Below are 56,867 nucleotides of genomic sequence, written 5' to 3'. Positions count from 1 at the left end.
TGCCGATGCGGATCGCGGTCGCGATCGTCTCGGGCTCGGTGATCGGGTGGCCGGCGACGATCGGTGCCGAGCCCGCCGCCTGGAAGCCCCACATCGCGGGCGTGCGGCTCGCGACGGCCGGGAGGTCGGCCGTCGCGGTGGCGTACTCGACGAAGCCCTTGCGGTAGGCGGTGATGTTGCCGGCGTTGCCCACGGGCAGCGCGTGGATGTCCGGGGCGTCCCCGAGCGCGTCGACGATCTCGAACGCGCCGGTCTTCTGCCCCTCGATCCGGTCCGGGTTGACGGAGTTGACCAGCTCGACCGGGTGCGTCTCCGCGAGCTTGCGGGCCGCGATCAGGCAGTCGTCGAAGTTTCCGTCGACCTGGAGCAGCCTGGCGCCGTGCGCGATCGCCTGGCTCAGCTTGCCCATCGCGATCTTGCCGTCCGGCACGAGCACGGCGCACAGCATGCCGGCGCGCGTCGCGTACGCGGCGGCCGACGCCGAGGTGTTCCCCGTCGAGGCGCAGACCACGGCCTGCGCTCCCCGGCCGGCAGCGGCGGAGATCGCGGTAGTCATGCCCCGGTCCTTGAAGGAGCCCGTCGGGTTCATGCCCTCGACCTTGAGGAAGACCTGGGCGCCCGTGAGCTCGGAGAGCACGGGCGCCTCGACGAGCGGCGTGCCGCCCTCGCCGAGCGAGACGATCTTCTCCTGGACGTGGGCGGGCAGTCGGTCGGCGTACTCGGCGATGATGCCGCGCCACTGGTGGGCCATCAGGCTCCCTCAACTCGGAGGACGGACGTGATCTCTCGGACAGGCTCGAGCGCACGGATCGCGGTGACCGTCGCGGCCAGGGCCGACTCCGGCGCGGTGTGCGTCGTGATGACGAGGTGCGCGAGGCCGCCGGGCTCGGCCTCGTGCTCGGCGTCGGTCACGGACGGCTGACGGACGGCCTCGATCGAGACGCCCTGCGCAGCGAGCACCTGGGCGACCTGCGCGAGGACTCCCGGGCGGTCGTCGACGGCGAGCCGCACCTGGTAGCGCGTGATCGCCGCGCTGGGCGGCAGGACCGGCAGCGCCGCGTACGTGGACTCCTCGGGGCCCTTGCCGCCGAGGACCCGGTGGCGGGCCGCGGACACGACGTCGCCCAGGACGGCGGAGGCGGTCGGCGCGCCACCCGCTCCACGGCCGTAGAACATGAGCTCGCCGGCGGCGTCGGCCTCGACGAAGACGGCGTTGAACGACCCGCGCACCCCTGCCAGCGGGTGCGTCGCGGGGACCAGGGCGGGGTGCACCCGCGCCGAGACGCCGTCGATGGTCTGCTCGGCGATCGCCAGCAGCTTGATGACGTGACCCGTCTGGGTCGCCCACGCGACGTCCTCGGACGTCACGGAGGTGATGCCCTCGCGGGCGACGTCCTCGAGGGTGACCCGGGTGTGGAAGGCGAGGCTCGCGAGGATCGCCGCCTTCGCGGCCGCGTCGTAGCCCTCGACGTCGGCGGTCGGGTCGGCCTCGGCGTACCCGAGCTCCTGCGCCTGGGCGACCGCCTCCTCGAGCCCGGCCCCCGTCGTCGCCATCTGGTCCAGGACGTAGTTCGTGGTGCCGTTGACGATCCCGAGGACCCGGCGCACGTGGTCGCCCGCGAGGGACTCGCGGACCGGTCGGACGATCGGGATCGCCCCGGCGACCGCGGCCTCGAAGTAGATGTCCACGCCTGCGGCGTCCGCCGCCTTGTAGAGGGTCGGCCCGTCCTCGGCCAGCAGCGCCTTGTTCGCCGTGACGACGGCCGCGCCGGCCGAGATCGCCGCGAGCAGCAGCGAGCGTGCCGGCTCGATGCCGCCCATGACCTCGATGACGATGTCGGCCCGCTGCACGAGGCCCGGGGCGTCCTGCGTGAGCAGGGCGCGGTCGACCGAGGCCGGCAGCTCGGGGCGCGGGGCGGCGGCGTCCCGCACCGCGATCCCGACGAGCTCGAGCGGTGTGCCGACACGGGAAGCGAGGTCGCTCGACTGCTCCACGAGCAACCGGGCGACCTGCGAGCCGACGACGCCGCAGCCCAGCAGCGCGACCCGCAGAGGCGTCGGCGCGTCCGCGTCGCTCGATCCCGTCCGCGTTCCGGCCTGCTGGCCTGCCTGCGCGTCGGGAAGCTGGTCGGGGAGCACGGCCGGCGTCTGCTCGGGCGTGGGCTCGGAGGGCACGGAAGCCTGCCTTCGGTCGCGGGTGGGTGTCGGTCGCGGGCGAGCCCGCAGGCACAGGATACGTGCCGTGCCAGGAGCCGAGGGTGGGCGACCGAGTGGTGGGCGCAGCCCGCCCGGTCGCCCACGACGCGGGCTCAGGTGGTGCTGGGGTCCTTCTCCGCGAGCGCCTGCGCCCGACCTTCGGCGCGGGCGCGCTCGAGCGCCGCGGCGAGCTCGGCCTCGGTGAGGGCGAGCGCCTGCTCGGGAGCGGCAGGACCGGCCGGGACAGCAGGTGCGGCGGCAGCAGGCACGGATGAGCGCCGTGCGCGGGCCGTACGGGCCGCGGCGAGGAGCGCGGGTCCGCGGAGGGTCCCGGCGACGACGAGCAGGAGCAGGGCGAGGGCGGCCCACGGCACGGCCCAGGTACTGGACGACGCGTCGGCGCGGGTCGCGGCGCCCCCGCCGATCCCGACGGCGGTCGCGGTCACCTCGACCTGGGCCTCGGCCCGGACGAACGGGCGGACCCCGGTGACGGTCACCTCGCGCTCCATGGTGGACCCGGGGAGCAGCTCGGGGAGCTCGGCCTGCTCGAGCGTCCGGCGCCCCCAGCCCAGCGGACCGACGACGTCGACCTGCTCGCCGGGGACGAGGCGCGCGTTGCCGGTGTTGGTGACGGCGTAGCGGACCGTCGCGGTCGACGTGCCGAAGGGGTTCGGCGAGCCGTGGTGCACGATCGAGGTGCCGGTGACGGCCACCCCGGGGCTCAGGACGCCGGCCACCCGGGCGTGCACCCGCAGCGCGAGGCGACGGTCGAGCGCCACGGTGGAGTCGTCCGTCGCCTGGACGAGGGACGTGATGACGCCGCCGGAGTGGTCGCCGGGGCGGGCGTCGTCGGGCACGGTGAGGGTGAAGGGGATCTCGCCGACCTCGCCGGGCTCGATGCGGACCGCGGTCGGGCCCAGGTCGATCCAGGCACCGAGATCGACCGACTCCTGGTCGGAGGTGAGCAGGTCGAGCTGGCCGCTCGTCGTGGTGAACGCGTCGGCCGCGTAGACCTGCAGGTCGAGCGGCACGTCGGAGTGGTTGGTGACGACGAGGGCGTCGGCGACATGGTCGCCGGGCTCGACGCCGTAGGAGAAGTTCGCGCGGTCGGAGCCGTGGTCGTTCTCCGCCGGGGCGAGGCCCCAGCTGACGTCGTCGACCGCGGCGGGAGCGACGGTCGTGCCGGCGGCGGGCGCGAGGAACGCCGGGCCGAGCAGCCCGCCGCCGGAGAGCAGGCCGGTGAGGACAGCGGTGACGGCGGTCAGGCGCGCCGGGAGCGCGCGCCGGCGCCCGCGGGCGGCGGCACGCAGTGAGCTGCGTGCCGCCACCCGCGGGGCGGTGCGGGGGGAGGAGAGGGCGTCGTGCACGGTCGGTCCGGTCAGCCCACCGCGGTGAGCGTCAGCACACCGGTGTAGTCGCCCGCCTCGGTGTCGAGCGGGAGCTCGAGCGCGAGCGCGGCGTCCACCGTCGCGGACCCCTTCGCGTGGCCGGCCGGGGCCCACGCGAGCGTGGACGACGCCGTGAGGCCACCACCCGTTCCGGCGACCACGGCGTCACCCGCGACCGCCCCCACGGTGTTCTGGCTGACCGCGGGGGTCCAGCCGAGGAAGGAGCCGGAGAAGGACCGGTCGCCCGCGACGAACTCGCCGACGGAACCGTTGATGGTCCAGGCAGGCTGCCCGGCACGCGTGTCGGTGACCGTGACCTGCTTGAGCGCGCCGTCGGCGACGAACGCACCGCCGTCGACCGCTGCGGTGCCCAGGCTGACGGCGCCCGAGCCGCCACCGATGGTCCAGACGAACTCGCCAGGCTCCGGCTCCGGCTCCGGGTCGGTGACCTCGGGGACCGTGACGTCGATCGGGATGTCGCCCGCACCGCCGTCGGCTCCCGCGAAGGACACGGGCACGGTCAGCTCCTGCGCGGCGTTGGCGGCAGCACCGCCCGCGGCGTAGGTGTAGACGCCGTACACGCCGCTAGCGTCCTCGAGCTCCTCGGCGAGGAGCTCGACCGTGAAGGTGCCGTCCGCCGCGAGCTCGACGAGCTGCGGCGCCTGCGACGGGTACTGGGTGCCGACCTGCGTGAACGACGGCTCCGGGATCGCCCACTTCTGGGAGATCACGCTGCGCGCGGACGACGGGGCACCTGCCGACGGACGCCACGTCTCGGCGAAGCTGCCGAACACGACGTACACGCCGGTCGGCTGGCCGACCGTGACGGGCGGGCGCGAGGCGGTGTTCGCGGCCGGGTCGAAGCCGGAGCCCTGGACCGTGATGGTCTCGCCCTCGGCGTCCAGCCCGGAGGACTTGGAGACCGTGATCTGCGGGTCGAGCTCCGGTGCGGCGGCCGGGGCGAGCCCGGCGGTCAGCGTGAGGTCGTCGAGCGGGTCGCCCTCGGGGTAGAGCGGCAGCGCCTCGGCACCGGCCGCGGTGAGGGCGAGCCCGGACGCGGCGACGCTCACGGCGTCGTCCGTGAGGTCGACGTCGACGGAGCCGACGGTCGCGATCGTCACGCCCTCGCCGCCGTACGTGCCGGCCTGCCAGTCGCCGAAGTCACCCGTCACCTCGGCGGTCACGTCCGCGACGACCGTCGCGGTCCCGTCGGTCACCACGAGCGCCACGTTCTCGACGAGGATCTCGAAGTAGTGGGACGGGAAGTGGTACTCGAACCCGCCGCCGGTCTGGATGCGCAGGTCGTCCGCGGACTCCACGGCACCGCCCGTCACGGGCAGCAGGTAGGGCAGCGTCTCGTTCGGCGTCGAGGTGTTGTTCGGGCTCGCCGGGGTGCCGTCGGTGTCGAACGCGGCGGCGCCACGCAGCGTGATGCGCTCACCCGTCGGCAGGGCGCCGATCGGCGGGAGCGCCGCGGTCTGGTTGCCGACGTACCGGCGGAAGCTCTCCTTGAAGCCCCAACCGATCGCGCCGTCCGAGGCGCTCGCCGACGCTTCGACGTCCTGCGCCGCCTGCGCGGGCGCGGTCGCGACGAGCACGGTCCCGAGCCCCAGTGCGAGCGTGCTGAGACCGGCGACCGCGCGCCGCCTGACGGCTGACGCGGTGCGATGTACCTGCATGGTGTCCCTCTCTCGTCATGTCGGCCGGCGGTGAACCCGCCCGGCCGTCCTGTCATCCACCGACGCCCCCGCGCCGGTCAGCCCGCCAGGTCTCCCCGGCAGACCGTCATGCCCGGCCGGGGAGGACGAGCCACCCCCGCCGGAATCCGTAGACGGTCCCTGCCGAGGCGAGCAGGAGACCCGTGCTCATGAGCGCGAGCCGGTCGGGGTCGCGCAGCGCGTCGACCAGCTCCGGGACCAGCCCGCCACCACCCGTCGACGCGCCCACCGTCGCCGCGGGGACGGCCGGGAACACAGGCGGCTCGGACGTGTCGAGGCCGGGACCCGAGAGCGCCCCCGCACCCCCCACCGCGCCGAACGCGCGGGCCGCGGGCAGCGCACGTCCCGCCGTCCCGGCGAGGCTGCCGCCCGCACCCCCGGCCGCGCCCACCAGGCCGGGCAACGGGGGCAGCGCGGCGGGAGGCACGACGACACCCGGGGTGGCCCCGCCGTCGGGCGGCGCCACCGCCGGCTCCTCCTCCCGGTCGACCGGGGCGTCGGCGTCGTAGCTGACGTAGAGCGGGGCAGCGGGCTTCGCCCAGTCTCGTTGCCCGCCGGAGGAGTACCAGTAGGCGGCCTGGCCCGTGCGCTGGTGGAAGTCCACGAAGCTCTGCGGGAACGCGCCCCACGTGGCGCCGTTGGCCGCGGTGCGCTGCACCTGCGGCGCCGCACCTGCGGGCACGTCCACCTCGACGCCCAGGTACCGCGGCACGACGCGCAGGCCACGAGCGCCGCCGACGTCGACGGCCCTGAGGTCCGCCAGGGTGATCCGTGCGCTCGGCAGGCGCTCCCACTTCGTGAGGTCCTCCATCGACGTGCCGTAGCCGCCGGCGGTCGCCGTGAGCTCGCCGGTCCCGTCGGCGCGCACCGTCAGCACGGGGTCGCTCGCCCACCAGTAGGTCAGGCCGCCGTAGTAGACGACCGTGAAGGTGCCCTGCCACCGGATCGTCGCCGTCCCAGCGGCCGGGTCGACCGTGCCCCGCCCGTCGGAGACGACCACCTCGCTGCCGGTGCTCAAGGAGTTCCCCAGGCTGACCACGGTCCCGTCGGGCGCCTGGCAGCGGGTCGCGAAGGACGCCGCGCGCTCCCCGCCGGACGCCGTGGGCTGCACGATGCGGACCGACCCCTGGCTCGACCGGTAGAACCGCTCGGTCCCGTCGGACTCCTGCCACACCCGCCCGCCACCGGTGTCACCGTCCGAGCCGGGCAACCCGGCGGAGAGGAAGTTGCAGCCGCCGAAGTACGCGGCGCTGCCCGACTCCCGGTTGATCGACCAGCGCAGCTCGGCGTTCGACACCGTGAAGGGCTCGTCGGCGCGCTCGATCTCGGGCACCGTGACCGTGACGGGCACCGAGGCGCTCTGCCCCTCCCCGCGGTCGTCGGCCGAGAGGTGGACCGGTGTCGCGGTCGCCGACGCCGCGCCCACGAGGGTTCCCCCGAACAGCACCGGCGCGACGGCCAGCAGGATCCCGAGACGCCGCACGCCGCGCCTCATGCGTGCCGCCCGGCCGTCGGTGCAAAGGCCGGCAGCGGCGCGGTCGCACCAGGTGTCACGTCCGTGGGCCGGTCCGGCAGCACGTCGGGCAGTGCGTCCGACGTGTCGGCCGGGTCGGCCGCCGCGGGTCCGACGCTCTCTGCAGGACCCGCGCTCGCGGCGGCCCGTCGCCGACGGCGCGCGGCGGCGAAGGAGGAGAGGACGACGAGAAGCAGCACAAGACCGGCGACCGCGACGGCGATCTCGGCGGCCGAGTACCCGGCGGCCGGTTCCTGGGTGCTGGCCTCCTCGAGCGCGGCGACCTGCGCGGGGTCCCGGGTGGCGGTGAACTCGACCTCCGGGGTCAGTCCTGACGTCGCACCCGTGAGCCGCAGCACGTGCGTCCCGGTCCGCAGGTCCGCGGGGAGCTGGATGATCCCGGCGACCTCGCCGTGCGTGCCGGCGTTGAGCGGCCCGACGGCGACGATCCCGTTGTCGACCACCCCGACGACCTGCTCCCCCGGCTCGAACCCCTGGCCGACGAAGCTCATCGCGTGACCGACGACGGCGGTGGCCTGGTCGACCCCGAGGGTCGCCGTGCCCGGCTCCTCGTCCACCGCCTCCTCGTCCGTAGCGTCCGCCCCGTCACCGTCCGCACCGTCCGCACCGCCCGTGCCCTCGCCCGCAGCACCGCCGGCGGCCGAGCCCTCGCCGGCTCCCGAGGCACGCTGCTCGCCCGCGTCGGCGGACGACCCGTCCCCACCGGCCCCGGCCGCAGACCCGGCCCCGGCGAGGTCGACGAACTCGACCGGCGTGAAGGTCTCGTTCGTGGCGTTGCGCACCCCGTGCGCCCCGAAGGTGATGACACCGCACTGCACCTCGCGGCAGTCCACGGTGGTGGCCTTGCCGGCCCGGTCGAGCGCCTGGAACGTGGGTCCGGGGATGACGAGCCGGGTCGACCACGTGCCGTCGGCGGCGATCTCCCCGCCGTTGGCGGCGTACCCGGTCTCCGACCCGGGGAAGGCGACGAACCGCTGGAAGCCCTGGTTGTCCGCGTGCTCGGAGTCCGGCACGTACCGGTAGTCCGCACCGACGGTCCCGCCTCGGCTCGGCGCCCACGACCCGCCGGACGGGTCGGAGACCCAGCCGAAGAACACGTAGATGCCGCCGAAGGCCCCGGTGACGGACTGGAACCCGCTGCCGCTGACGGAGACGGTCGTCGCGTAGGCGGTGTCGGCCTGCGCGGTGCCGCGGTCGTTGGTCACGATCACCCGCGCGGCCGCGGCCGCAGGAGCGGCGGTCACGCTCCCCCAGACCAGCGTGAGGGCCGACGCGACGAGCAGCGCCAGGAGCAGCGTCGACGCGACGGCGGTCCGAGGCGCGGGCAGGACGAGGGTGGTGCGGTCCGCGGACCGACGCAGGAAGGTCATCGCAGTGGCTCCGTGTCGTGGACGGCCGCTCGACGCGGCAGGACGAGCAGGTCCCCGGTGACGGGGTGGGCGATCACGTCGACCGGGTGGCGGTAGACGCGGGAGAGCAGGTCGGGCTCGAGCACCTGGGTGGGCGGGCCCACGGCGGCGAGCCCGCCGCCGTCGAGCACCGCGACCCGGTCGGCGTGGGCGGCCGCGAGCGAGAGGTCGTGCAGGACGACGACGACCGCGTCCCCGGCCCGGGCACGCAGCCTCGCCTGGGCGAGGACATGCTCCTGGTGGCGGATGTCGAGCGCTGCGGTGGGCTCGTCGAGCAGGAGCAGCACGGGCTCCTGCGCGAGCACGCGGGCGAACGAGGCCCGGGCCTTCTCCCCGCCCGACAGGCTCGGGAAGCGGCGCGTGGCGAGGTCCAGGACATCGGCGGCGAGGAGGGCCTGAGCCACCCGCTCGTCGTCGTGGGCAGCACGCTCGGTGCCGCGCCACGGCGTCCGACCCATGCGCACGACGTCGACGACCCGGAACGGGAAGCTCAGGTGCGTCTCCTGCAGGAGCACCCCGCGGCGTCGGGCCAGCTCGCCGACGCCGACCGCGGCGAGCGCCTCGCCCTGCCACTCGACGCTCCCGCTCGTCGGGACGCGGTCCCCGGCGAGCACACCGAGCAGCGTCGACTTCCCGGCCCCGTTGGGACCGACCAGGGCGAGCACCTCACCGGTGCGCACCTCCAGGTCGACGCCCCCGAGGATCGTGGCCCGGTCGATGACCACCCCGACGTCGCGCGCGGTGAGCACCGTGGTCCGGGTGACCGACGGCGCGGCGACGGGGGCGCTCATGCCCACCCACCCGCGGAGCGGCGGGTGCGGCGGATCAGCCAGAAGAAGAAGGGACCGCCCACCAGCGCCGTCAGCATGCCGATCGGCAGGTCGGCGTACGGGACGGCGGTGCGGGCCACGAGGTCTGCCGCGAGCAGCAGGACGGCGCCGCCCAGCGCGCTCGCCGGGACCAGGACGCGGTGCCCCGGGCCGACGGCCATCCGGACGAGGTGCGGCACGACGAGACCGACGAACGCGATGATCCCGCAGAACGCGACCGCGGCCGCGGTGAGCAGTGCCACGACGACGATGCTGACGACGCGCAGGCGCTCGACGTCGACCCCGAGGTGGCGGGCGGCGCGCTCCCCGAGGGAGAGCAGGTCGAGGCGGCGGGCCAGGAGGACGGCGCCGGCGATCCCGGCCAGCACGAGCGGCGCCACGACGGCGACGTACGGCCAGCGGGTGCCGTTGAGGCTCCCGAGCTGCCAGAAGACGATCTGCTCGCGGGCCTGGGTGTCGCCGAGGAACGTGAGCAGGGCGAGCGCAGCCCCGCACACGGCGTTGACCGCGACGCCCGTGAGGACGAGCGTGACGACCTCGGTCCGACCGCCCGAACGGGCGAGCCCGTACACGAGGAAGGTCGTCACGAGGCCGCCGACGAACGCGGCCACGGCGATGGTCCACGGCCCGAGGAAGGAGATCCCGAACACGATCGTCGAGCAGGCGGCGACCGCGGCGCCCGAGGACACCCCGACGACGCCGGGCTCGGCGAGCGGGTTGCCGAAGACGCCCTGCATGAGGGCACCCGCGGTGGCGAGCGCGGCACCGACCGCCATCGCCATGACGACGCGTGGGAAGCGGATGGTCCACAGCGCCGCGTCCCCGTTCGGGTGGCTGGGCACGGGTCCGAGGTCGAGACCGATGCGGTGCAGGACGGAGCCGAGCACCTGGTCCGGCGGGATGCTCAGCTGGCCGAGGCCCGCGGACACGAGCGCGAGCACGACGAGCGCGAGCGTGAGCACGACGAACAGCGCCGTCGCCCGGGCCGGGCGGGCGGGCGGCAGCACGGCCGGTCCGTCGGCGGCACGCACCGCGGCCAGCGCGGCAGCGCTCGCCGTGTCCGCGGCGCTCGCCGGGCTCGTGTCCTCGACCGCGTCGCGAGGCGGCGCGGTGGGCGTCACGAGGCGGGCTCCGGTGCGTAGAACGCCCGGGTGAGGGCCTCGAGGACGTCGGCGGTACGGGGCCCGTAGCTGAGGATCTCGGTGTCGTCCATGGTGACGATACGGCGGTTGGCCCCCGCCGGGGTCTGCGCGATCGCGGGGAGCTGCTCGAGCAGACCGTCGACGCCGTCGACCGACTCGAGCCCCTTGCTCATCATGAGGATGACGTCGGGCTGCGTGGCGACGAGCCCTTCGTCGTTGAGCGGGCGCATGCCGTCCCACCCGATCTCGGTCGCGACGTCGATCGCCCCGAGGCTCTCGATGAGCGAGTCCGCACCGGACCCCTCGCCGAACATGTAGTAGACGCCGGCCTGCCCGCGGACGTAGAGGAAGACCACGCGCAGGCGGTCCTCGGGGTCCTGCGGTGCGATCTGCGCGATCTGGTCGACCGTCGCGGCGATCTCCGCCTCGGTGCGCTCGGCGAGCGCCTCGCCCTCGGCGGGGACACCGAGCGCGTCGGCCACGCTCTGGATGATCGTCCCGACGTTGTCCATCGAGCGGTGCGAGTCCACGACGACCACGGGGATGCCGGCGTCGCGCATCTGCAGCACGACGTCCCACGGACCGAGGGTCGTGTCCGTGATGATGACGGTCGGCGCGAGGTCGAGGATGGCCTCCCCCGTCAGCTCGTGGCCCCCGGTCGTGACGAGCGGCTCGTCCGCGATCTCCTCGAAGCCCGACGACGTGTCCCGCCCGACCACGTTGTCGCCGAGCCCGAGCTCGAAGACGATGCGCGACGTCGTGCCGTAGAGGTCGAGGGCGAGGATCCGGCTGGCGTCGGTGATGGTGACCTCGCTGCCCTGCATGTCCGTGACGGTGACGGGCAGCGCGGGGGCCGGGTCCTGCGCGACGGGCCGGATCGCGCTGTCCGCGAGCCGCGCGACCGACTCCCCCACGTGGCTGCGGGGGTCGGCGAGCGGCTCGAGCTCGGCGAGCGGGGTGGTGTCGACGGGCGGGAGGTCGTCGCCGGCGGCCTGGCTGCCGGGGAGGGCGCAGCCGGCCAGGGCGAGCACCGCGACGGTGATCAAGCCCGTGAGCGAGCCTGCGAGCGACCTGGTCCGGCGGTGGGGTGCCTGGCGCAGCACGAGGAGGTCTCCTTCGAGGACGGGTGCCCGGAACCGGGCGCACGCGGCCACGAGGCGGCCGCACTTAGTGAAGGCTAACCTAGGTGAGGCTAGGCTTAACTGACAAGCCTTCAGGTCCCGTGCACGGAGCGACCTACGTCACACGACGGGCCCGGGGTCTGCGAAGACCCCGCGCCCGGCCGGTCGTGCTGGCGCCTCGCGCCTACCCCTGGTCGAGCGCCAGGAGGTCGTCCTCGGTCTCACGACGCACGAGCACCCGGGTGCCGCCGTCGGCCACCGCCACCACGGGCGGGCGCGGGACCATGTTGTAGTTCGACGCCATCGACCGCCCGTAGGCGCCCGTCGCCGCCACGGCGAGCAGGTCACCCGCTCGCACGTCCCCGGGCAGCATCACCTCGTGGACCACGATGTCGCCGCTCTCGCAGTGCTTGCCGACGACCCGGGCGAGCACCGGCTCGGCCGTCGAGCGCCGCCCCGCGAGCTCGGCGTGGTAGTCGGCGCCGTAGAGGGCGGGACGGATGTTGTCGCTCATCCCGCCGTCGACCGCCACGTAGGTGCGCACGCGGCCGTCGTCGAGCCGGACGGGCTTGACGGTCCCGACCGTGTAGAGCGTCAGTCCGGCAGGCCCGACGATCGCGCGGCCCGGTTCGATCGAGAAGCGCGGCAGCGGCGTGCCCAGCTCGTGTGCCGCGGCCGCGACCGACGCGGCCACGTCGCGGGCGACGCGCTCCGGGTCGAGCGCGACCTCACCGGGCAGGTACGCGATGCCGTAGCCGCCGCCGAGGTCGACCTCCGGCACGAGCACCCCCGTGCGCTCGGCGAGCTCGGCACGCAGGGCGAGCACCTTCGCCGCGGCGACCTCGAAGCCCGACGCGTCGAGGATCTGCGACCCGATGTGCGAGTGGATCCCGAGCAGCTCGACGTCGGGGCTCGCCACCGCGGCGAGCAGGGCCGTCATGGCGGGGCTGTCCGCCTCGCCCTCGCCCGCGGCCAGCGAGAGACCGAACTTCTGGTCCTCGTGCGCCGTCGAGATGAACTCGTGGCCACCCGCGTGCACCCCCGTGGTCACGCGCACCATCACGGGTGCCGGTGCGCCACCGGCGGCGCGTGCCGCCGTCGCCACGCGCTCGACCTCGGGCAGCGAGTCGACGATGATGCGCCCCACCCCGGCCGCCAGGGCGCGGGCGATCTCGGCGTCCGACTTGTTGTTCCCGTGCAGACCGACGTGCTCGCCGGGCACCCCGGCCCGCAGCGCGACGGCGAGCTCCCCGCCCGTCGACGTGTCCACGCGCAGGCCCTCGGCGTGGACCCACCGCGCGACGGCTACCGAGAGGAACGCCTTGCCCGCGTAGTAGACGTCGACGCCGGCACCGATCGCGGCGAAGGCCGCCTCGAACGCCTGCCGGTAGGCCCGCGCACGCTCCCGCAGGTCGGCCTCGTCGAGGACGTACGCCGGGGTGCCGTGCTCGGCGGCCAGGGCCCGGACGTCCACCCCGGCCACGTGCAGCGACCCCTCGCCGTCGCGGCTCGCGCCGGTGGACCAGGGCTCGCCGAGCGCGCTCACATCCGCTCCGGCGCGTTGACGCCGAGCAGGCCGAGGCCGTTGGCCAGCACCTGGCGCGTCGCGTCGTTGAGCCACAGGCGGGTGCGGTGGGTGTCGGTGACCTCCTCGTCCTGGTAGGGGGTCACACGGCACTCCTGGTACCACTTGTGGTAGTCGCCGGCGAGGGCCTCGAGGTAGCGCGCGACGCGGTGCGGCTCGCGCAGCTCCGCGGCCTGCGCGACGATCCGCGGGAACTCCGTGAGCCGCCCGACGAGCGCGGCCTCCGTCTCGTGCGTGAGCGTCGCGGGGTCGAAGGCGTCGCCGCGGCGCACCTCGCGCGCCTCGGCGTTGGCGTCCACCTGCACCGTGCGCGAGTGCGCGTACTGCACGTAGTACACCGGGTTCTCGTTCGACGCCTTGGTCAGCAGGTCCAGGTCGAGGTCGATGCTGGAGTCGACCGACGAGCGCGCGAGCGAGTACCGCGCGGCGTCGACGCCCACGGCGTCGACGAGGTCCTCGAGCGTGACGACCGTGCCCGCGCGCTTGGACATCCGCACCGGCTGCCCGTCCTTGAGCAGGTTGACCATCTGGCCGATGAGGATCTGCAGGTTCTTGCCGGGGGTGTCGCCGAACGCCGCGCAGATCGCCATCATGCGCCCCACGTACCCGTGGTGGTCCGCGCCGAGCATGATGATGACGTCGTCGAAGCCGCGCTCGCGCTTGTCGAGGTAGTACGCGATGTCCCCGGCGATGTAAGCGGCGTGGCCGTCGGACTTCACCACGACACGGTCCTTGTCGTCCCCGAAGTCGGTCGTGCGCAGCCACGTGGCGCCGTCCGCCTCGAAGACGTGGCCGGCCTCGCGCAGGCGTGCCACCGCCCGGTCGACGGCCCCGGACTCGTGCAGGTGGTCCTCGTGGAAGTAGACGTCGAAGTCGACGCCGAAGTCGTGCAGCGCGCTCTTGATCTCGCCGAACATCCGGTCCACGCCGCGCGCCCGGAAGACCTCCTGCGCCTCGGCGTCGGGCAACGTCCGCGGGTCGGGCTCACCCGCCGCGAGCGCCTGGGCCACGACCGCCTCGGCGATGTCCTCGATGTACTGGCCGCCGTAGCCGTCCTCGGGCGCGGGCTCCCCCTTGGAACGGGCGAGCAGCGACCGGGCGAACCGGTCGATCTGCGCCCCGTGGTCGTTGAAGTAGTACTCCCGGGTCACCTCGGCGCCGCTGGCCTGCAGGATGCGGGCGAGGGAGTCCCCGACCGCGGCCCAGCGCACACCACCGATGTGGATGGGACCGGTCGGGTTGGCCGAGACGAACTCGAGGTTGATCCGGGTGCCGGCCTCCGCGTCGTTGCGCCCGTACGCGGCGCCCTGCTCGACGACGGTGCGGGCCAGCTCGCCCGCGGCCGCGGCGTCGAGCGTGATGTTGAGGAAGCCGGGGCCCGCGACGTCGACCGCCGCGATGCCGGGGACGGCACCGAGCCGGCCGGCGAGGTCCTCCGCGACGGCGCGCGGCGTGGTGCCGGCCTTCTTCGCGAGCTGCAGCGCCACGTTGGTCGCCCAGTCCCCGTGCTCGCGCTGGCGCGGGCGCTCCACGTGCACGGTCCGGGGCACCTCGTCGGCGGCGAGGGCGAGGGTGCCGTCGGCGACGGCGGCGGCCAGGGCAGCGCTCAGCGCTTCGGAGAGCTCGTTGGGGGTCACCCGGAGATTCTACCGAGCGGCAGGCCGGCGGTCGGCACGGGCCGCGAGGGCGCCGACCGGCCCGAGCGCGAGGGGGTGAAATCGCCCTCTCGCCCGACCTGTGGCCCGAGCAGGCCTGTACCCCGCCCGGCGCGGGGTGTTGACTGCTCCTGGCGAACCACCCCTGGAGGACCCGCAACGATGCCCTCGTCCCCGTCCGCGACGCACCCTCACCGACCGTCCCTGATCGACGCCGCCGTCGAGCAGCTCCGCGGCCGGATCGCCGACGGGCAGTGGCCCGTCGGGTCGCGGATCCCGACGGAGCCCGAGCTCGTCGAGCTGCTCCACGTCGGCCGCAACACCGCCCGCGAGGCCGTGCAGTCCCTCGTCCACTCCGGCCTGCTCGAGCGCCGCCAGGGCTCCGGCACCTACGTGCTGGCCGCCTCCGAGCTGACGGTCGCGATCGGTCGCGAGATCGCGGGCGCGAACCGGCGCGACGTCCTGGAGACCCGCCGCGCCCTCGAGGTCGAGATGGCCCGGCTCGCGGCCCGTCGCCGCAGCGAGGCGGACGTCACGACGCTGCGCGCACTCAGTCTCGCCCGCGACGCGGCCCTCGCCTCCGGCGACGTGGACGAGTTCGTGACCGCCGACCTCGCCCTGCACCGGGCGATCGCCGCGGCCGGTCGCAACCCCGTCCTGCACACCCTCTACGAGCACCTCGTCGAGGCGGTCGGTGCGAACATCCGCGAGAACGTCCGTCGGCGGGACGCCGTCGGCCACTCGCACGCGACGCTCGTCGAGGCGATCGCCATCGGCGACGACGAGGCCGCCGCACGCGAGACCGCCGCCTACCTCACCCGCCAGATCGCACCGCCCGAGCCGTCGCGGGACCAGAGCCCGAACCACCTTCCGGACGGCCGCGCTTCCGAAGGACCCCCACCGGGCTGGTAGTCTCGTGCACCGTGCTGATGCGCACGGTCTGGGGCCTCGTCCTGCGTACCGTCCGGATCGGCCACGATCGGTGCACGCCCTCGTAGCTCAGTGGATAGAGCGTCTGCCTCCGGAGCAGAAGGTCGTAGGTTCGAGTCCTATCGAGGGCACCCGTCACGAACGCCCCCAGGCCCCAGGCCCGGGGGCGTTCGTCGTTCCGAGGCGTACCGGTACCGTGGGTGGATGACCGACGGCGGGTACGGGGACTTCGAGTTCGAGCGCCGATTCGTCGTGCGCGACCTCCCTGCGGAGCTGCGGGACGCGCCTGCCCTCATCGTGCAGAGCTACTTCCTCGCCGACGAGGGCTACGCGCTGCGACTGCGGGCCCAGGCCAGCAGCGTCGACGCGCCGCTCGACGGTACGAGCGACCCGGTCGCGGTGCTCGACCTGTACGCGGCCGCCGTCGACTTCTGCGCCCTCACCGCCAAGGGACCCATGAACGGCGGGACCCGCTACGAGGCCGAGCGCGAGATCGACGTCGCCGTCGGGGTCCAGATGATCCGGCGCGGCGGCGCCCGCATCGTCAAGACCCGCTACTCCGCGTGGCTCGGGGCCGACGGCTGGGTCGTCGACGTGTTCGGCGGCGCGAACCACCCGCTGGTCGTCGCCGAGTGTGAGCGGTCCGGCCCGGTCGTCGACCTGGAGATCCCCGCGTTCTGCCTCACCGAGGTCACCGACGACGCGCGGTTCGCCAACGACGCCCTCGCCCGCGCGCCGTACTCCCGCTGGGCGGCCGACTTCGCCGCCGAGCTGGAGGCCACCGGGCCGCGGTTCCTGCAGGGCTTCGGACGCAATCGGAGCCTGCCCGGCGAGTAGCCGACGTCGGGCACGCGCCCCTCCCCTGCTTCTCGCCGGGCTACCCGTCGCCGACGGCGAGGTCGTCGACCACGCGGCACAGCCCGTCGAGGTCGAACGTCGTCGCCACGTGCGCCCAGCGGGGCGCGTGGCCGAAGAGCACCGCCCAGGGCAGCACCGACGCCGACGGCGCCTCCCCGGCCGACGCGTGCACCCGTGCGTCCTGCACCTGGGCCTCGATCGTGTCCTCGATCGCGACGAGGTCCGCGCGCAGCGCCTCGCCCTTCTCCGTCAGGCGCCCGCGCGTCCCCTCCAAGTAGCCGGCGGCGCGCGCCCGGACCGGCGCCTGCGCGAGCAGCTCGCGCAGCCGAGCGCCGAGGGCGGCCTCGCCCGGCGCGACCCGCACCACGCTCCCGGCGCTCGCGTCCCCGAAGAGTGCGACCAGCGCCTCCCGCTCGTGGGTGCTCACCCGGCCCGGCGCAACGAGGCGCACCGTCCAGGCAGGCGCGGCGTCCTGCTCCACCTCGACCACACCCCCGACGACGAAGCTCAGGAGCTCCGCCGCGACCGCGTGCTCGGGCCGTCCCAGGACGACGGAGGCCAGGACGAGGTTCGCCATGCTCGCACCCTACCGAGGGCGTGCCGCGGTCGCCGGGGGACGGCACCGGCCCGCAGAATGGCTGCATGTCCGAGGCGCACCTCCTGCTGCTCGTCACCGGCGCGCTCGTCGTCACCGCGGCCGCGCGCCGCTGGGACCTGCCCGCGCCGCTCGTGCTCGTCGCCGTCGGCCTGTGCGTCTCCCTCGTCCCCGGCGTGCCGCACCTCGAGCTCCCGCCCGAGGTCATCCTCGGCATCATCCTGCCGCCCCTGCTGTACTCCGCGGCGACGTCGAGCTCCTACCAGGACCTGCGTCGCGCCCGCGGTCCCATCGTCCGCCTCGGCGTGGGCCTCGTGCTCGTCACGGCGCTCGCCGTCGCCGGCGTGGCGATGCTGATCCTGCCCGACCTGCCCTTCGCCGCGGCACTGGTGCTGGGCGCGGTCGTGGCCCCGCCCGACGCCGTCTCCGCCGCAGCCGTCGGCCGTCGCCTCGGGCTCCCGCGACGGGTCATGACGCTGCTGAGCGGAGAGAGCCTCATCAACGACGCGACGTCGCTCACGCTGTACAAGGTGGCGCTGGCCGGCGTCGCGACCGGTGCCTGGGCGTGGGCCGACGGGCTCAGGGTCTTCGCCGCCGCCGTCGTCGTCGGGGTGGGGATCGGCCTCGCCATGGGCGTCGGGCTGCACCGCGCACGGCTGCGGCTGCAGGACCCGCTGCTGACGAGCGTCGCCGGACTCGTGCTGCCGTTCGCCGCCTACTGGATCGCCGAGGAGGTGAGCGGGTCCGGGGTCCTGGCCGTGGTCGCCGCCGGGCTCTACCTCGGACACACCGCACCCAGCGCCGGCCACGAGACCCGGCTCGTCGAGGAGCCGCTGTGGCGCAGTCTCGACCTGCTGCTCGAGGCCCTGACCTTCGCGCTCATCGGGCTGCAGCTCAAGTTCGTCGTCGAGGTCGTCGTCGACTCCGACCAGGGCCTGGGGACCGCCGTCGTGGTCTCGCTCGCGGCCCTCGCCACCACCGTCCTCGTCCGGCCCGCCTATGTGTTCGCCACCGCCTGGCTCGACCGCGTGCACCTGCCGTCGCGGTGGACGGGGCGCTCGACCGAGCGAGCGCCGGGCACGCCACCGGGCACGTCACCGGACAGGTCGCGGCTCGGGTGGCGCGAGTCGCTCGTGGTGTCCGCGGCAGGGATGCGCGGCGTGGTGACGCTCGCCGCCGCCGCGGCGATCCCCACGACGCTGGGTGGTGCGGACTTCCCCGAGCGCGCGACCCTCCAGCTCGCGGCGTTCACCGTGGCCATCGGCACCCTCCTGCTCCAGGGCACCACGCTGCCCTGGGTCATCCGGGCCCTCGGGGTCGGGGGCGACGAGGACCGTGCCCGGGACGCCGCCGACGAGGCCCGGGTCCGGGGGCTCGTCGCCGAGGCGCAGGCGGCGGTGGTCGAGGAGCACGCGCAGCGCTGGGCGTCGGAGATCGGCACCGAGAAGGCGCACCTGCTCGCCGAGGGGATGGCGGGCGCGCTCCGGGCGCGTGCCCGTACCGCCGCCGGTCTCCTCGTACCCGACGGGGTCGCTGGCGGGGTCGCTGGCGGCGCCACAGACGAGGGCTCGGGCGGCGAGGGGGCGGACGCGGGCGTCCCGGACGGCGAGGACTCGGGTCTCCTCGTGGGTCTGCCCGACCGACCGCACCCCACCGGGGGACGCGGCGGGATCGCGGCCCGCGCGGGGGACCCGTCGGCGAAGCTGCACCGGCTGGCGGAGCTGCGGAGCCAGATGCTGCGCGCTCAGCGCGCGGTGCTCGTGGGGGAGCGAGACGCGGGTCGGCTCGACGAGACCGTCATGCGCCGTCTGCTGCGAGAGCTCGACCTCGAGTCCGAACAGCTCGCGGGGTCATGGGTGAACCGCGTCTGAGCAGGCGGCTCAGCCCGGTTCGCTCAGGCCGGGTGGCTCAGCCGCCCATCTCCGCGACGCCCTGCGTGTACTCGAAGTGCCAGGGTTCGTAGGCTCCGCCACCGCCGCGCTTGGCCCACGGAGGGTTGTTCCAGCCGTAGGTGCCGCCGTTCTCGTTGAGCCACGCGTAGACCTCGCGGGAGCCCGTCTCGATCGAGCAGAGGTCGATCGCGAGCCCCCACCCGTGCATCGACGTACCCGGTGCGGCGGCGAACCCGCCGCGGGTCGACTTGAGCGACACCTGCGTCGAGAGCGTCCGGTAGCTCGAGACCAGGCACAGGTCGCGACCGAAGGTGGAGCGGAAGGCCTCGTTGAGCGCTGTCAGCGCCACCGCCGCGTCGGGCCGGAGGAAGTCGCCAGGCTGCCACAGCTCGCAGAGCTCGTGCGTGCTGAGCTGTCCGTTGGACCCCGTGGGCGTGACGTCCGGGTCGCAGCCCGGCAGAGGTTCACGCTCGAACGACCGGCTGGCGGCGGCGCTGCGCCCAGCGAGCCGCGGTGCGGCCGCGACGTGCTCCGAGGTGGCCTCGGCGACCGGTGGGGCGGTCACTAGGTCGAGGGCGCTCGGTCCGGACGGGCCGGGCGACGGGTCGAACGGGGACTGTGTGCCCGCGCCGTCCTGCGCGCCGGCGCTCAGCGGGACGGCGATCGTCGCGACGGCCAGGGTGCTGAGGACGGCCATCCGAGGTGCCCAGCGATGGCTGGCGGGAATCGGGGTGCGGTGCCGACGTCGGGTCGCGGTCTCTGCCTCACGGCGTGCCCGGCGAGACTCGAGGGCGGGAGCCTGGGAACGCTCCGACTCCACAGCACCTCCACTCGACGTCGGCCGGCAGGCCATTGGATGAAATCGGGGTGAACCTCGCCCGCACCGAGCATGGCTGGTGCGGGTGGTCCGATCAATCACGAAACCATAACGAAGGGTTCAGGCGATGCCAAGTCCCCTGCTCACAGCCCCGACGCACGTCCGACGGGACGTCGCGCGACCCCTGTCGGGGTCGAAATACGCCGCCCACGAGCGCCGATGTGCCACCCTGGTGCCATGGCAGCCAGCGCAACTCCCCCGGGTGCAGGGTCGGCGGGCTCCGCCCGCGCCGTACCGAGCACTCCGGGTCAGCAGTCCGCGACCGTCCTCGTCGTCGAGGACGAGCCCGCGATCGCCACCGCGATCGCCCAACGCCTGAGCGCCGAGGGGTGGCGCGTCGAGGTGGCGCGCGACGGGCTGTCGGGGGTCGAGGCCGCGAACCGGCTGCGCCCCGACGTGATCGTGCTCGACGTGATGCTCCCCGGGATCGACGGCCTCGAGGTCACGCGCCGCATCCAGGCCGAGCAGCCCATCCCCGTGCTCATGCTCACGGCCCGCGACGACGAGACGGACATGCTCATCGGCCTCGGCGTCGGCGCCGACGACTACATGACCAAGCCCTTCTCGATGCGTGAGCTGGTGGCCCGTATCAAGGCCCTGCTGCGCCGGGTCGACCGCGCCGCGCAGGCCGCCACGACCGTCCCTGCCGACCCGCCCCTGAGCATCGGCGACGTCTCCATCGACCGCGCCCAGCGCCGCGTGCACCGGGCCGGCGAGGAGGTGCACCTGACCCCGACGGAGTTCGAGCTCCTCGTGATGCTCGCAGGCTCGCCCAAGACGGTCCTCACGCGCGAGCGCCTGCTCGCCGAGGTATGGGACTGGGCCGACGCGAGCGGCACCCGCACGGTCGACTCCCACATCAAGGCGCTGCGCCGCAAGCTCGGACCGGACCTGATCCGCACCGTGCACGGCGTGGGGTACGCGTTCGAGCCGCCGTCGGCGTGACCGAGAACCCCACCGGCGACCGGTCCGGGCAACCGGTCGGGCCTGCTACCGGCAGACCGACCGAGCAGCACCGCACCCGCACCCTCCGGCCCCACCTGCCGGACGTCCGACCGCTCGACTCGTTCAGCTCGTTGAAGATCAAGCTGGGCGTGCTGGTCGCGGCGACCGTGACGCTCGCCGTGCTCATCACGTGGATCGGGCTGCAGAACCAGCTCGGCCCCAGCCGCACGTTCCCGCTCGCGATCGTCCTGTCGCTGCTGCTGACCCAGCTGCTCGCCCGCGGGATGACCTCGCCGCTGCGGGAGATGACGGCGGCCGCCCGCTCGATGGCCGACGGCGACTACACACGGCGTGTGCGGGCCACCAGCCACGACGAGGTGGGCCAGCTCGCGGTGGCCTTCAACGTCATGGCCGAGGATCTCGCGTCCTCCGACCAGATGCGCCGCGAGCTCATCGCGAACGTCTCCCACGAGCTGCGGACCCCGGTCGCCGCGCTGCAGGCGCAGCTGGAGAACGTCGTCGACGGCGTCACGGAACCCAACCCCGCGACGATGCAAATGGCACTGGCGCAGACCGAGCGGCTGGCACGGCTCGTGACATACCTGCTCGACCTTTCCCGCATCGAGGCCGGCGCCGCCGCGCTCAACATCACCGAGATCGACCTGGGCGACTTCCTCGAGGAGAACGCCGAGTCTGTCGCGATGGTCGAGGCGAGCAAGCACCTGCGGTACGTCATCGACGTCACTCCCCCGGACCTGACGCTCGAGGCGGACCGCGAGCGCCTGCACCAGGTCGTCACGAACCTCCTGCAGAACGCGATCCGGCACTCCCCCCAGGGCGGCGAGATCCGGCTCGAGGCCTACCCGGCGGACGACGACGTGGTGATCGAGATCGTCGACGAGGGCCCGGGGATCGCCAAGGAGGACCGCGAGCGCATCTTCGAGCGGTTCGCCCGGGGCAACGCGACGCACGCGACGACCGGTGGGACCGGCATCGGCCTCGCGATCGTGCGCTGGGCGGTCGACCTGCACGGCGGCAGGATCGAGGTCGCCGACTCGCGCAAGGGTGCGACGATGCGCGTGACCCTGCCCGCCCACGTCGGCTGACCACCGGCACCGACGCACGCCGAGCAAGCAGCAGCCGACGAGGGAGGAGCAGCATGACCACCGCACCGACGGGGCCCCCCGGGACGACGCCCGCCGACGAGGGCGTGGTGCAGGTCCAGGGCCTGACCAAGCACTTCGGCGCCGTCGCCGCCGTGCAGGACCTCAGCTTCACGGTCCGCCCGGGCCGGGTCACCGGGTTCCTCGGCCCGAACGGGGCCGGCAAGACCACGACGCTGCGCATGCTGCTGGGTCTGGTGCGGCCGACGTCGGGCACGGCGACCGTCTCGGGGCGCGCGTACGGCGACCTGGCGCGGCCCATGAGCACCGTCGGCGCAGCGCTGGAGGCCGCGAGCTTCCACCCGGGCCGCTCCGCGCTCGACCACCTGCGGACCTACGCTCCGTCGATCGGCGCGCCGGACTCCCGGTGTGCCGAGGTCCTGGCCCTCGTCGGTCTCGAGGGCGCGGCCCGCCGCCGCGTCGGCGGGTTCTCGCTCGGTATGCGCCAACGGCTCGCGCTCGCGACCACCCTCCTCGGCGACCCGAAGGTGCTGCTCCTCGACGAGCCTGCGAACGGGCTGGACCCGGAGGGGATCGTCTGGCTGCGGGGCCTCCTGCGACACCTGGCGTCCCAGGGGCGCACCGTCCTCGTCTCGAGCCACATGCTCTCCGAGGTCCAGCAGACGGTGGACGACGTCATCATCATCGCGCGCGGGCGGCTGGTGCACGCCTCGCCGATCGCCGAGCTGGCGTCCCTCGCCGTCCCGACCGTGACCGTCGCCTCCCCTGACGAGGCGGGTCTCGACGCCCTCGTCGCCGCGAACGGCTGGGAGCGCACGGCCGAGGCCGGCGCCCCGGGCACGTCGGTCGTCACGCTGCGCGGCACCTCGGCCGCCGCCGTGGGCTCGGCCGCGTTCGCCGCCGGCCTCGAGCTGCACGAGCTCGCGTCGCGGTCGGTCGGCCTGGAGGACGTCTTCCTGCACCTCGTCCAGGAACCCGGCACACCTGGCCCGACGACGACGGGAGGCGCCCCATGATCGCGGCCCTTCGCTCCGAGTACCGCAAGATCGTCACGACGCGCACGTGGTGGGTCCTGCTCCTCGCGATGCTCGCCTACATGTCGTTCCTGGCTGCCACCTTCGCGTTCGCGATGACCCAGGGCGGCGCCATGGGTGGGCCGGGCACGCAGGGCCTGGGGCACTCCCCCACCTCCGCGATCTCGGTGTACACGATCGCCGTGGCGTTCGGGTACGTCTTCCCGGTGATCGTCGGAGCGCTGTCGGTGACCGGCGAGTTCCGGCACCAGACGATCACGCCCACGCTCCTCGCCGAGCCCCGTCGCACGACGCTCGTCGGGGCGAAGCTCCTGGCGGCCGTCCCCGTCGGCGTCCTCTACGGCGTCCTCGGTACCGCGGCCGGCGTCGGGGTGGGGGCGGGCGTGCTCGCCCTGACGGACCACGCGACGTACCTCGACGACCCCGAGGTCCTCGTCGCGGTGGGCCGCTCGGTGCTCGCGCTCGCCGTGTGGGCCGTCGTCGGTGTCGGGCTCGGCCTGGCCATGCCGAACCAGGTGGCCGTGATCGTCGTGGTGCTGGCGTTCACCCAGTTCGTCGAGCCGATCCTGCGGTTCGCGCTGGCCTTCGTGGCCGACGGCGCGCTGGCCGGCGTCGGCGCGTACCTCCCCGGCGCCGCGGGCGAGGCGATCACGGGGTCGAGCTTCTACTCGCAGATGGGTGCCGGCGAGCTCCTCGCCTGGTGGCAGGGCCTGCTCGTGCTCGTCGGGTACGCCCTCGTCTTCGCGGCGCTCGGTCGGGTGACCACCCTGCGTCGCGACATCACCTGACCCGGACGCGCCCGCCTCGACCACTGCACAGTGAGATGCGTCACACCCGAACGCACCCATACCTCGAGATGGCCTGGAATTCCGCGATTTTGGGTGAAGGGTGCCCGGCCGTTGCGCCCCGTTTGCCTCAGGTAGACGTCCCGTGAAGATGGCCCGGAGGCGCGGGGTGAGAACAGGTCCGCCAACCCGTCCCACCGCTCCGGAGGGCCTAGGCTGGTTGATGTCCGACCCCGGACGACCGACCAAGGTTCCAATCGCGATCTGTGGTGAAAGTGGGCGATCCTCGCGTGTCCCCGAAGGCTGAGTCAGAGTCGATCAGCGCCGTGAGTACGGTGTTCGGCGCCAACGAATGGCTCGTCGACGAGCTCTACGAGCAGTATCTCCAGGACAAGAACGCGGTCGACCCCGCGTGGTGGGACTTCTTCGCGGACTACCGGCCGGGCGAGAAGTCGGGCGACGAGACCGCCGCGGCCGCACCGTCGGCAGCCGAGGCGAACGGGAGCAGCGCGCCGACGACGTCCGAGAAGTCCCCGGCTCCCGCCCAGAAGACGGCAGCGACGCCGGCGCCCTCGGACGGCAAGCCCGCCGAGAGCACCAAGCCTGCCGAGCGTGCCGCGACCACCGAGGGCTCCGCCGCCGCCGAGGCGGCCCAGCGTCCGCAGGCCCCCGTCGTGCCGGCCGACCCCGAGGTCAGCGCCGCGGCCCCTGCGCTCGAGGAGCCCCGACCCGTCGCCACGGCCCAGCCGGCGACGGCACCCTACGCCCAGGTCCCGGCATCGAAGGTCACCGGGGACGACGACGAGGCGAAGGACGACATCCAGAAGCTCCGCGGGCCCGCCGCGCGTGTCGTGACCAACATGGAGTCGAGCCTCTCGGTCCCCACCGCGACCTCGGTGCGCGCCGTGCCGGCGAAGCTCATGGTCGACAACCGGATCGTCATCAACAACCACCTGGCACGCGGCCGCGGCGGCAAGATCTCCTTCACCCACCTCATCGGGTTCGCGCTCGTCGAGGCGCTCGCCGACATGCCTGCCATGAACGCGAGCTACACCGAGCTCGACGGCAAGCCGGCCATCAACCAGCCGGCCCACGTGAACTTCGGTCTCGCGATCGACCTCGCGAAGCCGGACGGCACCCGTCAGCTCCTGGTCCCGAGCATCAAGAAGGCCGAGACCATGGACTTCGCCCAGTTCTGGGCGGCCTATGAGGACCTCGTCCGGCGCGCGCGCGGCAACAAGCTGGGTGTGCCGGACTTCCAGGGAACGACGATCTCGCTGACCAACCCGGGCGGCATCGGCACGGTCCACTCCGTGCCCCGTCTGATGCAGGGTCAGGGCACCATCATCGGTGTCGGCGCGATGGACTACCCCGCGGAGTTCGCCGGCGCGTCCGTCGAGCAGCTGGCGCGTCTCGGCGTCTCGAAGGTCCTGACGATCACGTCGACCTACGACCACCGCATCATCCAGGGTGCCCAGTCGGGCGAGTTCCTGCGGATGCTCGGCACGAAGCTCATCGGTGAGGACGGGTTCTACGACCGCGTCTTCGCCGCTCTGCGGATCCCGTACGAGCCCGTGCGATGGGTCCGGGACAACACCACGAACACCGAGATCGAGGCGGCGAAGCCGGCCAAGATCGCCGAGCTCGTCCACTCGTACCGTTCGCGCGGGCACCTCATGGCGGACACCGACCCGCTCGCCTACCGCCAGCGCAAGCACCCCGACCTGGACATCCAGAACCACGACCTCACCCTGTGGGACCTGGACCGCTCCTTCCCGACCGGTGGCTTCGGCGGCAAGACGCGCTCGTCGCTGCGCGACATCCTCGGCCTGCTGCGCGACTCCTACTGCCGGACCATCGGTGTGGAGTACATGCATGTCGCCGACCGGACGCAGCGTCGCTGGCTCCAGGAGCGGCTCGAGTCGGGGTACGCCCGCACGCCGCGCGAGGACCAGCTCCGCATCCTGCGCCGGCTGAACTCGGCCGAGGCGTTCGAGACCTTCCTGCAGACCAAGTTCGTCGGGCAGAAGCGCTTCTCGCTCGAGGGCGGCGAATCCGTCATCCCGCTGCTCGACGCCGTGCTGTCCCGTGCCGCCGAGGGTGGCCTGGACGAGGTCGCGATCGGGATGGCCCACCGCGGGCGCCTCAACGTGCTGGCGAACATCGCGGGCAAGAGCTACGGGCAGATCTTCGCCGAGTTCGAGGGGAACATCGACCCGAAGAGCGTGCAGGGCTCGGGGGACGTCAAGTACCACCTCGGCACCGAGGGCACGTTCACGGCCGAGTCCGGCGCCACGACCCGCGTCTACCTCGCAGCGAACCCGTCGCACCTCGAGGCCGTCGACCCCGTCCTCGAGGGCATCGTCCGCGCGAAGCAGGACCGGATCGACCTCGGTGGTGACGGCTTCTCCGTCCTGCCGATCCTCATCCACGGCGACGCCGCGTTCGCCGGCCAGGGCGTGGTCCCCGAGGTGCTCAACCTGGCCCAGCTCCGCGGGTACCGCACCGGCGGCACGATCCACGTCATCATCAACAACCAGGTCGGCTTCACCACCGGCCCGTCCTCGTCCCGCTCGACGACGTACGCGACCGACGTGGCCAAGGGCTACCAGGTGCCGATCTTCCACGTGAACGGGGACGACCCCGAGGCGTGCGTCCGGGTGGCCGAGCTGGCGTTCGCGTTCCGCGAGCAGTTCGACCAGGACGTCATCATCGACATGATCTGCTACCGCCGCCGCGGTCACAACGAGGGCGACGACCCGTCGATGACCCAGCCGCTCATGTACAACCTCATCGAGGCCAAGCGCTCCGTGCGCAAGCTCTACACGGAGAACCTCGTCGCCCGCGGGGACATCACCCTCGAGGAGGCCGAGCACGTCTTGCAGGACTACCAGAGCCAGCTCGAGCGCGTCTTCACGGAGACCAAGGAGGGCGGGTACACTCCGCCGGCCCGCACCGAGCCGATCGCCGGTCTGGAGCGACCCGAGTCCCAGCTCGAGGACGCCGGCACGATGGTCGGGTGGAAGACGTCGGTCGACCGCTCGGTCCTCGAGCGCGTGGGCCAGGTCCACGTCACCTCGCCCGAGGGCTTCACCGTGCACCCGAAGCTCGCCCAGCTGCTGGACAAGCGCCGCCAGATGTCGACCTCCGGCGGGATCGACTGGGGCTACGGCGAGCTCCTCGCGTTCGGCTCGCTGCTCATGGAGGGCACCCCGGTGCGCCTCGCCGGGCAGGACTCGCGACGCGGGACGTTCGTGCAGCGCCACGCCGTCCTGCACGACCGGGACACGGGCGCCGAGTGGACGCCGCTGCTGTACCTGTCGGCGGACCAGGCGAAGTTCTGGATCTACGACTCGTCGCTCTCGGAGTACGCAGCGCTCGGCTTCGAGTACGGATACTCGGTGGAGCGTCCGGACGCCCTCGTCCTGTGGGAGGCGCAGTTCGGCGACTTCGTCAACGGCGCCCAGACCGTGATCGACGAGTTCATCTCCTCCGCGGAGCAGAAGTGGGGCCAGAACTCCTCGGTCGTCATGCTCCTGCCGCACGGGTACGAGGGCCAGGGCCCTGACCACTCGTCGGCACGCGTCGAGCGCTTCCTGCAGCTCGCCGCGGAGGACAACATGACGGTCGCGCAGCCGTCGACGCCCGCGTCGTACTTCCACCTGCTGCGGCGTCAGGCCTACGACCGTCCGCGTCGCCCGCTCGTCGTCTTCACGCCCAAGCAGCTCCTGCGCCTGAAGGCGGCCGCATCCTCGGTCGAGGACTTCACCCAGGGCACCTTTATGCCGGTGATCCCGGACGCCACCGCCGACCCGGCGAAGGTCGACCGCGTCCTGCTGTGCACCGGTCGGGTCTACTACGACCTCCTCGCCGAGCGCACCAAGCGCCAGGACGAGGCCGTCGCGATCGTCCGTCTCGAGCAGCTCTACCCGCTCGACACGGCCGCGATCCGTGCGGAGCTGGCGAAGTACGACGGCGCGCAGATCGTCTGGGTGCAGGACGAGCCGGAGAACCAGGGCGCCTGGTCCTTCATCCACATCAACCTGCCGGAGGACCTGCCCCGCGTGCAGGTCGTCGCCCGGCCGGCGTCGGCCTCGACCGCGGCGGGCACCGCGAAGAAGCACCAGGCCGAGCAGGCCGTGCTCATCGAGCAGGCGTTCGCCCACTGACCTCGAGGTCGGCGGCACCCAGCACGAGCCGGTAGCAGCATGGCGAAGGGCCCCTCCCACGGGAGGGGCCCTTCGCCGTGCGTGCCGCGCCGGTCAACGGCTCCCGGTCACCAGCGGTCGTGGATCTGGGCGCGCAGGTGCTCGTCGTAGATCTCGCGCACGCCGGAGACGAACAGCGGGCCGAGGGCGTCCACCGTGCCGGCCGCGGCGTTCGCACGTGCCTGCTCGACGCTGCGCGCGCCGGGTATCACGGTCGAGATGCCCGGCTGCTGCCAGGCCCAGGCGATCGCCGCCTGCGCGGGCGTGACGTCGGGTCCCAGCCTGTCGTGCACCAGCGCGGTGAACTCCCCCGCGGCGCGCAGCCCGGTCTCGTAGTCGACCCCGGAGAAGGTCTCGCCGACGTCGAACGCGCTGCCGTCGCGGTTGTAGCTGCGGTGGTCGCTGTCGGCGAAGGTCGTGTCCTTCGTGTACTTCCCGGACAGCAGGCCCGAGGCCAGGGGCACCCGGGCGATGACACCGATCCCTGCGTCCGAGGCGGCCGGCAGCACCTTCTCGAGAGGCTTGAGGCGGAAGGCGTTGACGATGATCTGCACGGTCGCGACCCCCGGTCGCGAGATCGCGGTCAGCGCCTCGTCGACGGTCTCCACGCTCACGCCGTAGGCGGCGATCGCACCGTCGGCCACGAGGGTGTCGAGGGCGTCGTAGACAGCGTCCTGCGAGTACACAGCCGTCGGCGGGCAGTGGAGCTGCACGAGGTCGAGCCGGTCCGTGCGCAGGTTCCGTCGTGAGCGGTCGATCCACTCGCGGAACGACTCGAGGGTGAAGTTCGCCGGATCCTGCTCCGCGCGACGACCCATCTTCGTGGCCACCGTGATGTTCAGGTCCGGGTTGTCGGCGAGGTAGCCACCGATGATCTGCTCGCTGCGACCGTCCCCGTAGACGTCCGCCGTGTCGAAGAAGGTCACGCCCGCCTCTGCGGACGCGTCGAGCACCGCGCGGGCGTCGTCCTCGCTGACGTCTCCCCAGTCCGCCCCCAGCTGCCAGGTTCCCAGTCCGACGACCGAGACCAGCCGTCCAGTGCGTCCGAGCACCTGTCGTTCCATCGTTCCTCCTCGTGCTTCGACGGGGCGATGTCCCCGCCCCGGGACAACTCTCTCCTCCCGGAGACGGTTGCGCACGCAGTACCGTATGTGAACGTGAACACCACCGCACCCTCCGGCACACAGCTCCGGATCGCCCACGGCGCCCACCGCGCCACCATCACCCAGGTCGGCGCAGCCGTCCGCGAGTACGACGTCGACGGCCGCCCGGTCTTCGTGCCGTTCCGCGAGGACCAGATCGCCCCGGCGTTCAACGGTTCGGTCCTGCTGCCGTGGCCGAACCGCCTGCGGGACGGCTCGTACTCCTACGACGGCACCGACTACCAGGTGCCGGTCTCCGAGCCCGGCCGAGGAACTGCCCTGCACGGGCTGACCTGCTGGCAGCGCTGGGACGTCGTCGAGCACACCGCCTCGATCGCGACCCTGCAGATCGACCTGCCGCCGTCGCCCGGCTACCCGTTCGCCCTGCGCGCCCGAGCCACCTACGTCCTCGACGACGGCGGGCTCACCGTCACGGTGCGGACCACCAACATCGGCGACAGGACCGCGCCCTACGGGGTGGGCTTCCACCCGTGGCTGTCCCCGAACGGCGCGACGCTCGACGAGTGCACGCTGCGCCTGGACGCGAGCACCCGCGTGACGACCGACGAGCGCCTCCTGCCCACGGGCACGGAGCCGGCGACAGGCGGCTTCGACCTGCGCGAGCCCCGCAACCTCACGGGCGTGGACCTCGACGACGCGTACGTCGACGTGGTGCGCGACGACGCGGGCCTCTCCTGGATGCAGCTGGCGGCCCCCGACGGTCGCACGGCCGCCGTCTGGATGGACGGCTCGATGGACACCTGGCAGGTCTGCACCGGAGACCACGTCAACCCGGTCTCCGCCCGTCGCACGGGTGTGGCCGCCGAGCCGATGTCCTGCGTGGCCGACGCCTTCCGCACGGGCGAGCGCCTGGTGCACCTCGCGCCCGGTGCCGAGCACACCGTCACGTGGGGCGCGACGCTCCTGTGACGCGCCGGGTGCCGTGCGACGACACGCCCGGCACCCGGTCACAGGTCGCCCCTCGACCGGTTCCCGGTGGACAATGGCGTTCGTGACCGACGCGACGCACCCCGAACTGCGCATCTGTGTCGTCGGCGACGAGCTCAGTGCAGGCGTCGGCGACGCCAAGGGCCTCGGCTGGGCCGGGCGGGTCGTCGCCCGTACCCGGTTCGCCGGCGCGGCGATGGTGTTCCCGCTCGCCATCCCGGGCGAAACGACGACGGCGCTCAGCCAGCGCTGGGAGCTCGAGACGAGCCGCCGGTTCAGCAACGAGCCCACGGTGGACAACCGGCTGGTCGTCGCGCTGGGCCGCCACGACCTCGACGCAGGCCTCTCGGTCGCCCGGTCCCGGTTGAACCTCGCGAACATCCTCGACGTCGCCGAGTCGCGGCGGCTGGAGACGTTCGTCGTCGGGCCGCCGCCCGGGCACCCGGCGGACGCCGAGCGCCTGGGCGAGCTCTCGACGGCGTTCAGCGACGTGGCGAACCGCAGGCGCGTGCCGTACGTCGACACCTTCGGCCCGCTCGTCACGCACGAGCAGTGGCTCGCCGACCTCGCCACGAGCGGCGACGGCTACCCCGGGCAGGCCGGCTACGGCCTCATGGCCTGGCTCGTGCTGCACACGGGCTGGCACTCCTGGCTGGGCCTGCCCGACGACGCGGCCTGACCACGCCGCCGGGCGCGGGTCAGCCGCGCGAGACGGGTCAGCCGCGCGAGACGGTGACCGTCCCGGAGACGGTGCTCGTCGAGAGATAGGCGGCAGGGGCGCCCGACTCGTGGTCGACGTGGTCCACCGACGTGGTGCGCTGCGCGTCACCGGGCAGCTGTGCGCCGTCGAGGACGACCTTGCCGCTCACGCTCCGTGCCCGCAGGTTGACACCGGTCCCCGCTCCCAGGCGGACGCTGACGGCGCCCGAGACGGTCTTGGCCGTGACCAGGGGGGTCGTCTGCGGCGAGACGATCGACACGGCGGACGAGACCGTGTTGACCGACACCCGGCCGAGGCGCCCGGCCAGGGCGACGGCACCCGACGTCGTGCTCACGCGCGCGTCGCCCGTGTGCTCGGTGACGTCGACCGGCCCGGAGACCGTCTTGACCGTCAGCGGGGCCGCCGTGCCGGCGGTGCGCACGGCTCCGGTGACGGTGCTCGCCGAGAGGGCGGCGCGGGTCCCGGTGACGGTCACGCGGGCACCGACCGCCACGGCCCGGACGGGCACGGTCGCGGGGACGGTCAGGCGGACCACGGCGGAGTCCTTGTCCCGCAGGCCACGCACGCGGTCGACCAGGCCCTCGATGCCGGCGAAGTCGTAGGCGACCCGGAGCTCGCCGTCGCGCAGGGTGATGTACAGCGGGCGGGAGGAGACCTCCTGGACCTCGACGTGCACACCCTGGTGGCGAGCGGGGTCGGCGACGACGTCGACCGCTCCGCCCGTGAGCTGGACGACGAGCGAACGGACGTCCGCGACGTCGAAGCTCTGCGCGGCGGAGACGGTCCACGACTCCGTGCCGGGTACCGAGCGACCGTTGGTGTGCTGGTCGGCCGGCTGGTCGGTGGGGCCGTCGGTGGGCTGGTAGGCGTCGTACGTCATGGTGGCGCTCCTTCTGGGTGCTGGTGGTACCGGGTGTCGTTCGTTCGGGTTGGTCGGGTGGTCGGTCGGGTGGGTCGGTCGGGACACTCAGCGCAGCGTCGCGCGCACGGCCGTCCGTGCGCCGTCGAGCACGGTGCGGAGCGTGTCGAGGGTCAGGTCGCTCACGGTGCTCGCGGCGTCGGCGCGGCGCAGGTCCGCCCGGATCTCGTCGCGGAACCGGACGAGCAGCGCCTCCGCGTCCATCCGGCGCGCGTAGGACTCGCGTCGTCGAGGATCGGGCGCCGCCCCGGGTGGGGCGGGTCGGGGGCGGGCCCGGGCGTCCTGCGCCGCGGCCGCGAGCTCCGCGCGCAGCCCGCGCATCGAGCCCTGGACGTCGGCACGCAGCTCCTGCGCGCGCTGGCGCACCGTCTCGGCGATGCCGTGCTCGAGCGCCGCGACGTCGGCCGCCCGGGCGTCCACCTCGGCCCGGCCGGCAGGCGTGAGCTCGTAGGTGGACTTCCGGCCGTCGGCGCTGCGGCGCACCAGCCCTTCGTCCTCCAGCCGCGCCAGGCGCGGGTAGATCGTCCCGGCGCTCGGCCGGTACGTGCCGCCGAACCGGTCGGAGAGCTCGGTGATGAGCTCGTAGCCATGCTTGGGCCCGGCGCCGAGGAGGGCCAGGAGGTAGAGCCGGAGCTCGCCGTGCGCGAAGACGGAGGACATCAGCGGTCCTCGACGTCGCCGCGTACCCGGTGGTCGTCCGCACCGCCGGGCGACCCCCACGAGGAGGCGACGTCGCCCGACACGGCGGGCTCCGCGGGTCGCACGGGCGCCCCCCGCAGGATCGTGACGTTGCCGGACACCGCGGTCACGCTCACGGGCCGGGCCGGGTCGCCGTCGCCACCGGAGAGAGCACCCGGACCGGGGCGTTTGAACGACCCCGCCGCCGTGCGGTACTCGACCCCGTCGATCAGCAGCCGCCCGCTGACGCAGCGCGCCGTGTAGCTCATCGCGTCCGGGTCGGGCAGCCGGACGAGGACGTCCGCCGAGACGGCGTTGACCGACAGGGCGTCGGGCGTGCTCCGCGTGTCGATCGTCACGGCGCCGGAGACCGTGTCGAGCCGGACGTCGGTCAGCGCGCCCGTCGCCGTGAGGTCGCCGGATACCGACTCCATGGTCAGGCTGCCCTCGTGGTCGCTCACGGTCACCTCGCCCGAGACGGTGTCGACGGCGAGCGCGCCGGTCGAGTCCGCGACCATCAGGGTGCCGGCGACGGTGGCGACGCGCGCACCCTGGCGTGCGCCCGCCACGAGACCGTCTCCCCGCACCGTCGCGACCCGGACGTCCGCGTCCGCCGGCACCGCGACGTAGACGTCGACCGAGTCCTTGCCGCTGTAGGTGCGGAACCGGTCGAGGAAGTTCTTCCACCCGGTGCCGTCGAACGTGTAGCCGACGCGCAGGGTGCCGCCGTCCAACCGGATCTCCAGGGGGCGGCCGTCGACGTCGTGCACCTCGATACGCGCGCCCCGCTCGGCCGGGTCCTCGTGGGCGACGACGTCGATCCGGCCGTTCATGATCGTCGCGTCGAGGCGGACGACCTCGGCGAGGTCGAGGATCTGGGGACCGGTGACGGTCCAGGTCTCGCGCGGCGTCTGCGTGGTCACGGTGCTCCTCGGTCTCCGTGCCCACCGGGCGCCTCGTCGACGGGGCGTCGACGGATCGCGGTGGGCGGCACGCGATATATCGCGTTCTGCGAGACACGATATATCGCGTTCTGCGGGAGGGCAAGGGTCCGTGTGTGGGACCATGGAGCAGACCACGACGTCCGCGCGCCGCGAAGGTGGCGCCGGGACGTCGACACGCTGAGAAGCGGTGAGGAGAGAGACCATGAGCAAGCGCGGACGCAAGCGTCGTAGCCGCAAGGGCAACGCAGCGAACCACGGCAAGCGCCCCAACGCCTGAGAGCCCGCCCGTCGAGGGCGCGATCAGGCGCCCTCCGGGCGAGTGCCCACCGCCGAGAGGCGGTGCACGACAAGGGCCCTGTCCCCCACCACGGTGGAGGACAGGGCCCTTGTCGTCGTGCCGTCGCCGCCTGGTGCTCGATCTACTGCTCGATGACCGTCGTCGTGCGGAGCACGGTGAACTGCGCGTGGATGCGTGCGCGGAGCTGCGCCGGCGCCTGCTCGTGGCACGAGCGGCGCACGAGCTGCTTGACGATCTCCTCGGCGCTGAGCTCGGCCAGGCACGGGGAGCAGTGCGCGACGTGCGCCCGCATCCGCAGCTCGTCGTCCGGCGTCATCTCGGAGTCCAGGAACTCGTAGAGGTGCGAGAGCGCGTGCTCGCACTCCGACTCACCCTCGGTCGAGTGCGGGATCGGCGTCACGGGTTCCTCGGCGCCACGCGCCGACGTCTCGTGCTGACTCACGACTCACCTCCGGGCTTCGAGCCCACCAGTCCACGGTCTGCCGCGTAGTCGCTCAGCAGCTCGCGCAGCTGGCGCCGCCCGCGGTGCAGCCGCGACATGACCGTTCCGATCGGAGTCCCCATGATCTCCGCGATCTCCTTGTAGGGGAAGCCCTCGACGTCCGCGTAGTAGACGACCATGCGGCGGTCCTCGGGGAGTTCCTGCAACGCCCGCTTGACGTCCGAGTCCGGGAGACGGTCGAGCGCCTCGGCCTCCGCGGAGCGCAGTCCCTGCGACGTGTGCGAGGCGGCCCGGGCGATCTGCCAGTCCTCGATGTCCTCGGCCTGGGACTGCTGGGGCTCCCGCTGCTTCTTGCGGTAGGTGTTGATGAACGTGTTCGTGAGGATCCGGTACAACCACGCCTTGAGGTTGGTGTCCGGCCGGTACTGGTGGAACGCCGCGAACGCCTTCGCGAACGTCTCCTGGACCAGGTCCTCGGCGTCCGACGGGTTGCGGGTCATCCGCAGGGCCGCCGAGTACAGCTGGTCGAGGTACTGCAGCGCATCCCGCTCGAAGCGCGCGGCACGCGCCGCATCGCTCTCCGCCGCAGGTGCGCGGTTGGTCTCGGTGCCCTCGGCGTCGCTCTCGGCGCCGCCTGCACCCTCCGTGGTTCGCTCAGTCATCAGCAACGAGCCTAGACCCCCGATCGATGGGTTGTTCGGTGAGACGCCCGGGACCCCCAGCGGGTGCACCGCGTGCGGCACGCCCGACCCGCGCGCCGGGCCGGCGCCGGCCTCCAGGCCGGGAGATGCGGGAGCAAGGAGTACAGGGGTCACGATCGGTGCAACCTCGACGCTGCCGCCCGCATTCCCGCTCGGCGCCCCCGCCTCCCCGCGCTGCCGGGAGCAGGTGAGGAGAGGCAATCATGGGGTGTGCCCGACGCCGGAGATCGGTAGCGTGCAGGGCATGACCACCTCTGACAGCCCGTCACGTTTCCTCACCCTGCTGCGCGAGCAGGTGGGCCACGAGTTCGACGCGCACCAGCAGTACATCGCGATCGCCGTGTGGTTCGACTCCCACGACCTGCCGCAGCTCGCGGCGCACTTCTACCGCCAGGCGGTCGAGGAGCGCAACCACGGCATGATGATCGTCCAGTACCACCTCGACCGGGACCTGCCCATCGAGATCCCCGGCACGGGGAGCGTCCGCAACGAGTTCAACGACGTCGTGGAGCCCCTCCAGCTCGCGCTCGACCAGGAGCGCCAGGTCACGGCCCAGATCGAGGCGATCTTCCGTGCCGCCCGCGACGAGGGCGACGCCCTCGGCGAGCAGTTCCTCCTGTGGTTCCTCAAGGAGCAGGTCGAGGAGGTCGCGTCCGCCTCCACGCTGCTGACCGTGGCCCAGCGGGCCGGGGACAACCTGTTCGACCTGGAGAACTACGTCGCCCGCGAGCAGATCGGCGACGGCGGCGAGTCGGCCGACGCGCCCGAGGCCGCCGGCGGGGCGCTCTGAGCCGCACCCACCGACCTGCGGGTCGCCACCCGGACCGCACCGGGTGGCGACCCGTTCGCCGATAGGACACGCTGGGAACGGAACGTCGCGCGCCGGACGGCGCCGCGACCCGCCCGCACGACGAGTACCCGAGGAGAGCGCATGCTGCTGCGTCACGTCGCGAGGCCGATGCTGGCCTGCTGGTTCATCTACGACGGCGCGCAGGCCGCCCTCCGGCCGGCCGAGCACGTGCGCGCGGCACGCGAGGGCATCGAGCTCGTCACGGACACCGGCGACCTGGGCGAACGGGTCGGGCTCGACACCCGGCTGAGCGACCGCCAGGTCTCGTCCCTCGTGCGGGTCCACGGCGTCGCGACGGTCGTCGCCGGCCTCTTCCTGGCCACCGGCAAGGCGCCTCGGGTGGCGGCGCTCACGCTCGCCGGGCTCGCGGTGCCGCTCGCGGTGGCGAACCAGCCCTTCACCGGCGGGGAGGCCACCCGCGCAGAGCGGACCGCGAAGTTCGCGAAGAACCTCGGTGCGATCGGCGCCGCCCTCATCGCCGGGGCCGACTACGAGGGCCGACCGGGTGTGCAGTGGCGGGTCGCGAAGGCGCGCCACGACCTGGCACGCGCCAAGGACGCCCGGCAGGACGCCGTCGTCGCCGCCACCAAGAGCGCTGCGCACGACGTCTCCCGCTCCGCCCGCAAGGCGGCTCGCACGACGACGAAGAAGACCCGCAAGGCTGTGCACGACGCCGCGGCGTCGGTCCGCTCGACGGTCTGACGTCGCGTCGAGCAGACGCAGGTCGCCGCGGCGGGTCGTCCGTCGGCCGGATGACCGGGCGCCGTGTGCTCGCGCTCCACTAGCCTGGGGACCATGACCGTCGCCTCCCCTGCCGCCGCACCTCAGCCCTCGGACCCGTCCACGGACGACTGGGCGGCGCCCACGGCGACAGCGGCGCTCGACGCGACGGTCGAGGTGCCGGGGTCCAAGTCCCTCACCAACCGGTTGCTGGTGCTCGCCGCACTGGCGGACGGTCCCGGAGTCCTGCGCGGAGCCCTGCGCAGCCGCGACGCCGACCTGATGATCGCCGCGCTGCGCAGCCTCGGGACGGGAGTCACCGAGGGCGCCGCTCCCAGCGAGCTGCACGTCACGCCCGCGCCGCTGCACGGCCCCGCCGCGGTCGACTGCGGTCTCGCGGGTACCGTCATGCGGTTCCTCCCGCCCGTCGCGGCGCTGGCCACGGGCGAGGTCGCCTTCGACGGCGACCCGGGCGCCCGGGTCCGTCCGATGGGCCCGGTCCTCGCAGCCCTGCAGGCGCTCGGCGTCACCATCGAGGGGACGCCCACGACCCTGCCGTTCACCCTGACCGGGCGCGGGCACGTGCGCGGCGGGTCCGTCGACATCGACGCCTCCGCCTCGAGCCAGTTCGTCTCGGGTCTGCTCCTCGCCGCGGCGCGCTACGACCAGGGACTGACCGTCCGGCACACGGGCAGGACGCTGCCGAGCATGCCCCACATCGACATGACGGTCGAGGTGCTGCGGCAGGTCGGCGTCCAGGTCGACGACAGCCGGCCCGCGATCTGGCGCGTCGAGCCCGGCCCGATCGCCGCCCGCGACGTCCAGGTCGAGCCCGACCTCTCGAACGCCGGACCGTTCCTCGCCGCCGCCCTCGTCGCTGGCGGCACCGTCCGGGTGCCCGGCTGGCCGACGTCGACCACCCAGCCCGGCGCGATGCTCGCCGACCTCCTCACCACCATGGGCGGGACCGCCGAGCTCACGGGCGACGTGATGACCGTGCGCGGGACGGGTGAGGTGCGGGGCATCGACGTCGACCTGCACGAGTGCGGCGAGCTCGCCCCGACGATCGCCGCACTCGCCGCGCTCGCCGACTCCCCCAGCCGGCTGCGCGGCATCGCGCACCTGCGCGGGCACGAGACCGACCGGCTCGCGGCTCTGTCCACCGAGATCACCCGGCTCGGCGGGCAGGCTGAGCAGACGCACGACGGTCTCGTCATCACCCCGCGCCCCCTGCACGGCGGGCTGGTCCGGACGTACCACGACCACCGCATGGCGACGTCGGGCGCCCTCCTCGGGCTGCGCGTCGCGGGTGTCACGGTCGAGGACGTCGGCACGACCGCGAAGACTCTGCCGGGCTTCACGGGCCTGTGGTCACGGATGCTCGGGGCGACGAGCGCCTGATGGCCCGACGCGTCCCGGACGAGTCCGACTTCCGCTCCCGGCCGGGCAAGCGCGGCAGCCGGCCGCGCACCAAGCAGCGCCCGGCGCACACCGAGGCCGTCTCCGCCCTCGTCACAGGCGTCGACCGCGGCCGCTACACACTGCTCGTCGACGAGGGCGCGCCCGACGAACGGGTCGTGCTCGCGATGAAGGCCCGGGAGATCGGCCGCACGCGCGTCGTCTGCGGTGACCGGGTCGACGTCGTCGGGGACGTCACCGGCGAGGACGGCTCCCTCGGGCGCATCGTGCGGATCCAGGACCGCAGCGCGGTCCTGCGGCGCACCGCCGACGACACCGACCCCTACGAGCGGATCATCGTCGCGAACGCCGACCAGCTCGTCATCGTCACCGCGCTCGCCGAGCCCGAGCCACGCACCCGCATGATCGACAGGTGCGTGGTCGCGGCGTACGACGCCGGGATGGACGTCCTGCTCTGCCTCACCAAGGCCGACCTCGCCGACCCGGCCCCGCTGCGCGAGCTCTACGAGCCGCTCGGGGTCTCGGTCGTGGTGACCCACCGGGTGCCCGACACCACGCACCCCTCCGGCTGGGGCGTCGCACCGCTCGCAGCCGTCCGGGACCAGCTCGAGGGGCGCACGTCCGTCCTCGTGGGCCACTCGGGGGTCGGGAAGTCGACCCTCGTCAACGCGCTCGTCCCCGACGCCCTGCGCGCGGTCGGGGTCGTCAACGACGTCACCGGACGAGGACGGCACACCTCGACCTCCGCCGTGGCGCTCCGGCTGCGGGCGGAGGACGGCGCACCGGCGGGGTGGGTCATCGACACCCCGGGCGTCCGGTCGTTCGGCCTCGCCCACGTCGAGGTCGGGCACCTGCTGCGCGCCTTCGACGACCTCGACGAGGTCGCGGCCCGGTGCCCCCGTGGCTGTACCCACCTCGACGACGCCCCGGACTGCGCGCTCGACGAGTGGATCGAGGACTCCGCCAAGGACGTTCGCGACGCCCGGGCCGCCCGGCTCGAGTCGTTCCGACGGTTGCTCACCGCACGAACGGCCGCCGCCTAGGCTGGCGCACATCACCTCAGGGGGCCGGCACCACCACCCCGCACCGACCGATCATCACCGTCGACGGGCGTGCGCAGGTCCACCGGCCCGCGCGTCCCGGGCGAGGCGAGCACCCCGCCCCCCGTCCATTGAGTACGGTGTGAGCCATGACCCGGACGTACGAGGACGACCTGCGCCTCGCCCATGTGATCGCCGACCAGGTCGACTCGCACACGATGTCCCGCTTCAAGGCGCTCGACCTCGCGGTCGAGTCGAAGCCGGACAACACCCCCGTCTCCGACGCGGACCGTGCCGCCGAGGAGATCATCCGCAGCCACCTCGGCCGCGCCCGCGGACGGGACGCGATCGTCGGGGAGGAGTACGGCGAGACCGGGCACGGCGCCCGACGCTGGATCGTCGACCCGATCGACGGCACCAAGAACTTCGTGCGTGGCGTCCCCGTCTGGGCGACGCTCATCGCCCTGGCGGACGGCGACGAGATCGTCGTCGGCCTCGTGTCCGCTCCGGCCCTCGGACGTCGCTGGTGGGCCGCGACCGGGACGGGCGCATGGACGGGCAAGTCGCTGGCCGCCGCGTCCAGGCTCCACGTCTCGGGGGTCTCACGGCTCGCCGACGCGTCGCTGTCGTACTCCTCGCTGTCCGGCTGGGAGGAGCGAGGCACCCTCGACGCGTTCGTCGGCCTCACGCGCGACATGTGGCGCACCCGCGCCTACGGCGACTTCTGGTCGTACATGCTCCTGGCGGAGGGCGCGGTCGACGCCGCCGCGGAACCCGAGCTCGAGCTGTACGACATGGCCGCCCTCGTGCCCATCGTCACGGAAGCCGGTGGCCGCTTCACCTCGCTCGACGGCGTCGACGGACCCTGGGGCGGCAACGCCGTCGCCACCAACGGGCTGCTGCACGACGAGGTCCTCGGCCGCCTGGGGTGACCGGTATGCTCCGACGCCGCGGACCCGTCCGCCCCGTCCTCGGCACGGCCGTGCTGCTCGCGCTCGTCGCCTGCGGACCCGCTCCGGCGGACCCGACCCTTCCCGAGTCCCCCGCGCTCCCGACGACGCCGACCACGACACCGAGGACGGACTCCGGGCCCGACACGGAGGCGGAGACCGAGGCCGAGGCCGAGGTCGAGGTCGAGGTCGAGGCACTCGGGATCGACCTGACCGCGCACTCCACGTCCGACCCCGACAGCCCGTGGGTGGTCGTCAACCCGGACCGCGCGTTCGATCCCCTCGATCACGAACCCGACGACCTGGTCACGGTCCAGGGGCACCAGGTGCGGAAGATGGTGGCCGGCGACCTGCGCACACTGCTGGACGCCGCCCGCGAGGACGGTGTGCACGTCACCCTCACGAGCGCGTTCCGCTCGTACGAGGCGCAGCACCGGGCGCACGCAGGGGCCATCGCCCGCAACGGCCGGGTGGTGGGAGAGCAGATCTCGGCGAGGCCGGGTCACAGCGAGCACCAGAGCGGGCTCGCCGTGGACTTCGGCAGCAGCACGCGGCCGGGGTGCAACCTCGCCCGCCTCTGCTTCGACGAGACGGTCGAGGCGGTCTGGCTCGCCGAGCACGCGAGCCGCCACGGGTTCATCCTGCGCTACGCCCCCGGACAGGAGTCCGTCACGGGGTATCTGTCGGAGGGGTGGCACTTCCGGTGGGTCGGTCGCGAGCTCGCCACCTGGATGCAGGACGAGGGACTCACGACGCTGGAAGACGTGTTCGGCCTGCCACCCGCTGGCTCGGCGGACGACTGACGGTCACGTCAGGCGGCCAAGACCTCAGCCGTCGACGCGCGGGACGTCCCGCAGCTCCGACCAGTCGTACCAGAGCAGGTCGCGGTCGGTGACGCGCTCGAGCGCCGCGTCGAGTGCGGCGTCGGCCTGCGGGTCGTCGGCGTCGGCCGCGGCGAGTACGGCCGCGATGTCCTCGGCGGCCTCGACCTCGTCGACGTGCACACACACGACGGGGGCGTCGGAGACCGTGCGGACGACCTCCACCGCGCTCGGCGCGAGCTCGTCGTCGTCCTCGGCGCCCACACCGACACCGGCCGCAGGGTCGACGCGGACCTGGACCGCGCCGTCGGGCACCTCGAGCGTCACCACGAGGCGCTGTCGTGGTGCCCCCGGTCGCGCAGCGACGAGCGTGAGCGAGTCGTCCGCCGCCTCGAGCGCCGCGGTGAACTCCAGCCCTTCGTCATCCTCGTCCGGCAGGGCGCGCACCAGCGCCGTGGTCACCGCGTGGGCGGCACGGGGCGCGAGCGTCCACCGGGCGCCGGTCGGCGTGACGGTGACGTCGTCGAGCTCGTCGAGGGTGGCGGGCAGGTAGATGCGCATGGGATCAGTGTGCCGTCTCGAGCGACGGCACGCCGCCGGCGTCGTGGTCCGACCCGTCCAGCCGTGCCCGCAGGTCGGCCGCCAGGGCCGCCACCGATCGCCGTACCGCGGAGTCGGGCGCGACCTCGGCGAGCGCGCGGCCCTCCCGCAGCGCCGTGTCGCACGCGTCCCGGTCCTCGGGGACGGTGTGCAGCTCGTGCACCCCGGCGTACCGGGCCATGGCCTCGCGGACCGCGGCCTCGGGCCGCGGGCCGACCACCGAGGCGCGCACTCGGTTCGCGACCACCATGCGCAGGGCACCCGTCGCCGCGCCGGTGTCGGTGAGCTCACCGAGCCCGCGGACGAGCCGCTGCACGCCGACGGGGTCGGCGGAGCCCACGACGACGACCACGTCGGCGGCCGCGAGCGCACTGAGGGTCGCGGCGTTGCGCTGCGGCGCCCGGGTGTCGTAGGTGAGCATCTCGTCGGTCTCGAGCCCGAACCCGCAGTCGACCACGGTCCAGTCCGCGAGCTCGCGCGCGTGCTCCCAGACCACGTCGAGCGACGCGCCCGGGAGCTCGGGCCACCGGGCGGCGCGGGAGATCCCGGTGAGCAGGCGCATCCCCGGCACGGCGGACGGGGTGAGCGTCGCGAGCCCGTGCCGGTCGAGCGCACCCTGCCCGGCGCTGCGTGCCGCGGCCGCCAGCCCGGGCGACTCGTCGAGCAGGCCCAGGTGCTGCGCGACGGACGCACCGTAGGTGTCCGCGTCGACCAGCAGCACCTCGGCGGACGGTCCTCGCGGGGCGGCGTCGGGCACCTGGACGTCACCGGAGACCGGGGCGCCACGGCGCAGGAGACCCGGCAGCACACGCCGTCGCGCGGACGGAGGTCCTGCCAGCTCGGTAGCGAGGTTGATCGCGATCGTCGTCCGTCCGGGCGCACCCGTCGGGCCCCACACCGCGACGAGGCGACCCTGGCGCGGCGGCTCCGGGTCCGTCGGGGGCACCGAGCGCTCTTGGTCAGGCCCTGCGGGAGGTCGCGAGCCGTCCGGCGCGGTCGTGGCTGCCTCGTGCACGCCCGCGGTGAGCTCGTGGGGCGTCGGGCTCACGATGACGACGTCGACACCGAGCGCCCGGAGCCGGTCGTCCTGCCATCCGCTGCCGTCCGAGATCGCGACGACCCGCGCCCCGTGGTCGTGCAGGTGCGCGACCGCGTCCCGGTCCAGCGAGGGCAGGTCCGCGGAGACGACGGCCACCCGTCCCGCGCCCGCCGCGGCGGCGGCGAGGAGCTCGGTGAGGTCCGCGCAGCGACGGGTGACGAGGATCCCGGAGCCTGGTGCGCTCAGCGCGGTGACGACCTCGGACTCCCCCGCTCCCCGGACCGCGCAGAGGACCGCGACGAGACCGACCGGGACCTCGGCGGTCATGCGGCCCCCCCGCCCACCGGGACCACCGCGATGGTGCCGTCCGCCGCGAGCGCACCGAGCACGTCGGGCAGCTCCTCGGTCGGGACGAGGACGTGGATGGTGCTCGTGCCGCCCACGACGAGGTTGCCACCGCCCTCCGCGACCTGGACCACCGTCACGCCGCCGGTGAGCGGGCGCGGGTCGCCGACCTCCTGCTCGCGGGAGACGGCCGGGACGAACCACACGTCGACCTGCGACCCGGCGGAGATCCGGTCCGAGAGCGCGTTGCCCACCGGGATCGCCACGGCACGCGCGTCGAGGTCGGCGAGGTCGCCGAAGGCGCTGCGCGGGACGAGCTCGCCGTCCGCCACGACCCGCAGCGCCACCGCGTCGGAGGGCAAGGGCTCGTCGGCGAGCAGGTACTTGCCCGCCTCGTCGCCGAGCTGGACCTTGACGGTGCGGACCTGCGCCCCCGTGACGGGCTCGCCCGGGGTGAGGACGCCGTCGGCCACGTACACGTCGACCGTGGTGTCCGCCGAGGACACCGCCCACGAGCCGAGCGCGACCGACGCGGCGACGATGACGATCCCGACGAGGAGTCGCGGGTCGCGCCAGGTAGGTCGGCGCAGCCTGGTGGCGGCCGGCGCGGGCAGCCTGTCGGTGGTCGTGCTCATCGTGTGTCCGTTCGTCGTCGGGCGGTCGGGGACGGGTCGTCGGGCGCTGCGTGCACCATGATGTCGGTGCGGGCGGCGTGCTGGCGGCACCCTGTGGACAACCTGCCTGCCCCGGGGTGCCGTGTCAGACTTCTGCCATGGCCCCGCGATTCCTCACCCTCGCCGACGTGACCGAGGAGCTCAACATCTCCGCGGCGCAGGCGTACGCCCTGGTCCGCTCGGGCGAGCTCCCGGCGATCCAGGTGGGCGGTCGGGGGCAGTGGCGTGTCGAGGCCGCCGAGCTCGAGGGGTACATCCAGCGGATGTACGCGCAGACCCGCTCGCGGATCGACGCCGGCGAGTTCGAGGGCTGAGCGGGGCGCCGCCGCCTCGCTGACCCCTCGGACGCCCGCTCCCGCCGTCACCCGACCTCACCCGACGTCACGTCTCGCTCACGCTGAGCAGCGCGGCGAACGGCACGAGCCGTGTCGTACCCCGTCCGGGGCCGAGCGGTGCGGACGCACCGTAGGTGGAGGGACCCGGCGACCCGAGGTCGAGGTGGTCGCGCCCGACACGTGCGATCCGGCCCGTGAAGACCCCCGCCGCGGTACGGGCCTGCACGACCACCCGGTCGCGCATCAGGGCGCGCAGGACGTGGCCGAGTCCGGGGCCGTCGGGCCGCGGGGAGCTCCCGGGGAGAGCCTGGTGGCCTGGTCCGTCGACCGCCGCGACGGCGTGCAGCGGCACGAGGTGCTGGCGCCGGTGCTCGGCGACGAGCACCCAGGTTGCCGCGACGTCCCGCACCTGACCGTTCACCTGTGAGCCGTCGAGCAGGTGGACGCCCACCGTGCCGGCCGTCCGGAGACGATCGACGAGCGTGACCGTGGACAGCTCGGCCCGCGTGAGGTCCGCGACCTGCGCCGCGCGTTCCTCGGCGTGGGCAGCCGCGACCTGCGACTCGAGATCGTCGAAGAGCTCCTCCCAGCGCACGGCCACACCGTAGCGGGAGTGCCCCAGACGAACCCCTTCCGCGTCCACATGACGAGCAATCACTGGACACGACAAGGATCTTCCAGTTGGATGTAGAAACATCAAACGACATCAAACTGCATCAAAGATCGTCAGGCGATCGATGCGAGGGGGAAGCCATGACCGACCAGGACAGCGCACACGGGCGGCTGACGATGCAGGCAACGTCACGGCGCGGACACCTCGTGGCCCTCACCGGTCTCGGCACCGCGCTCGGCGTCGTGACGCTCCTCCTCGTGCTACGGACGGGCGGCCTCGTCTCCACCCTTCCCTCTCCCCGTCTCGAGGTGTACGTCGAGATCCTCGTCGTCGTGATCGGTGCGCTCGTCGCCGCATGGGTGAGCCTGACCGCGACGCTCGCTGCCGTCTGCGTGCTCGCCGAGAGGATCGGTACGCGCTGGCGCCTCGGGGAGACGATGGTGCGGCGACACGCCCCGGCGGCCGTCCGGCGCCTCGCCCGGCTGGGCGTCACGGCCACCGTCGGGGCTGGGCTCGTGCTCGGCGGCAGCACCGCCCACGCGAGCACTCCCCACGACCCCTCGCAGCAGGAGGGCCAGGTCGCCGTCGATCTCGGATGGGTCCCGACGGTCGAGGCCGTCCAGGCGGTCGCCGGGTCGGGCCCCGGGCCCACCGCGGCGAGCGTCCCCTCGCCGGAGCCCACGCCAGACCCCTCAGGCGAACCTTCGCCGAAGCCTTCGGGCGGCCCCGCGGCCGACACCACCGCGGAGCTGTCGGTGGACCGTACGGAGGACTCCTCGGACGACCGCTCGACGGAGACCGCCCCCGTGCCCACCGGAGACACCGCAGTCGATGGATCACGAGCGACCCCGGACCAGTCCACGACATCGATCCCCGAGGAGTCGGCGGCAGGCGCCCGCAGCACGAAGCGCGACCAGGTGACGCCCACCCCGGGTCAGCAGTCGACGACGGAACGGACCGCTGCCCCGGCCGACACGTCGACCCGCGGCACGGAGAGCCGGGGGGAGGTCGTGGTCCTGCGCGGCGACACGCTGTGGTCGATCGCCCGGGCGGCGCTCGAGCCCGCGGCCGAGGAGCACGAGGTCGCCGTCGAGGTGCGTCGCTGGTTCGAGGCGAACAGGGACGTCATCGGCGACGACCCCGACCTCATCCTTCCCGGCCAGATCCTCGCACCACCCCGCTGACGATCGTCGGCGCCCGGTCGCCGGCAGCCACCCGCTCTTCCCCCGCGCACCCGAAGGAGCACCGCCATGACCGTCACCACGCTGCCCGTCCCCGTCCGCACGAGCGTCACCCCCCGGGTGGAGGCACGCGCACGGCACCTGCACGCCACGGCGCGGCCGAGCGGCCGGCCGCTGACCCTCCACGACCCGGAGCGCGCCGTCACCCGGCGGGCCGTCGAGGACGAGCGCCCGGTGGGGGCACCCGCACAGCAGACGCCGCTACCCGACCCGACGGCATTGTGCTGCGCCGTCGTCCGTGCGGCGCTCGAGACGCTGCGCGCCGAGCGGCCCGTCGCGCAGCTCACCCGATGGGTCGCACCCGAGATCTACGACGCGCTCTCGCGACGCGCCCGCCTGACGCAGGCGGCACCGTCGCGCAAGCCCGCCACCCTGCCCGTGCAGATCCGGCGGGCACGCGTCGTGCGCATCGGCGAGACGGCGGCGGAGGCCACGGTCGTCGTCGAGGACGACGACCGTGTCCGCGCCGCGGCCGTGCGGCTCGAGGCCCGACGGGGAACCTGGCGCGTCGTCGCGCTCGAGATCGGCTGAGGCGCCGGACGGTCGCCCGGCGCCTCAGGTCGACCTCAGGTCACTCCTCGTTCTTGCCGTGGCAGACCTTGTACTTCTTGCCCGAGCCGCACGGGCACTGCGCGTTGCGAGGAGTCCCCGGGAACGTCCGCCCGTCGCCCTCGGCGGCGGTCGCCTCCCCGTGGAGCGCTCGCCGGGCGCGACGTCCGTCGCTCGAGACGACAGCGGCCCCGGTCCCGTCCTCGCTCGGCGCGGTGTACTGGAGCGGCACCTCGCGGTCCGGTCCGTCGAGCCCCTTCGCGATGAGCGTGGGCTCCGAGCGTGTGAAGGCCGACGGCGCCGCGGGCTCCGGGGTCTCGTCGACCTCGTCGTCCACGGGCGCGTCCTCGGTGGCCGCTTCCCCGGTCGGCGCGTCCTCGGTCGCGGCGTCCTGCGCCCGCGACGCAGCGACACCGGCAGCGCCGGCAGCCGCGACGACCGCACCGGCCGTGCCGCCCAGTCCCTGCGCCGCGGCGGACTGCGCCGCGGCGACGGCGTCGGTGGTGCTGATCGCAGGCCCCGAGGTCCCGGGCTCGGCGACCTTGACCTCAAGGTTGAACAGGAAGCCGACCGACTCCTCCTTGATGGCCTCGGTCATCGCCTGGAACAGCTGGAAGCCCTCGCGCTGGTACTCGACCAGCGGGTCGCGCTGGGCCATCGCGCGCAGGCCGATGCCCTCCTTGAGGTAGTCCATCTCGTAGAGGTGCTCGCGCCACTTGCGGTCCAGCACCGACAGCACGACCCTGCGCTCGAGCTGGCGCATGTTCGCCTCGCCCAGCGACTCCTCACGGTCCGTGTACGCGTGGCGCGCGTCCGAGAGGATCTCCTCCAGGACGATCTCGCGCGTCAGGCGCGCCTCGCCACCCGCCTGGTCGACGACCTCGTCGACCTCGATCGACACCGGGTACACGGCGCGCAGCGCCGTCCACAGACCCTCGAGGTCCCAGTCCTCGGCGTTCGGCTCCATCGTCGCGCCGTCCACGTAGGCCGTGACGACGTCGGTGAGGAAGTGCTGCACCTGCTCCTGCAGGTCCTCGCCCTGCAGGACGCGGCGGCGCTCGTCGTAGATGACCGTGCGCTGACGCGACAGGACATCGTCGTACTTGAGGACGTTCTTGCGGATCTCGAAGTTCCGCGACTCCACCTGACCCTGCGCGCTCGCGATGCCGCGCGTGACCATCTTCGACTCGAGCGGCACGTCGTCCGGGAAGCCGGCGCGCGTCATCATCGACTCCGCGAGCCCCGAGTTGAACAGCCGCATGAGATCGTCCTGCATCGACAGGTAGAAGCGAGACTCCCCCGGGTCACCCTGTCGGCCGGAGCGTCCACGCAGCTGGTTGTCGATTCGGCGCGACTCGTGCCGCTCCGTGCCCAGCACGTAGAGGCCGCCCAGCTGGGCCACCTCGTCGTGCTCGGCGGCGACCGCCGCCTTCGCCTTCTCCAGGGCGTCCGGCCACGCGGCCTCGTACTCCTCGGCGTTCTCCGCGGCGTCCAGTCCCCGTGCGGCCAGGTCCGCGACCGCCATGAACTCGGCGTTCCCGCCGAGCATGATGTCCGTACCGCGGCCGGCCATGTTCGTCGCGACGGTCACGGCGCCCTTACGCCCAGCCTGCGCGACGATCGCGGCCTCGCGCTCGTGCTGCTTGGCGTTGAGGACCTCGTGCGGGACGCCCTGCTTCTTCAGCTTCGCCGACAGCAGCTCGGACTTCTCGACGCTCGTCGTGCCGACGAGGACGGGCTGGCCCTCGGCGTGCCGCTCGACGATGTCGGCGACCACGGCGTCGAACTTGCCGTCCTCGTTCTTGTAGACGAGGTCCGCCTGGTCGATGCGCTGCATGGTGCGGTTCGTCGGGATCGGCACCACACCGAGCTTGTAGGTGCCCTGGAACTCCGCGGCCTCGGTATCGGCCGTACCGGTCATCCCGGCCAGCTTGTCGTAGAGGCGGAAGTAGTTCTGCAGCGTGATCGTGGCGAGCGTCTGGTTCTCCGCCTTGATCTGGACGTTCTCCTTCGCCTCGATGGCCTGGTGCATGCCCTCGTTGTACCGGCGACCCGCGAGGATCCGCCCGGTGTGCTCGTCGACGATCATGACCTCGCCCTTGAGCACGACGTAGTCCTTGTCGCGGCGGAAGAGCTCCTTGGCCTTGATGGCGTTGTTGAGGAAGCCGATCAGCGGCGTGTTGAGGGACTCGTAGAGATTGTCGATGCCGAGGTAGTCCTCGACCTTCGCGATCCCGGGCTCGAGCACACCGATCGTGCGCTTCTTCTCGTCGACCTCGTAGTCGGTGTCGCGGTTCAGCCGGCGCACGACCTTCGCGAACTCGCCGTACCAGCGGTTCGTGTCGCCGGACGCGGGGCCGGAGATGATGAGCGGGGTGCGGGCCTCGTCGATGAGGATCGAGTCGACCTCGTCCACGATCGCGAAATGGTGGCCGCGCTGGACGAGGTCGTCCGTCGACCACGCCATGTTGTCGCGCAGGTAGTCGAAGCCGAACTCGTTGTTCGTGCCGTAGGTGATGTCGGCGGCGTACTGCTCGCGACGCTGCGCCGGTGTCTGTCCGGAGAGGATCACCCCGGTCGACATACCGAGGAACCGGAAGACGCGGCCCATGAGGTCGCTCTGATACTTGGCGAGGTAGTCGTTGACGGTGACGACGTGCACACCCTTGCCCGTCAGTCCGTTGAGGTACGCCGCGGTCGTCGCGACGAGCGTCTTGCCTTCACCGGTCTTCATCTCGGCGATGTTGCCGAGGTGCAGGGCCGCTCCGCCCATGATCTGCACGTCGAAGTGCCGCTGGCCGAGCGTGCGACGCGCGGCCTCACGGACCGTCGCGAAGGCCTCGGGCAGCAGCTCGTCGAGCGAGGCGCCCTGGTCCAGGCGCTCCTTGAAGCGGTCCGTCTCCTCGCGGAGCTCCTCGTCCGTCAGGTCCTGGAAGCTGGGTTCGAGCTTGTTGACCTGGTCCGCCATACCGGACAGCTTCTTGAGGATCCGGCCCTCGCCGAAACGCAGGACCTTGTCGAGGATCGCAGGCACGCAGTTCTCCCGTATCGATCGCGCCCCGAGCCGGGTGGCCGCAGGGCGAATGCGAGGCGACCGCCTGTCGGGCAGTCGGTTGGATCACACCACAGACCATCGTAGGCGGTCGGGCGGGTACCGACCGGCCACGGCGTTCCGCTGTCCGACGAACTGACCCGCGCTACCCGTCCCGCGCGATCTCGGCGGCGAGCTCCGGCGCGAGATCACCGACCGGTCGCACGTCGACCGACGACAACCCGAGCCAGGACGCCATGGTGAGGAGCTCGTTCGCGAGCGCCCACGCGGTGGTGCTCGTCGCGCGCTGCTCGCGGTGGGCCGACTGGACACGCAGGACGCCGGCCCGCCGGTCGGCCTTGAGGTCCAGCCGGGCGGTGAGGTTCTCGCCCTCGAGGAACGGGAGCACGTAGTAGCCGTGCACGCGCCGGGCCGCCGGGACGTAGATCTCGATGCGATAGTGCACGCCGAACAGTTGCTCGAGCCGGGCGCGCTCGAACACGAGCGGGTCGAACGGGTTGAGGAGCGTGATCGCGCTCGCTCGTCGCGGGACGGCGGCGGCGGTGTGGCGGTAGGTCGGAGCGTCCCAGCCACGGACCTGCACGGGCGCGAGGGTCCCCGCCTCGACGAGCTCACCGAGCGCCGTGCGCACCGCCGGGCCCGTGAGGCGGAAGTAGTCCTTGAAGCACCGCAGGGTGCCGACGCCGTGCGCCCGTGCCCCGATCTCGACGAGTGCACGCACCGCGTCCGCGTCGCTCACGGCGGGCATCGCCAGCACGTGCGGCGGCAGGACCCGCTCCGTGAGGTCGTAGCAGCGCTCGAACGCCGCGTTGCGCCGCGCCGAGGCGATCTCGCCCGTGAAGAACAGCAACTCGAGCGCGCGCTTCGCGACCGTCCAGCTCCAGCCCCACCCATCGCGTTCGTGGGGCTGGGCGGTGCCGTCAGCGACGAAGAGGTCGTGCACCTCGCTGGCGGTCACGGGTCCCTGCTCGGTGACGACCGCGCGGACACGCTCCACCACCTCGGGGTGCGTGCGCGCGACACCGCTGATCGACTCCCAGGCGTCGGTGCGGTAGCGGCGACGCCGCCACTCGAGGAGCGGGTACGTCTCCGGCGGGACGAACGAGGCCACGTGGGCCCAGGTCTCGACCAGGCGGCGGGGCGCACGGCCTGCCGCGCGGTCGAGCAGCGCGGTGTCGTACGGGCCGATCCGGGAGTACACGGGGAGCAGGTGCGCCCGGGCGAGGACGTTGACCGAGTCGATCTGCAGCAGCCCGAGCCGGTCGATCACTCCCTGGACGTGCCGCATCGAGCGAGCAGGTCCGCCGACTGCGCGCGGACGGTGCAGGCCCTGGGCGGCGAGGGCGACGCGACGTGCTTGCGCGAGCGACATGGTGTCCACCCGAACATGCTGCCGGGTGCCACCGACATCGTCGATGGCACCCGGCTCAGTGCTCAGTGCTGGTGCTCAGTGCTGGTGACCGGCTGTGTCCGTGCAGTCGCAGGACGTGTCGAGCGCGATGACTCCGTAGCTCCACCCGCGGCGGCGGTAGGCGACCGAGGGACGGGACGTCTCGACGTCGACGAAGAGGAAGAAGTCGTGACCGACCATCTCCATCTCGTACAACGCGTCGTCGACGGTCATCGGCTCTGCCGTGTGGAGCTTCTGCCGGATGACCACCGGCGAGTCGCCCAGGGTGGTCTCCACCGTCTCGCCCGGCTCCGCGGGCGGCTTCGGCGGCTCCGGCGGCGGGGCGTGGTCCGCGGGGTCGAACGGTCGGACGTCGACCGGCGGCACGACCGTGTTGCTGCGGTGGTCCTTGCGCCGGTCGCGAGTGCGGCGCAGCCGTTCCTGAAGCTTGTTCATCGCAAGGTCGAGCGCACCGAACCGGTCGTCGGCTGCGGCTTCGGCGCGGATCACGGGTCCCTTGGCGCGGACGGTCAGCTCGACGCGCTCACGGACGCCGGAGAGCCTGGGGTTGTTCTCGTGGGTGACCTCGACATCGATCCTCTGGGTGGTCGGTGCGAGCTGCTCGACCTTCGCGAGCTTGTCCTCCGCGTGCTGGCGGAAGCGGTCAGCCACTTCCGTGTGCCTGCCGACGACGACGATCTCCATGTGAGCCTCCACGGTGTGGTTCGCGGGGACGGACCGACGTCGGTCTGGCCCCGTTCGGGCGGTGGTCGGGCATCCCCTGCGGGGCGCCGTTGGACTACCACCTCCCCTGCCGGGACGTGGCCCGGTGGACTCGTGCCGTACGGCGTCGTCCGCACTGTTCGCGGACCACCCGACGACTGGGACCCCAAGGTTAACCCCCCGCAGGCGGTGTCGGCAGCACCAACCCACGATGAGCACCCGGGGTGCCGCCGAACCCGGCCGGAGGCGGCGTCGCGGCGAGCACGAATGCGCCCAGGACCGAGGCGCCGTGCTCGCGCAGGACCGTCTCGCACGCCGCCAACGTCGCCCCGGTCGTCAGCACGTCGTCGACGACGACACAGCTCGTCCCCCGGACGAGCAGCCGGCGCACCGCCCGTTCACGGGACGTCACCGCACCCTCCAGACGTCCACCACGGGCCCGTGAACCGAGCCCGACCTGGTCCCGGGTGCGTCGCCGCTGGGTCAGCACGGACGCCACCGAGAGGTCGACGGGCGCACCCACGTCGACCCCTTCTGGCGGGTCGGCGGAGGCAACGCCGGCGCCGAAGGCCCGGGCGAGGTCGAGGACCGGGTCGCGTCCACGGGCCCGCCGCGCAGCACCGGTCGACGGCGCGGGCACGACGACGAGCCGCGCCGGGGCCTCCGGGCCGGAGAGCAGGCGAGCAGCGGTGACCAGGCGCGCTCCGAGCACGGCTCCGGCGCGACGGACGCTCTCGTGGAGCGCGCGGTCGAGGTCGGCGCGCCCCCGGTCCTTCCAGGCCACGACGAGCTCGCGGACGGGCCCGACGTACGGCGTCACCGCCCACACGGGCAGCGGAGCGGACCCGTCGACCCGGTCGAGCCGCGGCGCCGCGCCCTCGCACCTCCGCGGCGCCGTGGTGAGGGCCGCGGCGCACCCCTCGCACAGCGGGACGTCGAGCAGCCCGCACCCCGCGCACTCGACGGGAAGCACGAGCCGGGACAGCGCATCCGCAGCGGTGCGAGCCGCCCGCCGGAGGCCGGGCGACCTCGGGCGCCCCGGTGCGGTGGGAGGGTCGGGGCGGCCGGTGCCGGCGGGGTGGTCCACCCGACGATCATCGGCGACCGTGCCCGGGTCGTGCTCACGTCCTCCACAGGCACGGCCCGTCCGCGCGTCGGACGTCCCCGGCGGCCGCGCGGCGTCAGCCCGGGTAGGCGGGCAGCGAGACTTCGTCGGTGTCGAGCGCGAGCCGGGTCCACAGCACCGACGACGGCGGACGCCCGTAGAGCTCACCCCCGGCGGTCCCGAGCAGCAGCGAGCTCTCGCCCTGGCCTGCCGCAAGCTCGAGGGCGCCGTCGACCGCGGACAGCGTCCGGCTCTGCCCGCCGACCGGCACGGCCTGGACGGTCGGCACGGAGTCCGCAGCGGTACGGCCCAGCACTCCGAGGAGGTTCTCCTCGATCCAGACGAGGTCGGTCGCCTCCGCGATCTGCGCGCCGACACCGACGGGTTCGGTGAGCCGGACCGGCACGTCCGCCTCGCCGCGCACCACGCCCGAGACCTGGAGGGCGAGGCCTGACGAGCCGGAGCTGATGACCGCCACCCGCGCGCCGTCGTGCGCCACGCGCAGCCCGACGACCGTCCGGTCCTCCAGCCACGGCGCCTCGATCTCGACGACGGCGCCCCCGGGCAGCGCCACCAGCAACCCCGCACCGCTCGGACCCGACCACACCCCGCCGAAGCGGTCGATCGACGGGGCCACGAGATCCGTCCCTGTCATGAGGGTCTGCGCGTCCGTGGTCGGGGTGCCCACCTGCACGAGACGGTCGCTCCCGTCGAGGACGACCACCGGGTCGAGCTCCGTGCCGACGGCCAGCGCGGTGGGGTCGAGCCCGTCGAGCGGCGAGACCTCCGCGACCTCGGCGAGCGACCGGTTCTCCACCCGCATCACGGTGCCGTCGGCGACGACCACGGCGGGGCCGGAGCCAGTGGCCTTGCGCGGGATCGGGACGTCGTCGGCCGTCGTCAGGGGCGAGCCGTCGTCGAGGAGCTGGACCGCGCGCACGCGCTCGACCGCGATCGCCTCGACGAGGGTCTCCTCGAGCTGGGCCTCCAGCAGGGCGCGGTCCTCGCGGGACGCCTCGGCGATCTGGGAGGTGAGGTCGACGGCGGCGACCCCGTCGTCGTCGATCGTCACGGACTGGATGGACAACGCCGTTCCGTCGGGCACGACGCTCGTCACCGCTCCCTGGAGCCACTCCGGCGGGCCGGCGAGGACCTCCCGCACCGCGTACGTCTGCCAGTTGCGCCCGGGGAACCAGCGCTCGTCCGGTACCCAGAACGCGCGGTCGGGGCTGGGGAAGTAGAGCCGGGTCGACCGGAAGGCGTTGTCGAAGTTCGGGACCGAGAGCAGCAGCCCACCGGGCGTCGCGTCGATGCGCCACTCCCCGTCGGCGCCCTGGGCGAGGCCGAAGCTCACCGCCGTCTGCGTGCCGGGGGACGCCTCGACGTACTGCCCGCGTCCGTCGACGGTGGCGACGACCGACGCCGTCCCGCTGACGGTGGCCCTGCCCTGCTCCAGCTCATCGGCGTCGAGCGTCAGCACCGGGTCCGCGTCGACGACCACGACCTGCGAGAGGGGGTCCCACTCGTCCTGGACCGTCGGCACGAGGTACTCGCGGGCCGCAGTGAACTCCGCGGTCGACGTCGGCCCGGCGGCCTGGTTGTCCAGGAACCCCCGCACGATCTCCTCGGGGGTCTCCCCGCCGCGCGGCGGGATGGGGCTCAGGCCCACCGGACGCGACGGCGGCACCTCGGCGCTGCCCTCGATCACCGGCCCGGAGGTCGGGAGCGTCGCGCAGCCCGCGAGCGCCGCGGCAGCGACGAGCAGGGCGGCGAACCGACGGCGGTGCGTGGTCCTCATGTCACCTCCAGCCCGGGGCGGGTGGCGCCGGGCTCCTCGGTCGGGCTCACCACGGGCCCGCCGGCCAGGTCCGGCAGCGCGCTCGGCCCGGACCGGTCCCGTTCGGCCGGCGCGAGCGTGGTCACGGTCCACGGCTCCCCCATCCCGCGCTCCGTCGTCGGCTCGGGGACGAGCGGGACGGGCGACGAGGAGAGCTGGATGCCGGCCCGGCGCGGAAGGGTGAGGCGGAAGCTCGCGCCCTGGCCGGGACGCCCCCACGCTTCGAGCCAGCCGCCGTGCAGGTGGGCGTCCTCGAGCGAGATCGCGAGCCCGAGCCCGGTGCCGCCCGACGTGCGGGCCCGCGCCGGGTCGGCGCGCCAGAAGCGGTCGAACACGTGCTCGACCTCGTCGGTCGACATCCCCACGCCGTGGTCGCGCACGACCACGGCGACCGCGTGCCGGTCACCGGCCACCGTCACCTCGACCGGGCGGTCCTCCGCGTGCTCGATCGCGTTGACGACCAGGTTGCGGATGATGCGCTCGACGCGGCGTGGGTCGACGTCGGCGGTGACCGGGTCGTCGCCCAGGTGCACCGACAGCCATACCTCCTTGCGCTCGGCGAGCGGGGCAGCATGGTCGACGGCGGCGCTCACCACGTCGCGCACGTCCCGTCGTTCGGCGTCGAGCACGGCTGCACCCGCGTCGAAGCGGCTGATCTCGAGCAGGTCGGCGAGGAGGTCCTCGAACCGGTCGAGCTGGGTCTGCAGCAGCTCCGCGGACCGGCGGGAGGCAGGGTCGAAGTCCGCGCTCGAGGCGTGCAGGACCTCGCTGGCCATCCGGATCGTGGTCAACGGGGTGCGCAGCTCGTGCGACACGTCCGACACGAAGCGGCGCTGCATGCTGGAGAGCGCCTCCATCCGGCCGATCTGCTCCTGCAGACCTGCGGCCATCTCGTTGAAGGAGCGGGCGAGCGTGGCCATCTCGTCGCGGCCGCGGACCGGCATGCGCTCCTCGAGACGTCCGTCCGCGAGCCGCTCGGCGACGAGCGCCGCACGGCGCACGGGGTGCACGGCCTGCCTCGTCACGAGCCACGTGATGACGCCGACGAGCGCGACGAGGAAAGCAGCGCCGACCAGCAGGATGTTCTGCAGGAAGGTGAGCGTCTCCTGCTCGGGCGCGAGGTCGTAGAGGAAGTAGAGCTCGAACGTCCCCGCGACGGGCACCTGCACGGTCGACCCGACGACGACGCCGGGCAGGATGCCGGGATCCTCCGCGTCGACGTCGACGGGGATCGCGACGGACTGCATCACCTGCCCGTCGGTCTCGGCGGTGGCGGTCCGCATCTGCTGGGTGATGAGCGGGGCGAGCTCGGGGCTCGTGCTGGCGTCGATCACGAGCGACGGCTGGTCGCCGGGCAGTCGCCACAAGAACACCTCGCGCGAGACCGAACCGCGACCGCGCGACGACTCCACGACGTCGTACACCAGGCCCTGCACCTCGGCGCGGTTCGTCGCGGTCGACGACCGGAGCTGGGCGCGAACGTCCTCGGCGGTGCGTGCGCTCTCGACGTCGATCTGCTCGAGACGCTGCTCGAACAACCCGTCCCGGATCGACTCCGAGATGTACGCCCCGAGCGCGGCGACGGTGAGCAGGCCGATGGCGAGCGCGGACGTGATGACTCGCAGCTGCATCGAGGAGCGCCACCGACGCACCGCGCCGCGCAGCAGGGCGCGCGGCCCTCGCCGCAGCCGACGGCCCAGCAGCCGCATCCGGCGGCGGGCGCCGCGGTCGCGCCCGGCCGGCCTGCTCATCGGTGCCCGCTCATGGATGCCTGCCCGTCAGGTGCGTCACCCGCGTGCCGCGCCCGCCTTGTACCCGACACCCCGGACGGTCTGCACGATCTCGGGGCTCTCAGGGTCGTGCTCGATCTTGGAGCGCAGCCGCTGGACGTGGACGTTGACGAGCCGGGTGTCGGCCGCGTGCCGGTAGCCCCAGACCTTCTCGAGCAGGACCTCCCGGGTGAAGACCTGCCACGGCTTGCGGGCGAGGGCCACCAGGAGATCGAACTCCAGCGGGGTCAGGGCGATCTGCGCACCGTCACGCGTGACCCGGTGCCCGGTCACGTCGATCTCGACGTCGCCGATCGTCAGGTGCTCGGGCGCCGGCTCGTCGGTGCGGCGCAGGCGCGCACGGATGCGCGCGACCAGCTCCTTGGGCTTGAACGGCTTGGAGATGTAGTCGTCCGCGCCCGACTCGAGGCCGACGACCACGTCCACGGTGTCGCTCTTGGCCGTGAGCATGATGACCGGCACCCCGGACTCCGCACGGATCAACCGGCACACCTCGGTGCCGTCCTTGCCCGGCAGCATGAGGTCGAGCAGGACCAGGTCGGGTTGGGTGCTCCGGAACGTCTCGAGCGCGAGGTCGCCGTCGGCGCAGAAGACCGGCTCGAAGCCTTCGGAGCGCAGCACGATGCCGATCATCTCGGCGAGAGCGGTGTCGTCGTCGACCACAAGGACGCGTACCTTCATGCAGTCATGATGCCATCCGGCGACGACCCCACCCCGCCGGGCTCGCCCGGGGACGCACGACGACGCGCGGGACGAGCGCCGGGGGGCCCGCGCGCCGTCGTCCTGCAGGGTCGGCGCCCCGTACTAGGCTGGTGCGACCGGCAGCCGGGTCGCTCGGCAGACGCGCAACACGCCGGACCGAGATCGCTGCACGCACGAACGAACGAGGGCTACAGATCTGATGACGACGCCTGACGACGCCGGATCGCGGCCCGACGAGCCGCGCTACGGTCGCAAGCTGCCGCAGGACCCGCCCGTGACGGACGGGGCGGACGCTGCCGGCCAGCAGCCACCGACCGGCGCCCAGCCACCCGCTGCGCCCGCCGGCTGGGGGGCGCCGCAGTACGGCCAGCCCGGCTACGGCCAGGCACCGCAGTACGGTCAGGCACCCCAGTACGGCCAGCCCGGCTACGGCCAGGCACCGCAGTACGGCCA

Annotated in this window: 51 protein-coding genes and 1 tRNA gene (2 of these 52 running past the window's edge); 22 read left to right on the top strand and 30 right to left on the bottom strand. The window is 73.4% G+C overall.

The window, feature by feature from the left end; translation table 11 throughout:
- The 11 genes from thrC to argS form a co-directional block, all read right to left on the bottom strand.
- Positions 1-751: the 5' portion of a threonine synthase gene (gene thrC, locus OHL10_RS09145; RefSeq protein ID WP_265521887.1), read on the bottom strand. The gene continues 335 nt to the left of window position 1, outside the view; 751 of the gene's 1,086 nt are visible here — the first part of the coding sequence; its start codon is at positions 749-751; its stop codon lies off the left edge, out of view.
- On the bottom strand, positions 751-2,052 hold the full coding sequence (locus tag OHL10_RS09140) for a homoserine dehydrogenase (RefSeq protein WP_265521990.1): 1,302 nt from the start codon (positions 2,050-2,052) through the stop codon (positions 751-753). The genes thrC and OHL10_RS09140 overlap by 1 nt, the downstream gene beginning before the upstream one ends.
- Positions 2,053-2,309: 257 nt before the next feature.
- The gene (locus OHL10_RS09135) at positions 2,310-3,563 is read right to left on the bottom strand and encodes a WxL protein peptidoglycan domain-containing protein (RefSeq protein ID WP_265521886.1); all 1,254 of its coding nucleotides are present in this window, start codon (positions 3,561-3,563) and stop codon (positions 2,310-2,312) included.
- Positions 3,564-3,574: 11 nt separating this feature from the next.
- Entirely contained in the window at positions 3,575-5,263 is a 1,689-nt protein-coding gene (locus tag OHL10_RS09130; RefSeq protein ID WP_265521885.1) for an HtaA domain-containing protein, read from the bottom strand.
- Positions 5,264-5,369: 106 nt separating this feature from the next.
- A complete protein-coding gene (locus OHL10_RS09125) occupies positions 5,370-6,797 on the bottom strand; it encodes a hypothetical protein (RefSeq protein ID WP_265521884.1) in 1,428 nt (475 codons plus the stop codon).
- Positions 6,794-8,206, bottom strand: coding sequence for a hypothetical protein (locus OHL10_RS09120; RefSeq protein ID WP_265521883.1), 1,413 nt, complete (start codon positions 8,204-8,206; stop codon positions 6,794-6,796). Before OHL10_RS09120 ends, OHL10_RS09125 begins: the two co-directional genes overlap by 4 nt.
- Positions 8,203-9,036 carry a heme ABC transporter ATP-binding protein gene (locus OHL10_RS09115; protein WP_265521882.1) on the bottom strand — a complete coding sequence of 278 codons (834 nt, stop codon included), beginning with the start codon at positions 9,034-9,036 and terminating at the stop codon, positions 8,203-8,205. The genes OHL10_RS09120 and OHL10_RS09115 overlap by 4 nt, the downstream gene beginning before the upstream one ends.
- Positions 9,033-10,106, bottom strand: a complete 1,074-nt coding sequence (locus OHL10_RS09110; RefSeq protein WP_425498987.1) for a FecCD family ABC transporter permease — start codon at positions 10,104-10,106, stop codon at positions 9,033-9,035. The genes OHL10_RS09115 and OHL10_RS09110 overlap by 4 nt, the downstream gene beginning before the upstream one ends.
- A gap of 86 nt (positions 10,107-10,192) precedes the next feature.
- A complete protein-coding gene (locus tag OHL10_RS09105; protein ID WP_265521881.1) occupies positions 10,193-11,320 on the bottom strand; it encodes a heme/hemin ABC transporter substrate-binding protein in 1,128 nt (375 codons plus the stop codon).
- Between the two features lie 202 nt (positions 11,321-11,522).
- Complete coding sequence (gene lysA / locus OHL10_RS09100; RefSeq protein WP_265521880.1) at positions 11,523-12,884, bottom strand: diaminopimelate decarboxylase; 1,362 nt, start codon at positions 12,882-12,884, stop codon at positions 11,523-11,525.
- Complete coding sequence (gene argS / locus OHL10_RS09095) at positions 12,881-14,560, bottom strand: arginine--tRNA ligase (RefSeq protein ID WP_265521879.1); 1,680 nt, start codon at positions 14,558-14,560, stop codon at positions 12,881-12,883. Before argS ends, lysA begins: the two co-directional genes overlap by 4 nt.
- Before the next feature lie 180 nt (positions 14,561-14,740).
- Here argS and OHL10_RS09090 point away from each other — a divergent pair, with 180 nt between their 5' ends.
- The 3 genes from OHL10_RS09090 to OHL10_RS09080 all read left to right on the top strand — a co-directional run bounded on the left by OHL10_RS09090 (position 14,741) and on the right by OHL10_RS09080 (position 16,345).
- The gene (locus OHL10_RS09090) at positions 14,741-15,490 is read left to right on the top strand and encodes a FadR/GntR family transcriptional regulator (RefSeq protein ID WP_265521878.1); all 750 of its coding nucleotides are present in this window, start codon (positions 14,741-14,743) and stop codon (positions 15,488-15,490) included.
- Between the two features lie 76 nt (positions 15,491-15,566).
- A tRNA-Arg gene (locus tag OHL10_RS09085) sits at positions 15,567-15,639 on the top strand.
- Positions 15,640-15,712: 73 nt separating this feature from the next.
- Positions 15,713-16,345 carry a CYTH domain-containing protein gene (locus OHL10_RS09080; protein WP_265521877.1) on the top strand — a complete coding sequence of 211 codons (633 nt, stop codon included), beginning with the start codon at positions 15,713-15,715 and terminating at the stop codon, positions 16,343-16,345.
- Between the two features lie 40 nt (positions 16,346-16,385).
- Here OHL10_RS09080 and OHL10_RS09075 read toward each other — a convergent pair whose 3' ends face one another.
- Positions 16,386-16,943, bottom strand: a complete 558-nt coding sequence (locus OHL10_RS09075; RefSeq protein ID WP_265521876.1) for a hypothetical protein — start codon at positions 16,941-16,943, stop codon at positions 16,386-16,388.
- 65 nt (positions 16,944-17,008) lie between these two features.
- Here OHL10_RS09075 and OHL10_RS09070 point away from each other — a divergent pair, with 65 nt between their 5' ends.
- Positions 17,009-18,832: a cation:proton antiporter gene (locus OHL10_RS09070; protein ID WP_265521875.1), complete on the top strand. Its 1,824-nt coding sequence runs from the start codon at positions 17,009-17,011 to the stop codon at positions 18,830-18,832.
- Positions 18,833-18,869: 37 nt separating this feature from the next.
- On the opposite strand, the gene OHL10_RS09065 is transcribed toward OHL10_RS09070, so the two are convergent.
- The gene (locus OHL10_RS09065; RefSeq protein ID WP_265521874.1) at positions 18,870-19,550 is read right to left on the bottom strand and encodes a M15 family metallopeptidase; all 681 of its coding nucleotides are present in this window, start codon (positions 19,548-19,550) and stop codon (positions 18,870-18,872) included.
- A 357-nt stretch (positions 19,551-19,907) separates the two neighbouring features.
- Here OHL10_RS09065 and OHL10_RS09060 point away from each other — a divergent pair, with 357 nt between their 5' ends.
- From OHL10_RS09060 to OHL10_RS09040, 5 genes are all read left to right on the top strand, one after another.
- Positions 19,908-20,675: a response regulator transcription factor gene (locus tag OHL10_RS09060; RefSeq protein ID WP_265521873.1), complete on the top strand. Its 768-nt coding sequence runs from the start codon at positions 19,908-19,910 to the stop codon at positions 20,673-20,675.
- A gap of 95 nt (positions 20,676-20,770) precedes the next feature.
- Positions 20,771-21,781, top strand: coding sequence for a sensor histidine kinase (locus OHL10_RS09055; protein WP_265521988.1), 1,011 nt, complete (start codon positions 20,771-20,773; stop codon positions 21,779-21,781).
- Positions 21,782-21,834: 53 nt separating this feature from the next.
- The gene (locus tag OHL10_RS09050; protein ID WP_265521872.1) at positions 21,835-22,815 is read left to right on the top strand and encodes an ABC transporter ATP-binding protein; all 981 of its coding nucleotides are present in this window, start codon (positions 21,835-21,837) and stop codon (positions 22,813-22,815) included.
- Positions 22,812-23,621 carry an ABC transporter permease gene (locus tag OHL10_RS09045; RefSeq protein WP_265521871.1) on the top strand — a complete coding sequence of 270 codons (810 nt, stop codon included), beginning with the start codon at positions 22,812-22,814 and terminating at the stop codon, positions 23,619-23,621. Before OHL10_RS09050 ends, OHL10_RS09045 begins: the two co-directional genes overlap by 4 nt.
- A 287-nt stretch (positions 23,622-23,908) precedes the next feature.
- Positions 23,909-27,787: a multifunctional oxoglutarate decarboxylase/oxoglutarate dehydrogenase thiamine pyrophosphate-binding subunit/dihydrolipoyllysine-residue succinyltransferase subunit gene (locus OHL10_RS09040; protein ID WP_265521870.1), complete on the top strand. Its 3,879-nt coding sequence runs from the start codon at positions 23,909-23,911 to the stop codon at positions 27,785-27,787.
- A gap of 107 nt (positions 27,788-27,894) precedes the next feature.
- Here the strand turns inward: OHL10_RS09040 and OHL10_RS09035 are convergent, their stop codons facing one another.
- Complete coding sequence (locus OHL10_RS09035; RefSeq protein ID WP_265521869.1) at positions 27,895-28,890, bottom strand: aldo/keto reductase; 996 nt, start codon at positions 28,888-28,890, stop codon at positions 27,895-27,897.
- A 93-nt stretch (positions 28,891-28,983) separates the two neighbouring features.
- Between OHL10_RS09035 and OHL10_RS09030 the strand changes: the two genes are divergently transcribed.
- Complete coding sequence (locus OHL10_RS09030; RefSeq protein ID WP_322645539.1) at positions 28,984-29,898, top strand: aldose 1-epimerase family protein; 915 nt, start codon at positions 28,984-28,986, stop codon at positions 29,896-29,898.
- A gap of 82 nt (positions 29,899-29,980) precedes the next feature.
- Positions 29,981-30,595, top strand: coding sequence for a GDSL-type esterase/lipase family protein (locus OHL10_RS09025; RefSeq protein ID WP_425498982.1), 615 nt, complete (start codon positions 29,981-29,983; stop codon positions 30,593-30,595).
- Positions 30,596-30,632: 37 nt separating this feature from the next.
- Here OHL10_RS09025 and OHL10_RS09020 read toward each other — a convergent pair whose 3' ends face one another.
- The 3 genes from OHL10_RS09020 to OHL10_RS09010 all read right to left on the bottom strand — a co-directional run bounded on the left by OHL10_RS09020 (position 30,633) and on the right by OHL10_RS09010 (position 33,157).
- Positions 30,633-31,517, bottom strand: a complete 885-nt coding sequence (locus OHL10_RS09020; RefSeq protein WP_265521866.1) for a DUF4097 family beta strand repeat-containing protein — start codon at positions 31,515-31,517, stop codon at positions 30,633-30,635.
- 87 nt (positions 31,518-31,604) lie between these two features.
- Positions 31,605-32,216, bottom strand: a complete 612-nt coding sequence (locus OHL10_RS09015; RefSeq protein WP_265521865.1) for a PadR family transcriptional regulator — start codon at positions 32,214-32,216, stop codon at positions 31,605-31,607.
- Positions 32,216-33,157 carry a DUF4097 family beta strand repeat-containing protein gene (locus OHL10_RS09010; RefSeq protein WP_265521864.1) on the bottom strand — a complete coding sequence of 314 codons (942 nt, stop codon included), beginning with the start codon at positions 33,155-33,157 and terminating at the stop codon, positions 32,216-32,218. The genes OHL10_RS09015 and OHL10_RS09010 overlap by 1 nt, the downstream gene beginning before the upstream one ends.
- Before the next feature lie 223 nt (positions 33,158-33,380).
- On the opposite strand from OHL10_RS09010, the gene OHL10_RS18730 reads away from it, so the two are divergent.
- Positions 33,381-33,455, top strand: coding sequence for a 50S ribosomal protein bL37 (locus tag OHL10_RS18730; protein ID WP_099052597.1), 75 nt, complete (start codon positions 33,381-33,383; stop codon positions 33,453-33,455).
- Positions 33,456-33,597: 142 nt separating this feature from the next.
- Here the strand turns inward: OHL10_RS18730 and rsrA are convergent, their stop codons facing one another.
- The gene (gene rsrA, locus OHL10_RS09005; RefSeq protein ID WP_265521863.1) at positions 33,598-33,918 is read right to left on the bottom strand and encodes a mycothiol system anti-sigma-R factor; all 321 of its coding nucleotides are present in this window, start codon (positions 33,916-33,918) and stop codon (positions 33,598-33,600) included.
- On the bottom strand, positions 33,915-34,697 hold the full coding sequence (locus tag OHL10_RS09000) for a sigma-70 family RNA polymerase sigma factor (RefSeq protein WP_425498986.1): 783 nt from the start codon (positions 34,695-34,697) through the stop codon (positions 33,915-33,917). Before OHL10_RS09000 ends, rsrA begins: the two co-directional genes overlap by 4 nt.
- Before the next feature lie 166 nt (positions 34,698-34,863).
- Between OHL10_RS09000 and OHL10_RS08995 the strand changes: the two genes are divergently transcribed.
- The 6 genes from OHL10_RS08995 (at position 34,864) to OHL10_RS08970 (ending at position 40,401) form a co-directional block, all read left to right on the top strand.
- Positions 34,864-35,409 (top strand): ferritin, encoded by a 546-nt coding sequence (locus tag OHL10_RS08995; RefSeq protein WP_265521861.1) that lies wholly within the window; start codon positions 34,864-34,866, stop codon positions 35,407-35,409.
- Between the two features lie 141 nt (positions 35,410-35,550).
- Positions 35,551-36,171 carry a DoxX family membrane protein gene (locus OHL10_RS08990; RefSeq protein ID WP_265521860.1) on the top strand — a complete coding sequence of 207 codons (621 nt, stop codon included), beginning with the start codon at positions 35,551-35,553 and terminating at the stop codon, positions 36,169-36,171.
- 93 nt (positions 36,172-36,264) lie between these two features.
- On the top strand, positions 36,265-37,590 hold the full coding sequence (gene aroA, locus OHL10_RS08985; protein ID WP_265521859.1) for a 3-phosphoshikimate 1-carboxyvinyltransferase: 1,326 nt from the start codon (positions 36,265-36,267) through the stop codon (positions 37,588-37,590).
- A complete protein-coding gene (rsgA, locus tag OHL10_RS08980; protein WP_265521858.1) occupies positions 37,590-38,651 on the top strand; it encodes a ribosome small subunit-dependent GTPase A in 1,062 nt (353 codons plus the stop codon). The genes aroA and rsgA overlap by 1 nt, the downstream gene beginning before the upstream one ends.
- Positions 38,652-38,797: 146 nt before the next feature.
- On the top strand, positions 38,798-39,580 hold the full coding sequence (gene hisN, locus OHL10_RS08975; RefSeq protein ID WP_265521857.1) for a histidinol-phosphatase: 783 nt from the start codon (positions 38,798-38,800) through the stop codon (positions 39,578-39,580).
- 5 nt (positions 39,581-39,585) lie between these two features.
- Positions 39,586-40,401, top strand: a complete 816-nt coding sequence (locus OHL10_RS08970) for a M15 family metallopeptidase (protein ID WP_265521856.1) — start codon at positions 39,586-39,588, stop codon at positions 40,399-40,401.
- A 24-nt stretch (positions 40,402-40,425) separates the two neighbouring features.
- On the opposite strand, the gene OHL10_RS08965 is transcribed toward OHL10_RS08970, so the two are convergent.
- The 3 genes from OHL10_RS08965 to OHL10_RS08955 are packed head-to-tail and all read right to left on the bottom strand — an operon-like array spanning position 40,426 to position 43,038.
- On the bottom strand, positions 40,426-40,980 hold the full coding sequence (locus OHL10_RS08965) for a DUF6912 family protein (RefSeq protein ID WP_265521855.1): 555 nt from the start codon (positions 40,978-40,980) through the stop codon (positions 40,426-40,428).
- Positions 40,981-40,984: 4 nt separating this feature from the next.
- Positions 40,985-42,385, bottom strand: coding sequence for a CpaE/TadZ family protein (locus OHL10_RS08960; protein ID WP_265521854.1), 1,401 nt, complete (start codon positions 42,383-42,385; stop codon positions 40,985-40,987).
- Positions 42,382-43,038: a hypothetical protein gene (locus OHL10_RS08955; RefSeq protein ID WP_265521853.1), complete on the bottom strand. Its 657-nt coding sequence runs from the start codon at positions 43,036-43,038 to the stop codon at positions 42,382-42,384. Before OHL10_RS08955 ends, OHL10_RS08960 begins: the two co-directional genes overlap by 4 nt.
- A 137-nt stretch (positions 43,039-43,175) precedes the next feature.
- On the opposite strand from OHL10_RS08955, the gene OHL10_RS08950 reads away from it, so the two are divergent.
- Positions 43,176-43,391: a helix-turn-helix domain-containing protein gene (locus tag OHL10_RS08950; protein ID WP_265521852.1), complete on the top strand. Its 216-nt coding sequence runs from the start codon at positions 43,176-43,178 to the stop codon at positions 43,389-43,391.
- A gap of 67 nt (positions 43,392-43,458) precedes the next feature.
- On the opposite strand, the gene OHL10_RS08945 is transcribed toward OHL10_RS08950, so the two are convergent.
- Complete coding sequence (locus OHL10_RS08945; protein WP_265521851.1) at positions 43,459-44,007, bottom strand: hypothetical protein; 549 nt, start codon at positions 44,005-44,007, stop codon at positions 43,459-43,461.
- Positions 44,008-44,165: 158 nt separating this feature from the next.
- Here OHL10_RS08945 and OHL10_RS08940 point away from each other — a divergent pair, with 158 nt between their 5' ends.
- Together OHL10_RS08940 and OHL10_RS08935 are read left to right on the top strand one after the other, a co-directional pair.
- On the top strand, positions 44,166-45,209 hold the full coding sequence (locus tag OHL10_RS08940) for a LysM peptidoglycan-binding domain-containing protein (RefSeq protein WP_265521998.1): 1,044 nt from the start codon (positions 44,166-44,168) through the stop codon (positions 45,207-45,209).
- A 66-nt stretch (positions 45,210-45,275) separates the two neighbouring features.
- The gene (locus OHL10_RS08935) at positions 45,276-45,797 is read left to right on the top strand and encodes an Rv3235 family protein (protein ID WP_265521850.1); all 522 of its coding nucleotides are present in this window, start codon (positions 45,276-45,278) and stop codon (positions 45,795-45,797) included.
- A gap of 40 nt (positions 45,798-45,837) precedes the next feature.
- On the opposite strand, the gene secA is transcribed toward OHL10_RS08935, so the two are convergent.
- The 7 genes from secA to mtrA form a co-directional block, all read right to left on the bottom strand.
- Entirely contained in the window at positions 45,838-48,849 is a 3,012-nt protein-coding gene (secA, locus tag OHL10_RS08930) for a preprotein translocase subunit SecA (RefSeq protein ID WP_265521849.1), read from the bottom strand.
- A gap of 163 nt (positions 48,850-49,012) precedes the next feature.
- A complete protein-coding gene (locus OHL10_RS08925) occupies positions 49,013-50,239 on the bottom strand; it encodes a winged helix-turn-helix domain-containing protein (RefSeq protein WP_265521987.1) in 1,227 nt (408 codons plus the stop codon).
- 75 nt (positions 50,240-50,314) lie between these two features.
- The gene (gene hpf / locus OHL10_RS08920; RefSeq protein ID WP_265521848.1) at positions 50,315-50,962 is read right to left on the bottom strand and encodes a ribosome hibernation-promoting factor, HPF/YfiA family; all 648 of its coding nucleotides are present in this window, start codon (positions 50,960-50,962) and stop codon (positions 50,315-50,317) included.
- Positions 50,963-51,152: 190 nt separating this feature from the next.
- Positions 51,153-52,067, bottom strand: a complete 915-nt coding sequence (locus OHL10_RS08915) for a ComF family protein (RefSeq protein ID WP_265521847.1) — start codon at positions 52,065-52,067, stop codon at positions 51,153-51,155.
- A gap of 94 nt (positions 52,068-52,161) precedes the next feature.
- Positions 52,162-53,883, bottom strand: coding sequence for an LpqB family beta-propeller domain-containing protein (locus tag OHL10_RS08910; RefSeq protein WP_265521846.1), 1,722 nt, complete (start codon positions 53,881-53,883; stop codon positions 52,162-52,164).
- Positions 53,880-55,673 (bottom strand): MtrAB system histidine kinase MtrB, encoded by a 1,794-nt coding sequence (mtrB, locus tag OHL10_RS08905; RefSeq protein ID WP_322645538.1) that lies wholly within the window; start codon positions 55,671-55,673, stop codon positions 53,880-53,882. Before mtrB ends, OHL10_RS08910 begins: the two co-directional genes overlap by 4 nt.
- A gap of 36 nt (positions 55,674-55,709) precedes the next feature.
- Positions 55,710-56,393 carry an MtrAB system response regulator MtrA gene (mtrA, locus tag OHL10_RS08900; RefSeq protein WP_265521845.1) on the bottom strand — a complete coding sequence of 228 codons (684 nt, stop codon included), beginning with the start codon at positions 56,391-56,393 and terminating at the stop codon, positions 55,710-55,712.
- A 220-nt stretch (positions 56,394-56,613) separates the two neighbouring features.
- On the opposite strand from mtrA, the gene OHL10_RS08895 reads away from it, so the two are divergent.
- Positions 56,614-56,867: the 5' portion of a DUF7847 domain-containing protein gene (locus tag OHL10_RS08895; protein WP_265521844.1), read on the top strand. It continues 1,045 nt past the right edge of the window; 254 of the gene's 1,299 nt are visible here — the first part of the coding sequence; the start codon lies at positions 56,614-56,616; its stop codon lies off the right edge, out of view.

The organism is Oerskovia flava, assembly GCF_026163685.1.
GTDB lineage: Bacteria > Actinomycetota > Actinomycetes > Actinomycetales > Cellulomonadaceae > Oerskovia_A > Oerskovia_A flava.
The sequence above is the reverse complement of the archived record's forward strand: the minus strand, read 5'-3'. Positions and strand labels throughout refer to the sequence as shown.

Coding starts and splice junctions, on each gene's coding strand:
- OHL10_RS09130 (WP_265521885.1), bottom strand. CDS start 5,263: ATGCAGGTACATCGCACCGCGTCAGCCGTCAGGCGGCGCGCGGTCGCC.
- OHL10_RS09125 (WP_265521884.1), bottom strand. CDS start 6,797: ATGAGGCGCGGCGTGCGGCGTCTCGGGATCCTGCTGGCCGTCGCGCCG.
- OHL10_RS09120 (WP_265521883.1), bottom strand. CDS start 8,206: ATGACCTTCCTGCGTCGGTCCGCGGACCGCACCACCCTCGTCCTGCCC.
- OHL10_RS09115 (WP_265521882.1), bottom strand. CDS start 9,036: ATGAGCGCCCCCGTCGCCGCGCCGTCGGTCACCCGGACCACGGTGCTC.
- OHL10_RS09090 (WP_265521878.1), top strand. CDS start 14,741: ATGCCCTCGTCCCCGTCCGCGACGCACCCTCACCGACCGTCCCTGATC.
- OHL10_RS09080 (WP_265521877.1), top strand. CDS start 15,713: ATGACCGACGGCGGGTACGGGGACTTCGAGTTCGAGCGCCGATTCGTC.
- OHL10_RS09075 (WP_265521876.1), bottom strand. CDS start 16,943: ATGGCGAACCTCGTCCTGGCCTCCGTCGTCCTGGGACGGCCCGAGCAC.
- OHL10_RS09070 (WP_265521875.1), top strand. CDS start 17,009: ATGTCCGAGGCGCACCTCCTGCTGCTCGTCACCGGCGCGCTCGTCGTC.
- OHL10_RS09065 (WP_265521874.1), bottom strand. CDS start 19,550: ATGGCCGTCCTCAGCACCCTGGCCGTCGCGACGATCGCCGTCCCGCTG.
- OHL10_RS09060 (WP_265521873.1), top strand. CDS start 19,908: ATGGCAGCCAGCGCAACTCCCCCGGGTGCAGGGTCGGCGGGCTCCGCC.
- OHL10_RS09050 (WP_265521872.1), top strand. CDS start 21,835: ATGACCACCGCACCGACGGGGCCCCCCGGGACGACGCCCGCCGACGAG.
- OHL10_RS09045 (WP_265521871.1), top strand. CDS start 22,812: ATGATCGCGGCCCTTCGCTCCGAGTACCGCAAGATCGTCACGACGCGC.
- OHL10_RS09035 (WP_265521869.1), bottom strand. CDS start 28,890: ATGGAACGACAGGTGCTCGGACGCACTGGACGGCTGGTCTCGGTCGTC.
- OHL10_RS09020 (WP_265521866.1), bottom strand. CDS start 31,517: ATGACGTACGACGCCTACCAGCCCACCGACGGCCCCACCGACCAGCCG.
- OHL10_RS09015 (WP_265521865.1), bottom strand. CDS start 32,216: ATGTCCTCCGTCTTCGCGCACGGCGAGCTCCGGCTCTACCTCCTGGCC.
- OHL10_RS08995 (WP_265521861.1), top strand. CDS start 34,864: ATGACCACCTCTGACAGCCCGTCACGTTTCCTCACCCTGCTGCGCGAG.
- OHL10_RS08990 (WP_265521860.1), top strand. CDS start 35,551: ATGCTGCTGCGTCACGTCGCGAGGCCGATGCTGGCCTGCTGGTTCATC.
- aroA (WP_265521859.1), top strand. CDS start 36,265: ATGACCGTCGCCTCCCCTGCCGCCGCACCTCAGCCCTCGGACCCGTCC.
- rsgA (WP_265521858.1), top strand. CDS start 37,590: ATGGCCCGACGCGTCCCGGACGAGTCCGACTTCCGCTCCCGGCCGGGC.
- hisN (WP_265521857.1), top strand. CDS start 38,798: ATGACCCGGACGTACGAGGACGACCTGCGCCTCGCCCATGTGATCGCC.
- OHL10_RS08970 (WP_265521856.1), top strand. CDS start 39,586: ATGCTCCGACGCCGCGGACCCGTCCGCCCCGTCCTCGGCACGGCCGTG.
- OHL10_RS08965 (WP_265521855.1), bottom strand. CDS start 40,980: ATGCGCATCTACCTGCCCGCCACCCTCGACGAGCTCGACGACGTCACC.
- OHL10_RS08960 (WP_265521854.1), bottom strand. CDS start 42,385: ATGACCGCCGAGGTCCCGGTCGGTCTCGTCGCGGTCCTCTGCGCGGTC.
- OHL10_RS08955 (WP_265521853.1), bottom strand. CDS start 43,038: ATGAGCACGACCACCGACAGGCTGCCCGCGCCGGCCGCCACCAGGCTG.
- OHL10_RS08950 (WP_265521852.1), top strand. CDS start 43,176: ATGGCCCCGCGATTCCTCACCCTCGCCGACGTGACCGAGGAGCTCAAC.
- OHL10_RS08940 (WP_265521998.1), top strand. CDS start 44,166: ATGACCGACCAGGACAGCGCACACGGGCGGCTGACGATGCAGGCAACG.
- OHL10_RS08935 (WP_265521850.1), top strand. CDS start 45,276: ATGACCGTCACCACGCTGCCCGTCCCCGTCCGCACGAGCGTCACCCCC.
- OHL10_RS08925 (WP_265521987.1), bottom strand. CDS start 50,239: ATGTCGCTCGCGCAAGCACGTCGCGTCGCCCTCGCCGCCCAGGGCCTG.
- hpf (WP_265521848.1), bottom strand. CDS start 50,962: ATGGAGATCGTCGTCGTCGGCAGGCACACGGAAGTGGCTGACCGCTTC.
- OHL10_RS08910 (WP_265521846.1), bottom strand. CDS start 53,883: ATGAGGACCACGCACCGCCGTCGGTTCGCCGCCCTGCTCGTCGCTGCC.
- mtrB (WP_322645538.1), bottom strand. CDS start 55,673: ATGAGCAGGCCGGCCGGGCGCGACCGCGGCGCCCGCCGCCGGATGCGG.
- mtrA (WP_265521845.1), bottom strand. CDS start 56,393: ATGAAGGTACGCGTCCTTGTGGTCGACGACGACACCGCTCTCGCCGAG.